Below are 57,671 nucleotides of genomic sequence, written 5' to 3' on the forward strand. Positions count from 1 at the left end.
CCTCCCTGCCCCGCTCCCCCCTGCCCGGGGCTTTGACGCCCCGTGCTATACGATTTCACCGAAGGGATTTTCCCTGGCACGTTCTCCCCGTGCGCAGGGGGCGCTCCATTGGTGGAACGACATGAAATCATGATGGGAGCAGGGGGCGGCGCGACGATGGAAGACGGGCTCCACCGCCAGTTCGATGCGTTCGCGCGCTCACGGCGCCCGAGCCTCCTGAAGGTCGCCCGTCGTCTGTGCGCGGGGGGAGGCATCGACCCGGAGGACCTCGTGCAGGAGACGCTGGAGCGCGCCTACCGCCACTTCGACCGGCTGGCGGGAGAGAACGCGGGAGCGGTGAGCGTGTGGCTGAGCACCACGCTGAGCAACCGCTTCCTGGACCACTGCCGGCGGCGCCGCACCGAGGTGCTGGGCGCGCCGGCCCTGCGCGTGGTGCAGGGTGACTCCACGGGCGAGCCGGTGCCGCTGGAGCAGTGGGAGCGCATCACCTCCGAGGACTTCCTGCGGGCCATCGAGCAGCTGCGCCCGCCCCAGGTGCGCGAGGCGTACCGGCTTCACGCCTCGGGGCTGCGCTACCGGGCCATTGCCCAGCAGCTGCGCGCGCCCGAGGGGACGGTGGGCCGGTGGCTGTCCGAGGCGCGGCAGGCCCTGCGGGAGCTGCTGGCACCCGGCGAGTCCACTCGCGATGGCAGGGCCGAGTCATGAGTGAGTTCTGCGGCAGCCTGGAGCGCTTCGTCGACGGCGAGCTGACGCCGGTGGACGCGGAGAACTTCCGCCACCACCTCACGCGCTGCGAGAAGTGCGAGACACGGATGAAGGAGCTGGTGGCGATGGAGCTGCTCGCCGACGACGCCATGGGCGCCGCCAGCGAGGCGCCCGCGCCCAACGTCGTCCGCGGCCCGGCCACCTGGCGCCGGAAGACGTGGCTGATGACGGTGCCCGTGGCGCTGGCGGCCGGCCTCGCCACGCTGGTGCTCGTGTCGCGCCCCAGCGGGACGCCCGACACGCCCGAGGCGTTCCTCGCCCAGGCGTCCACGCGCGGGCTGGAGGCCCGGCTGACGCACCCGGGCGCGGACCGCCACCGCCCCTATGAAGTGATGCGCAGCGAGGGCGCCTCCCCGCGCCCGCTGCCGATGCGCGAGCTGGCGGAGCTGGAGGAGGCCGGGGACGACCGCGGCGTCGCCGTGGCCTTCCTGCTGCGCGGAGACCTGGGCCAGGCGTCCGCGCACCTCGACAAGCTGCCCGCGTCGCCGGACGCGGACTCGGACCGCGCGGTGCTGGCGCTCCAGCGGGGCGAGCCGGAGGCGGCGCTGGCCCTGCTGGAGCGCGCGCTGAAGCAGCGGCCCCAGCACCCGCAGGCGCTGTGGAACCGGGGGCTCGCGCTGCAGGGGCTCGGCCTGTGGATGAAGGCGGCGGAGTCCTTCGAGCAGGTCGCCGCGCTGAAGGAGCCGGGCTGGAGCCAGGAGGCGGCGGAGCGGGCCCGGCAGCTGCGGCAGAAGGCCGAGCAGCAACAGAAGGAATGGAAGGGAACGCGGCAGGACTGTCAGCACATGGTGGAGGGCGGAGCGCCCTTGTCCCCGGCCCAGGCCGAAGCCCTGCCCGGCATGGCGCGCGTGTGCCTGTACAACGCCCTGCGCACGGCGGACTCCCCGGAGCGCGTGGAGTCGCTGCGTCCCCTGGCGGTGAAGCTGGACGCGAAGTACGGAGGCTCCCATCTGGAGGATGCCCTGCGCCGCACGGCCCGGGGGGACTTCTCCGTCCGCGTGCCGCTGGCCCGGGACTACGTCCGGCTCACGCGCGGCGAGCTGAAGGGCGCGCCGCTGGAGGCCTTCATCACCCGGCTGCGCGACGCCCGCCAGGAGGACATGCTCCTGGGAGCGCTGGGCTCCGCCGATGCCCGTCAGCATGGGGAGGAATACCGCTCCCTGGCCCTGGCCACGAGGGACCCCTGGTTCGCGCTGCTCGCGGAGGAGCGCGAGGCGAAGGCGGAGACGCTGCGCGGTGAGCCCTACCAGTCCCTGGAGCGGCTCGAGGCCGTGGTGGCGCGCGCGTGCGGGCCGGAGACGAAGCAGGACTACCGCTGCCTGATGGTGCGCAAGGAGCTGGGCCAGCTGGGCATCTCCCTCCACCGCCCCTTGGAAGCCCGGGCGCACCTCCTCGCGGCCCTCGAGCTGGCCCGGAGCACCCGGGAATGGGGACCGCAGCGCCTGATCCTGGAGCTGATGGCGCAGGCGGCCCGGACCCGGAACGACCTTTCCCTGGCGCGCGCGTACCTGGAGGAACTCGTGGCCCAGACGCCCGAGAGCTGCGCCGACTCGGTGGTGCCCCTCCTCCAGCTGTCCCTCGTCCACCACCGGGCGCTCGACTTCGCGGGCGCCCGTGAGCAGCTGGACCGCGCCTCGCGCTGCGCCCACAAGCCCACCATGGCCCGCGTCTCCCTCCTCGCGGAGCTGGCCCGCACGGCCCACCACCAGCCCGCGGACACCCAGGCCCTCGTCCAGGAGCTGGCCGCGCTGCGCGGCTCGGGCAACCAGGAGCCGGGGGCCCTGGCGATGCTGGACCACGTCGAGGGCCGCTTCTTCATCGAGCAGGACCGGCAGCGGGGACAGCAGTTGCTGCGACAGGTCCTGGCGGAGACCGCGAAGCTGCCCGCCTCCGACGAGAGCGCCCGCAAGGCGCGCGTCTACAGCTACACCTCGCTCATCCTCGACGCGGCCCGGCACGGAGAGCTGGAGCGGGGGCTCGCCCTCTTCGCGGAGGAGCGCGCCCTGCCCCTTCCGGACCGGTGCGTGCTGGGTGTGACGGTGGATGACGAGCGCACGTTCGTCGTGGCACGAGACGCCGCGGGCCGGCTCACCGGCCACTACGACGCGGGACGCAAGGCTCCCCTGGCGGGCGTCGAGGGCCTGGTTCCCACGGCCATGGTGGAGGCCCTGCGCGCCTGTCCGAGCGTCGCCGTCCTCGCCCGCCCTCCCGTGCAGGGCCGCGCGGACCTGCTGCCGTCGGACCTGGCGTGGTCCTACCGGCTCTCGCCGCCGGCGGCGTCCGAGCCGCCCCCGGCCCATGAGCGCCGGCTGGTCGTCAGCGACGTGCTGGCGCCCGCGAAGCTGCGCCTGCCCGCGCTGCGCTCCTGGAGCGCCTCGGGACAGGGCGAGGGAATCACCGTGCTCAGCGGCGCGGCGGCCACGCCCCCGCGCGTGCTGGAGGCCATGCGGGAAGCCACCGAGGTGCAGGTGCACGCGCATGGCATCATCGACCCTGGCGTGGCGGACGCGTCCGTGCTCGTGCTCTCCCCCGCGGCGGACACGGGGCGCTTCGCGCTCGCCACCAGCGACCTGCGCGGGCAGCGGCTGCGCGGACGTCCGGTGGTGTTACTCGCCGCGTGCTACGCCGCCCACACCAGCGCCTATATCCACGAGAACTTCGGGCTGCCGCTCGCCTTCATCGAGTCGGGCGCCCGGGCCGTCCTGGCGGCGACCCAGGAGATTCCGGATGCCGAGGCCACGGCCTTCTTCGAGCCGGTGCTCTCCCGCATCCGGTCCGGAGTCCCCGCGGCCGTGGCCCTCCGGGACGAGCGGCAGGACTGGCTGCGACGCCACGGAAGCACGTGGGTGCGCCAGGTGCTGCTCTTCGAGTAGTCCCACACCCATCCTCTTCCGAGCCCACATCCATGAAGAAACTCCTCCTGCCCCTGTCCTGTCTGCTCGCGCTGTCGGCCTGCTGGCGCCACACTCGCGAACCGGACTGGAACCCCGCGCAAGACATCCCCGCCGGCACGCTCGTGAACGTCACCCTCCGGGACGTGAAGGACTCCAGCCGCGTGTCGACCTACGTCGTGGACCCGCGCGCCGGGCGCGTCATCGCGCGGCGGGATGGGAAGCGGGCCCAGCAGGACGTGTCGTCCGAAGTGACGGCGGCGCAGGACACCGTGGCCCCCATGCCGGTGAACACGCTCGTCGAGCTCCCCTGCCGGCAGCCCAAGACCGGCGAGGAAGGAGAGTCCGGCTGTGTCGCCTCCGCCATCGACCCGAAGGCGGAGACGTCGGATGACCCCAGCCCCACGAAGGGCGGGGATGAGAGCCTCCTGCGGACGGAGCGCTTCGTGGTGCGGGTGGCCAACGGCCTGCTCGAGTCCGCGCACACCGCGGGCGTCTCCCTGGGGTTGAAGCGCTTCCAGCAGGTGCCGCCGACGACGCACCAGTAGGCCCCGTGACTACCGCTGTCCGCCCTCCGGCGTGGGGGCGGACGGCAGCAGCCCGGAGAGCGTCTCCACGTAGTGGGCGGCCACGCGCAGGAAGCGGGCGCCCCGGACGCCGGAGAGGTACTGCCGCTTCATGGCGCGCGTGGAGCCCACGTAGAACATGGCCCGGCGGATGCGCTCGTTCTCCCGGGCGTTGCGCTCTCGGGCGCCGGCCATCCAGTTCTCCACCGTGTCCAGCGCGTCCAGGCCGACGAAGAAGACGACGGGGCACTCGTGCCCCTTGCAGGAGAACACCGTGGTGGCGCGCACGTGGTCCACGCCGCTGACGCGGAAGTCCGCCACGTCCCGTCCGCCCTTGCCGCCATAGGCCTCCGCGGGCACGCCGGCGCGGACGAGCGCCTCCGTGTACTGGGACGGCATGACGGGGGCCACCACGAGGATGTCGCCGGGGTGCACGCCCTCCTCGTTGATGAGGCGGACGATTTCCTTCGCCACCTGGCGCGCCTCACTGACGTTGGAGGCGAAGCCGCGCACGGTGGGCAGCACGCCGCCACGCTCGGTGGACTGGACGCGGAAGAGGCCCTCCAGCGTCTCCTCCGGGAGCCAGAGGAGCCCCTCGCGGGCCAATTCGCCCACCTTCATGTACTCGCGCATGCCGGGCTCGCTCACCTGGTGCTGGCGCAGCGGGTCCAGCACCACGTTGAAGGCCACGTCGAGGATGTCGCGGGTGGCGCGGAACGTCTCCTTGAGGACGCGGGTGCGGCCGCGGAAGGACAGCCCCTCCGGGAGCTGCTCCTTGAGCGCGTCGATGGGAATCTGGCCATAGACGTTCTGCGAGTCGTCCATGAACAACTGGAAGCAGCGCACCTGCCGGCCGTCCGGCAGCGTGCGCGGGCGCACCATGCCGTGCAGGGTGGCCAGCCCCTTCGCGTTCATGTCCTGCGCCTCGTCCACGAAGATGGCGTCGAAGCTGCCGGGCTCCGGGCTTCGCAGCGCGCCCACGTGCTTCACCGTCACCCGGGAGCGCAGCTCGCGCACCCGCTCGCGGCCCGCGCGCTGGACGAGCGCCTCCGCCAGCAGCTTGTCCACCAGCGGCGCCAGCGCGCGGTTGAAGAAGGAGACCAGCACCCGCGTGTCGTCGTGCTCCAGCAGGTAGCGCGCCACCCAGTGCGCCAGCACGTACGTCTTGCCGCTGCCCGCCACGCCGCGCACCAGGTGGTGGCCGTCGTCGAAGCGCCGCTCGAAGAGGGACACCTGCTCGTGCGTGAAGAGGGGCCGGCCCGGGCGCGCGCCCTCGATTTCACCGCCCAGGCTGGCAGGCACCGCGGGCGGCGGGGGCGGAGGCGGCGGCGGGCGCTGCGGCAGGGGCAGCGGCTCCAGCTTCAGGGGCTCGGTGCCGAGCACGCGCAGCCGGGGCAGCAGCGCGAGGAAGCGCTGGGGGATGGTGGCGGCGCGGGCCTCGTCTCGCGAGGCGAGCACCAGCAGGTAGTCCTTCGCGCGGCTGGCGGCCACGTTGAGCATGGGCACCAGCGTGTGCGGCGGGAAGGGCCTGCCTCCGGCCACCGTGTCCACCAGCACCACGTCGTACTGGGTGCCCTGCTGGCGGTGGATGGTGGACGCGCTGAAGACGTTGGAGCGCAGGCCCGCGGCGTTGCCCAGCCGGCGCAGCAGCGCGGCCTGGGCGCGGTACGGGGTGACGCACAGCACGCTGAGGCCCGAGCGCACCGCCTCGCGCGCCAGCGTCACGGCGAGGTTGGCGGACAGCTCGCGCTGGTAGCCGGAGCCCGTCTCGCCGCGCCCGTGGGTGAGCTGGCGCGCGTCACGCGTGAGGCTGTCCAGCACCACCCAGCCGGCGCGCGTGGCGGCGAAGGCGGCCACCGGAGCGGGCTTCTCCGCGCGCGCCTTGACGATGTCGCCGTCCTCCAGCGCGCCGCCGTAGCAGAAGTGGCTCACCACCCGGGCGATGTCCGGGTGCATGCGGTGCTGGGTGCGCAGGAGCAGCACGTCCGGCCGCGCCGCGTCCTTCACCGCGTCCTCCAGGTGGGACAGGGCGCTGGCGCGCAGCCACTTCTGCGTCTCCTTCCCGGAGCCCTCGGCGGCGCGGCTCACCGGGCCAATCTGCTTCGGGTCTCCAGCGAGCGTCACCCGCTCGGCCAGGGGCGCCAGCAGCGCGGTGGCGGCGCGCGTCACCATGCCGGCCTCGTCCACCACCAGCCTCGCGAAGGTCTGCTTCCCCTCCAGCTCCGACACGAGCCGCAGGGCGCGGTGCACGGTGAGGACCATCAGCGGGCAGTCGCCCTTCTCCGCCTCCTTCAGCGTGGGGTCCTTCACCTTGCCGCGCAGGCCGCGCAGCTCCGCCTGGAGCTTCGCCAGCTCGTGCGCGGGGCCGCCCCGCACGCGCTGGAGCATCAGCTCCCGCTCGCGCTCCTCGATGGTGGAGCGGAGCTTGCCGCCCTTCTGGCTGTCCTCGACGATGACGGTGGGCAGCTTCGCCAGCGCCTCGCTCGCTCCGGTGCCGCCGCGGAAGATGCTGCGCAGCGGGCGCAGGGGAATCGGGTCTCGCTCCAGCAGCGCGCCGATGCGCATGACGAGCTCGTCCGCGGCGCGGTTGGTGGGCGCCACCGCGAGGATGCGCTCTCCGGGGAACGCGCGCAGCGAGCGGGCGATGAGGTCCGCGACGGCCGTCGTCTTGCCCGTGCCCGGCGGGCCCCAGATGCAGCCCCAGGGCTGGCTCCACAGCCGGTCCGCGGGGAGGCGCTCCGCCTCCTTCGGGGCCAGCTCCGGCGCGGGCTCCTCGCCCGTCGCGCGGCGCAGGGCCTGGGCGAGGGCGGGCTGCCGCTCCTCGTAGGCGGAGGCGGCCTTGCACAGCGCTTCCGCGAAGTCATAGGGGCGGTAGGCCCAGCGCTCCGCGGACAGCGCGCGCCGGTCCACGTCGTCTCCGTGATTCGGAGCGGCGAAAACGCGGCCGGACTCGAAGTCGAGGTGGACGATGTCGCCACCGAAGACGCACTCCTCGCCGTGGAAGCCGAGCAGCGAGCCACCGGACCAGTCCGGGTCCGCGGCGGGACGCGGGATGAGCGACAGCACGCCGGGCGACTGGAGGCCTACCTCGCGCACGTCCTGGAGGCGCTGGGCGCGGTACTGGCTGCGCTCGGCCAGGAGCGCCTCGCGCAGGTCCTCCGGGAGGTACGCGGGCGGTATCCACGCCTCGCGGCGCTTGCCCGCGGACACGGCGGCCTGCATGGCCTCGCGCTCGGCCCGGGTGGCATCCGCGGGCGCGGCGAGGTCGATGGTGGGCACGTCGTCCGAATCGGTCCGAGCCCGCGCGGTCTTCCGGTTCTGCCCGGAAGCATCGGGGTTCTCCGCGCCCTTCCAGGCCCGCGCGAGCAGGTCCACCGCCGGCACGTCGTCCGGGTCCACGGGACGGGCCTGCGCGCCATTCCAGGCCCGAGCAACAACGTCCACCGCCGGCACGTCGTCCGAGTCCATGGGACGGGCCTGCTCGGACCTCCTGGCCCGCGAGGGCGTGGAGAGGTCCTCGGTGGGCACGTCGTCCGCATTCGACTCCTGGGCCTGCGCGGCCTTCTTCAGCCGCGCGAGCACCAGCATCGGATTCGGCGCGCGCGGAACGTCCTGCCCTCCCGGCGTCGGTCCCGCGAGCCTGTTCCGTCGCACGGCGCTCGGACGCACGGACTCGCCGTCCACGGGCGCATCGTCGTACTCGACGTGCAGCTCGCGGCCGGAATCCCCCGCCGATGGCGCGTCGCGCTCCTCGGCGGCTTCGTCGTGGGTCCGGTGAATCATCGGGGAAGGCGTCGGTTCCCCAGGCCCTCCGCCGGGCACAGGGGGCGCGAAGGTAGGGGAGGCATGGATCCGCGTCAATGCGTCCGGTCCCAGCGCACACCGGGTGCGCACGGGGCGTGACTTGACAGCCACGACAGCGCTCCGCCAGCGTCGGAACCGGCACCGGGTGTGAAGCCCGCGCCGCCATACCCACAAGGGGGTCCGCCATGAAGGAAGCCGAGGACCAGGAGCAGGGCCGAAAGCTCCTGACAGCCGTGGAGCGCATTCTCGCGGACACCGACAGCCTCGTCGCCCTGTCGAAGCTGGAGCTGGACCGGGCGCGGGAGAAGCAGCTCCCCAGCGAGGACGCCACGCGCGACGCCGCGGCGCTCCAGGTGGTGCGTCACTTCTCCAACCGCTCCGCCGTCTCCGGTGGGCTGGCGGCACTCCCGGGCCTCGTGCCGGGCGCCGGCACCGTGGTGGCCGCGCTGGGCGGCACGCTCGCGGACATGTGCCTGGTGCTCAAGTTCGAGGTGGAGATGGCCCTGGTGCTCAGCCACCTCTACGGCTACGACATCACCCGCGATGACGAGCGCCAGCTCGCGTTCCTCCTCGCCTCGGTGAGCACCTACGACGCGAAGCGCGAGAGCGAGCGCAGCACGGTGATGGACCTCGCGGAGACGCAGGGCATCGCCTTCTGGAAGTACGCCCCACGCGAGGTGTCCAAGCGGGTGGTGGCCACCATGACGAAGATTGCCCTCGCCTCCGTCTCCAAGGGCCTGCTGCGCGCGATTCCCCTGGTGGGCATCGCCGTGGGCTCGTCCATGAACAAGGTGCTCACCAACCGCGTCGGTGAGCGCTGCATGCGCGAGCTGAAGAGGCGCCGCGAGCTGTCCCCGCCCGCGGAGGCAAAGCCGCCCCGGGCCAGGAAGAGCGGCCGGGCTCGCAAGTCGGGCTGAGCCTCCCGGCCTGGAGACCTCGGCCGCGCACGTCGGGCCGCGGCTCCTCCCAAAGGTCTTGGCCGCGCATGCCGATTCAGCTCGGCACGCGCGGTTCCGGCTCCCCGCTACGGGAGGCTCACGCCCCGGCGCGCCGCCGCCGGGCCCGCATCAACGCCAGCCCTGCCACGAGCAGCGCGGCCTCCGACGCGCCCGGAGCGCCCCCCGCCTGGCAGCCGCCGCTGGTCCCCGGCCCCGGCACCACGACAGGAGGAGGATGCCCGCCCCCCGCGTCCGGCGCCCCCGCATCCGGCTGCTCGACCTGTCGCGGCTGCAGCCGGACCTGGAACCCACAGCGCGCGGTATTCCCCGCAGCGTCCCGGACGCTCACCTTCACGTCCGTGCTGCCCACCGGGAACACGCTCCCGGAAGCGGGGACGTACGTGACGACCAGCGACGAGGACACCCGGTCCGACGCGGTGACCTCCGGCAGCCGCACCACGTTCCCCGAGGCCCCGTCCGCCGTGAGCGTCACGTCGTCGGGGCACGTCACGGTGGGAGGCGTCGAGTCCACCACCACCACCGGCAGCTCGCACCGGGAGGACAGGCCCGCGCCATCCGTGGCCGTCACCGACACCCGCGTGGAGCCGAGCGGGAAGATGCTGCCCGACGCGGGGCTGAAGCTCACGGCCGCCGTGGAGACACTGTCAGACGCGGTGATGGCCGGCATCTCGACGCTCGCACCCTCCGGCCCCGTGGCCTCCGCGAGCACCTCCCGCGGGCAGCTCACCACTGGAGGCGTGGTGTCCCGAACGGTGACGGGGAAGGCGCACGTGTCCTCCAGCCCCGCGCCATCCGTGGCCGTCACGGAGACGGACGTCGTCCCCAGGGGGAAGACACCCGAGCCGGGGCTGTAGACCACGCTGGGGACGGAGGCCACCTCCACCACGCTCGCCTGGGGCAGCGAGACAGAGGCGCCCTGCGGCCCCGTGGCCTCCACGAAGCGCTCGCCCGGGCAGGTGAGGACGGGGGGCGTGGTGTCTCGCACCGTCAGGCTGAACTCGCAGCGGGCCGTGAGCCCGGCCTCGTCCGTGGCGGTGGCGGTGATGCGCGTCGTGCCGAACGGGTACGCGTGGGCCACCACCGGGCTGTAGTGGATGCGCGGCGAGGCCGTACGGTCATCCCGTGCGGTGGCGGTGAAGGACGCGAGGCCGCCCTGGGGGCTGGTCGCCTCCGCTTGCAGGTCCTCCGGGCAGGTGATGACGGGAGGAACCCGGTCCGCGGAAGGATTGGTGACGGCCCACAGCTCGTGGCCGGTGGTGCCGTCGTCCGCGAGGAAGTAGAGGAGCTGCCCCGAGGTGGCCAGCGGCTGGGGGTTGGACGAGCGGGCACCGGGGGCCAGGTCCTGCACGAGCACCGTCCCCGCCTCCGTGCCGTCCGTCTGCCACAGCTCCCGCCCGGTGGCGTCGGTCGCGGCGGCGAAGACGAGCGGCCCCTGGGGTCCCAGCGAGAGCAGCGGCTGCCGGCCGGAGATGGCGCCCGAGGGCCCCGGGCGAAGGTCCCGCACGACGTGCGTGCCCGCCTCGGTGCCATCACTCGTCCACAGCTCGTATCCGCTCACGCCGTCGTTGTGGAAGAAGTACGCGCGCCCGTTCATCGCCGTCATCGACGCGGGCTCCACGTCGGAATAGTGGTACGGGCCCAGGTCGCGCACCCGCACCGTGCCCTCCACCGTGCCGTCCGACGTCCACAGCTCGAAGCGCCGCGCGTCCGGTGTCTGGATGATGAAGAACAGCTTGCCCCCCACGACGACCTGGGCATCCGCGTCGAGGCCGAAGCCGGCGAGATGCCGACCGGGCAGCAGCAAGAAGGTGCCCGCCTCCGTCCCGTCACTCCTCCAGAGCGAGCGCGAGTCATCGGTGTGCAGCGTGTAGGCCCAGAAGTAGAGCGTCCGGCCAGCGACGAGGAAGTTGTCCGGCACGCGCGCGGAGTAGTTGTCGTTGAGCTTCTTCACGAGCACCGTGCCGGACTCCGTGCCGTCGCTCTTCCACAGCTCCTGTGAATCGCGGCTCCAGCTCACCACGGTGAAGAAGAGGGTGTCCCCCACCGCCGTCAGTCCGCTCAGCTTGCTGGAAGGAAACGCCCGGACCCGACCGTTCCGGGTCCACAGCTCGCTGGAGCTGGAGCGGGTGAAGAAGATGCGCCCGCCCACCGGGACGAGGAAGGGCGGCTGCCGGAAGTCGCGCTCCACGTTGGTGAGGGACAGCTCCCGGACGGTACCGGCCTGCGTGCCATCGCTCCGCCACAGCTCGTATTCCGACGTGCCCCAGGGATTGGTCCAGAAGTAGAGGGCATCCCCCACGACGGTGAGCTCGCTCAGGTACGAGTCGCGATAGCCTTCCGCCAGGTCCTTCACCCGGTACGTCCCCTCCGCCGTGCCATCGCTCCGCCAGAGCTCCTCGCCCGCCTCGGCGTCGCGCCCCGCGAAGTAGAGAATGCCCTCCCGCTGCACGGGCCTGACGACGGACGCCGAGGCCGAGCGCGAGTCTCCCAGGTCCTGCACCCGCACCGTGCCTCCCACCGTGCCATCGCTGGTCCACAGGGCGCGGGTGGACCGGCCGTCCTCCGCCCACGCCAGGAGGGCCGCATCGTGGTCCGCCAGCCAGTAGCCGGGACTGACGGCGGTGGAGGCAAACATCAGATTCGTCAGGTCCGTGGTTCCCGCCTCCGTCCCATTGCTCACCCAGAGCCGGCAGGCCCCGCCGAAACAGCCGCTCAGCAGGAACAGGCGGCCCTGGCTGGACACGGTCGCGGCCACGTCCCCGGACAGCGGACTCCGCACCCGAACCGTCCCCGCGGCCGACCCATCGCTCTTCCAGAGCCCGTAGGCTCCAAAGCCCTCCCAGACCACGAAGTAGAGCGTGCCCGCCACGTCGGTCAGCAGCCGCGCACCGGAGACTCCCTGCGCCCAGAGGTCCCGCACCAGGAAGGTGCCCTCGGGCGTGCCGTCGCTGCGGTACACCTGCGTGCCGGTGTCCCCGACCTCGGCGGTGAAGAAGAGCCGTCCCCCGGACACGGTGAGCGACCGCGGCTCCGACCCGGGGGCGCCCGGCTGGAGGTCCTCCACGCGGACCGTGCCGGGCTCCGTGCCGTCGCTCTTCCACAGCTCCGCGCCGGTGCCCCCATCGTCCGCGACGAAGAAGAGCGTGTTCCCCAGCGCCAGGAACCGCGACGGGAACGCGTCGCCGGAGCCCGGATGGATGTCCTTGACGAGCACGGTGCCCTCGGCCGTGCCGTCGCTCATCCACAGCTCCCAGCCGTGGGCGGAGCCCGCGCCCGCGAACAGGTAGCGTCCTCCCACCACCGCGGCCATGGGCGACTCCTCCGCGTACCCCAACAGGGTGAAGCCGCCAGCGATGCGCACCGTGCCCTCGGGCGTGCCGTCGCTGCGCCACAAGCCGCCCCCATCGAGGTCGGACGCCATGAAGAGCAGCTGCCCGTTGAACGCGGCGAGCTGGGTGGGGGACGCGTCGCGCCCGCCCGGGAAGATATCCCTCACGAGGACGGTGCCCTCCACCGTCCCGTCCGACTTCCACAGCTCGCGGCCGCTGCCGCCGTCGTCGGCCACGAAGTAGAGCGTGTCACCCACCGCGGTGAGGGACATCGGCGTCGAGGACCCCCAGCCGGGCCAGATGTCCCGGACGCGCCAGGTGCCCTCGCGCGTCCCATCCGTCCGCCACAGCTCGATGCCCGCCTCGCGGTCCACGGCCGTGAAGAAGGTGAAGCGTCCCGCCCGCACCACCTCCTTCGCCCGGTGCGACTGCGCGGGTGCCTCTCCGCGGTTCAGCTCCTCGACGAGGAAGGCCGGCGCGAACGGCGCCAGGGCCTCCGCCCGCGTCTCCATGGGGGGCCGCGCGTCCTGGCCGTCATGGGCCTCCCGCGCGCTCTTCCCCTGCTCCGAACACGCCACCAGGACGAGCACGCATCCCCATACAGCGCTCCAGCCCTGGCCCCACCTCGACTTGGACATGGTCCCCCTCGGTCGCCCACTGGGGCGATGGAGGCGCTTCATACCTCAGGGCCCGCGCCGGGGTGTACGGGGTGCGTCCGCTCGGCAGGCAGGCGTGGCCTCCATGCCCATGGACACGTACCCTCACGCCGGGTTTGCTTCTTGGCTCCCCAGGTGTTTAGGGGAGAAGCACTCGCATCTGGCGCACCGACATGCCCCCACAGACCCGCTACGCCCATCCCTTCCTGCCCATCACCCGAGCCGACATGCAGGCGCGGGGCTGGGAGCAATGCGACATCATCATCGTGACGGGAGACGCGTACGTGGACCACCCGGCCTTCGGCCCGGTGCTCATCGCGCGCTTCCTGGAGGGCCGGGGCTTCAAGGTGGGGCTCCTCCCCCAGCCTGACTGGCACTCGGCCGAGCCCTTCAAGGCGCTGGGCCCGCCGCGCCTCTTCTTCGGCGTGGCCGCCGGCAACCTGGACTCGATGCTCAACCGGCTGACGGCCCAGAAGAAGAACCGCTCCGAGGACCAGTACAGCCCCGGGGGCCGCACCAACTGCCGGCCGGACCGCGCCACCATCGTCTACGCGCAGCGCTGCCGCGAGGCCTACCCCGACGTGCCCATCGTCCTGGGCGGCATCGAGGCCAGCCTCCGCCGCATCGCCCACTTCGACTACTGGAGCGAGAAGGTGCGCCGCTCCATCCTCTTCGACTCCAAGGCGGACCTGCTCGTCTTCGGCATGGGCGAGCGCCCCATCATGGAGGTGGCGGACCGGATGCGCCGCGGCGAGCGCATCCAGGACATCCGCGACGTGCGCGGCACCGCGTACACCATCAACGACGAGGAGATGCGCGCCCACGAGGCGGACCCGGCGAAGCGCGCCGCGGACCGCAAGACGGTGGTGCTGCCCTCGTACGAGGCGGTGGTCGCGGACAAGCACGCCTTCGCGGTGATGAGCCGCGACTTCCAGATGGAGACCAACCCGGGCAACGCGCGCCCGCTCGCGCAGCGCCACGGCAACCGCGCCATCTACATGAACCCGCCCGCGCTCCCGCTGGAGGACGGCGTGGGCGCCGCCGACGCCAACGGGCGCTCGGTGGCCATGGACGAGCTGTACGATTTGCCCTTCAACCGCGTCCCGCACCCCATCTACAAGGACGAGGGCATCCCCGCGTACGAAACGGTGAAGCACTCCATCGTGCTGATGCGCGGGTGCTTCGGCGGCTGCACCTTCTGCTCGATTACGGAGCACGAGGGTCGCGTCATCCAGAGCCGCTCCGCGGAGAGCGTGCTGCGCGAGGTGCGCGCGCTGCGGCGCATGGGCGACTTCCGCGGGACGATTACGGACCTCGGCGGCCCCACGGCCAACATGTACAAGCTCAAGTGCAAGAGCGAGGACATCGAGAAGCGCTGCCGCAAGCTGTCCTGCGTCCACCCGGGCGTGTGCGAGAACCTCCAGACGGACCACGGGCCGCTCATCGGCCTCATGCAGGACGTGCGCAAGGAAGAGGGCGTCAAGCACGTCTTCATCGCCAGCGGCGTGCGGTACGACCTGGCGGAGCGCTCGCCGGAGTACGTGAAGGAGCTGGCCGCGCATCACGTGGGCGGGCAGCTCTCCGTGGCGCCCGAGCACGTGTCCCCGCGCGTGCTGGAAAAGATGAAGAAGCCCGGCATCGAGAGCTTCGAGCGCTTCCAGCAGATGTTCGCCTGCGCCAGCGAGGAGGCCGGCAAGGAGCAGTACGACATCCCCTACTTCATCAGCGGCCACCCGGGCTCCACGCTCGAGGACATGGTGGACCTGGCGCTGTGGCTGAAGAAGAACGGGAAGCGGCCCCGGCAGGTGCAGGACTTCATCCCCACGCCCATGGCCATGGCGACGGCCATGTACTACTCGGGGCTGGACCCGCTGAAGATGGAGCCCGTCTACACGGCGCAGGGCTTGCGCGAGAAGCGGCTGCAGAAGGCGCTGCTGCTCTACTGGAACCCGGAGCATTGGCCGCTGGCGCGCGAGGCGCTGAAGCTGGCCGGGCGCGAGGACCTCATCGGCCGTGGGCCGAACGCGCTGGTGCCCCCGGAGTCGGCCGCCGAGGCCGCGCGCCGCCAGCGCGCCGAGCAGCGTGACGAGGAGGCCGGGCCGCGCGAGTCGAGAGGCCCCGCGCCCCGGCAGCACGCCGGTTCCCGGCCCGGAGGCCCCGGCGGACAGGGGCGGCCCGGTGCGCGCCGACCCGGTGGCCCTGGCCCGCGCCCGCGCTGAAGCGGCGTGGCATGCTCGCGCGCGCACCAAGGAGGGGGCGATGCGTCGCGCGAGCAGGTGGCTGGGACTGGGCTGTGTCGTGGGACTGATGAGCGGATGCGCCGCGGTGTCGAAGCAGGCGGCGCCATCGCAAGCCGAGCAGAAGCCCACGTGCCCGGACACCATCCCGGACGAGCTGAACCTGGAGCTGGGCTTCCGGCCGCAGCTCGTCGCGCGCACGTGGGTTCCGGCGCTGACGTTCGAGCACCTCGGCTTCCAACCGAAGGAGAAGGTCCAGCCCGCGTTCCAGCAGGAGGTGACGCTGGCGTCGGGGCCGCTCCAGGTGTTCGGCCTGATGGAGCACAGCGCCACCGGCCCGGAGGGGGGCGGTTCCCTGGTGGTGGCGCGTCCCCACGCGGGCGGCTTCTGCGTGGTGAACAGCTGGAACACGTGGCAGTCGTCGCACGTGGGCCTGTCGCTCGCCAGCACCTGGACGTCTCCGGAGGGGAAGCGCGCCATCTTCCTGGTGAAGATGGACATGCCCGAGTCCCCGGACGGGCCCCAGACGCGGTGGGTGACGCTGGGCACGGATGGGGCGCGCATGTGGATTGCCCTGGGCGCCCCGCCGGAGCACCAGCTCATCGTCCCGTCGGTGACGCTCACCCCGAAGGGCAAGGACCTCTATCTCGACATCAAGCAGCGCTACGTCACCCGGTTGCGCCTGGGCGAGGACGGCCGCTTCATCCTGCCGGCCACGTATTGAGGGGACGAACGGCGGGCATCCCGAAAATGGGCGTTTGAATAAATCGCCGGCGATTTCGTCGGCGGCGCACCATGCTCTCCCTGCTCGCCATGTTGTGGTTGGCTTCCACACCCGTGGAATCGCCCAAGCCGCCAGCACAGCGGCCTCCCCCTCCCGAGTGCGTGTCCTCCGGAGGACGCACCGTGTGCGGGTATCAGTGCAAGACGAGCGGGACGAGCACGGCCTGCGCGCGGACACCGTATGGGGTGTGTCAGGTGTTGGTCGGCGGCGTGCATTGCTGGGACCCGCCGCGCGTCGTCATCCACCATCCGAAGGGCTCGGGCAGCACGAAGCCCGAATGCAAGGAGAGCCGCGGGAAGGTGGCCTGCGGCTACGACTGCCGGGTCTTCAATGGAGAGGTGGCCTGCAACAGCACGCCTTACGGCGTGTGCACCACCCACTTCAACCAGCTCGTCTGCTGGGATCCGCCGGAGAGCGTCATCCACGAGTACGGCGCGAAGACGCCGGAGCCCCGCTGCCTCAACGCCTCCGAGACGGTGAGCTGTGGCTATGACTGCAAGGCCACGCGCACGGAGGTGCGGTGCGCCAGCACGCCCAACGGGGTGTGCCGGCTCGATGACAACCAGCAATTCACCTGCTTCGACCCTCCGTCGCTGCTGCACTGCGACCACAGCGCGCCTCCGGCCGAGGGCTGAAGCAACGCATGGCACCGCGCGGCGAGGCGCGAGCGACCGGCGCGGGCGCTGGACGACACGCCTCGCGAGGCTCGGAATGCCGATGGCCGGTTGCGGTGCCCCTCGTCATGGCGCAAGTCCGAGCACCTCGCGTCCCAGCGCATGGGCTTCGCGCGTCCGCTCCAGGCTCTCCGGCGTGGCGAGCCCCCGGAAGGCACGCTCGTGGAAGCGCTCCTCGCGGAGGATGCGGGTGAACACGTCGCGCACGTCCTCGGGCGCGGTGGTGTCCGCGGCGATGACCTCGATGCGCTCCAGGCGCATGCGCTCGGCGTGGGCACCCACCGCGCAGCCGGTCTCCAGGTCCTGGATGCCGGGCAGCGTGCGGGCCCAGTAACGGACCTCGGGCTCGCCCCGGACCTCGGGCGTCAGGCCCCGGGCGCGCAGGAGCCCGGCGACCCACTCGGCGTGACGGCGCTCCTGGCCAGCAATCACCGTGAGCACGCGGTGGGCCTTCCCGCCCGGAGTGGCGTACGTGTCGCGCATGCGCTCGATGCGGTCGGCGGCGGTGACCTCGCCCCGGTACTGGTCGAAGAGCCAGTCCACCAGGCGCGAGGTGTCGCTCCGGGTCTCCTCCCACCAACGGGCGGAGTCTCGGGACGGATGCGGAGCTGCTGTGACCATGACCTTCCTCCTCGGTTGATGAGGAGAAGATGCGCCCCGTTGCTATCGGCGGGAACTTGGATGATTGGATAGACTATCGGTGATGCCGATACTCGATGGGGAGCTGCTCCGGGCTTTCGCCGCCTTCGCGGACACGCTGAACTTCACCCGCGCCGCGGCCCGGGTGGGACTCTCGCAGCCGGCGCTGTTCGAGCGGGTGAAGCGGCTGTCCGACGAGGTGGGCGCGGTGCTCTACGAGCGCTCGGGCCGGCACATCCACCTCACGGAGACGGGCGCGCGCGTGGCGGCCTTCGCTCGGGAGCAGTTGGAGCGGTCGCAGGCCTTCCTCGACGACCTGCGCGGAGAAGCCCGGCGCGAGACGGTGGTGCTCGCCGCTGGAGAGGGCACGTACCTGTACCTCCTGGGGCCGCTGCTGCGGCGCTTCGCACGGGACGAAGGCGCGGACTCGCTCCATCTCCTCACACGCGGAGCCCCGAGCGCCGCGGAGGCCGTCCGGGAGGGGGCCGCGCATCTGGCCGTGGGTGTACTGGACCTCGTCCCGGACGGGCTCATCGCCCGGGAGCTGCTGCGCACGCCGCTGTGCGTGGCGGTGGCCGAGTCCCATCCCCTCGCCAGCCGGCGCACGGTGCGGCTGTCGGAGCTGGCTCGCGAGCGGCTCATCCTCACGCCTTCCGGTCAGTCCCACCGTGACTTCGTCGGGCGGGCCCTGGGTGGCTCGGGCCATGAGGTACGGGCGCCGCTCGAAGCCGATGGCTGGCCGTTGATGCTCCACTTCGCGGCGCTGGGCCTCGGGTTGGCCATCGTGAACGGCACCTGCGTCCTACCGGCGGGCGTCGTGGCCCGGCCCGTTCCCGAGCTGGGCATGGTGACGTACAAGGTGATGTGGCGGAGGGATGGCGCGCTACCTCCCGCGGCGTCACGACTGCGTGAACGGATACTCGCGCTCTCGCGGGCTTCCGAGGAGAAGGCCGCGCCCGCGAAGCCAACCCCGAGCGTGGGCTCGCGCACCGCGAGGCGGTGACTCCACCGAGGGGCCGCGAAGGAGCGCCGATGGAGCTCCCGCCTGGGCTCCCGACCCACGGGCCCGGCGCGCCTGGATGTTCGGAGCCCCAAGCACCGCGGAAGAGAGGCCCCACGGGCAGCCGAGCGGCACCACATGGGAACGGGTGGCCCCCCTGTGGCACCATGACTGCGCACCTCACGGCACTCGCCGTCCAGCCATGACCACTCCCGGGAACATCAGGCGCCAGCTCACCCGCGCATGGGCTCATGGCGTCCTGCTCCATGCGCTCGGCATCGTCACGAGCCACCCCCACGCCCTGCCTGCTCCCGGGAACCCCAGGCGACAGCTCACACACGGACGGGCCGGGGTGCCGCGACGTGCGCTCGGCATCGCCATCACGAGCCACCCTTGGGCACCGCCTGAAGCACGCGCATGGCACCGTGTCCGCGCATGGCCCGGCGTGCTGCTCCTCGCGCTCGTCCTCGCCTGCTCACGCGGAAGCGAGGCGCCCCCGACGCCCCTCACCCATGAAGCCTATGTGTGGCAGCGGGACTGGAGCCCGGAGCTGAGCGGTGCCCTGACGGACGTGCTTCCCGAATTGGGCGCGCTGCGCGTCCTCGCCCGCGAGCGCTCGGGCCCCACTCGCACGCCGGTGGACATCGGCGTGGACGTGGAGGCCCTCGCCCGCTCCGGCCGTGACGTCGTGGCCGTGATGCGCGTGGACGGCACCGCGCCGCTCGACGGCATCTCCCTGGAAGAGGTCGCCGTCCATGCCCGCGCCTGGAAGGCCCGCGGCGTGCGCGTGCGCGGCATCGAGGTGGACCACGACTGCGCCACCCCCGCCCTGCCCCGCTACGCGGACTGGCTCGACCAGGAGCGCGCGCGCCTCCAGGGACAGGGCCTGACGCTCTCCATCACCGCGCTGCCCACCTGGGCTTCCTCGCCGGACGTGAGGCGGCTCGTCTCCATCCCCGACGATGTCGTCCTCCAGGTGCACGCGGTGCGCGCGCCCACACTGTTCACCCCGGAGGAGGCCCGGCGCTTCGTGGAGTCCTGGTCCACGGCCACCGGCCGCCCCTTCCGCGTCGCGCTGCCCACCTACCGCGTGCGCCTGCGCGACGGAACGCGCCTGTCCGCGGAGCCCCGCGACGTCGCCCGCTTCCTCACCGGACTGCGCGAGCGTCCCGTGCCCGGCCTCACGGGCGTCCTCTGGTTCCGGCTCGGCCACCGGGCGGACCCGGAGGCGTGGAGTCCGCCCACTCTGGCGACGGTGCTGCGCGGCGAGCCGCTGACCCCGCGCCTCACGCCCCGGCTGGTGGACGCGGGCGGCGGCACGCGGGACATCGTCATCGAGAACACCGGCCACGTGGACGCGGAAGCGCCCGCGCGCCTCACCCTCACTGGAAACCTGGAGGTCCTGGACGGCGTGGGCGGCTATGCCCCGCGCGGGGCCTCCCTCGTGGCGCGCACGCCTCCCCGCCTGCGCGCCGGCGAGCGCCGTGTCGTCGGCTTCGTGCGGGGAACCGAGGTGTCCCTTGCAGTGCCGTAGCCTGTTCGCGTCCCTCGTCGTCCTCATGCTGCTCGCCCCCGCGCGCGAGGCGGACGCCTGCGGTCCCGACTTCCCACCCGAGCTGCTCACCGACCGCGCCTACACCCTCGCGGAGCTGCCGGAGGGCCTCTTCCTGCACGAAGTCTCCCGGCTCGTGCCGAAGCCGGCGGACCCCTTCCAGGTGGTGGACTTCGGGGAGCCGGAGGGCGCCCGCACGGGCGGCGGCGCCCGCGAGACGGCGCTCTACACCGAGGGCGCGAAGGCCTGGCACGCCGGAGACTGGCCGCGGGCGCGGGCCCGCTTCGAGGACGTGCTCGCGCTGCCTCCCGAGGAGCGCCGCCGCTTCTCCACCTTCGCCGCGTACATGCTGGGGCGCACCCCCGAGTCCGGCCCCGAGTCCACCGCGCGCGCCCGCTTCGCCGAGGTGCGCGAGTTGGTCCGCCAGGGCTTCGACGACCCGCTGGGCCTCGCGGTGGCGAGCCTCGGGGAAGAGGCGCGCCTCCTGCTCGAAGCGGGCGATGATATCGGCGCCATCCGGCTCTACGCGGAGCAGGCCGCGCACGGAAGCTGGACGGGCACCTCGTCGCTGCTGTTCGTCGCCCGGGCGCTCAGCCGGGACGAGGCCCGCCTTCGTGAGGCGCTGAAGGACCCGCTGGCCCAGCGGCTGATGGCGACCTTCGCCTGGACGCGCGGCCAGGAGTGGCTGTGGACGGAGGACGGCGGGCTGCGGCCCCTGCTGGACGCGCTCGCGTCGGTGCGCGGGCTGGCGGGCGCGGACCGGCTGGCGGCGGCCGCGTGGCGCGTGGGCCGCTTCGACCTCGCCGAGCGCTTCGCGGGCCAGGAGCCCACCCCACTGGATGCGTGGGTGCGGGCGAAGCTGGCGCTGCGCCGGGGAGACCGGCTGGCGGCGGAGCAGCTCCTCGCGGAGGCCGCCCGGGGGATGTCGGAGACCGAGGACTGGCAACACGACTCCGAGCGGGGCGCCCGCCGTCCCCGGACACGCGCGGAGGGAGAGCGGGCCCTGCTCCTCCTCATGCGCGGTGACTTCATGGGGTCCGCCCAGAAGATGATGGACAGCTGCTCCTGGCCGGACATCGCCTATGTGGCCGAGCGCGTGCTCACGGTGGATGAGCTGAAGCGCTTCGTGCACGCGCAGGGCCCCGAGGCGGATGCGCGGTGCCTGCCCGAGCTGGGGAGCCCGGACGACGCCGACACCGGACACGACGCGAGCATCATCGCGATACCGTTCCCCACGTCCAACCCCGTCCCCGCGCACGGCCCGAACAGCCTCACCGGGCGGCTGCGCCTGTTGCTCGGCCGGCGACTGCTGCGCACGGGGGCGGGCGCGGAGGCGCTGGAGTACTTCCGGGGCACGTCCTGGGAGCAGCCCGCGCGTCAGTACGTGGACGCGAGGGAGCGCGCGCGCACGGCGGATGACGCGATGGACCGCGCCCAGGCCCTCTATGACGCGTCCCTGCTCGCGCGAAAGGCGGGCATGGAAATCCTGGGCACCGAGGCCGCGCCGGACTGGGCGCAGGTGGACGGGATGTACGACATGAGCGACTACGCCGGGCCATACGAGCTCCCGCCCGAGCAGGACGCCGTCCGCAAGAAGATGGCGGAGCTGCCCCTCACCTCCCCCGAGGAGCAGCAGCGGCTGACGGCCCATGCGCCACCGCACCCGCTGCGCTACCACTACCGCTCCACGGCGGCGGACCTCGCCGAGCAGGCCGCCGCGCTGGTGCCTCCGCGCAGCCAGGCGTACGCGGCCCTGCTGTGCCACGCGGCGCGCTTCACCGCGTACAGCGAGCCGGAGCGAAGCCAGCGGCTCTGGAGCACCTACGTGAAGAACGGAGCCCTGCTCGCGGGCGAGGGGATGGTCTTCGGCCAGCAGTGCCCGGAGCCGGACTTCGAGCGCGCGCGGGCCCAACAGCCGAAGCTCTCCCTGCCCTGGAAGGGGCTGCGGCGCCGCACGCTGGCGGCCCTCGGCGGCGGGCTGCTGCTGCCGGTGGCGCTGGGCGCCGCGCTCCTCCTGCGCCGCAAGCGCCCTCTCACCCCACCGCGAGGTTGAGCGCGTAGAAGAACAGGTCCACGTAGCCCTGGAGCGCCTCGAAGAGCCGGCGGGTGAAGGGCCAGCCCACGAAGCCCAGCACCGTGCCCGCGACGAGCAGGGTGAGGATGAGCGAGTACTCCACCAGGGCCTGGCCGCGCGAAGCCTTCGCGCGCCGCATCGGCGGCCTCATGGCCTTCCCCCCGGGGGCTGAGCGGGCGCGCTGCCCTGGGCGGTGACGACGGTGCCCTGCTCCCTCGCGGACAGGGCGAGGCTCCACTGTCCCCCCTCCCGTCCCGTGAAGCGCAGCATGCGCGGCCCCGGGGGCTGCTCTCCGGGGAGGTCGTCCTCGGGCACCTCGGTGTAGCCGCGCTCGCCCAGCGCGCGGCGGTAGAACGCCTCCACGGTGGCCGGCGTGTCCTTCGTATCGAAGCTCACCGTCAGCGCCGTGCGCCCCTCGCCGCTGGAGCGCACCGCCAGGGGGTGCGTGCCCGGGTACACGGGCAGATCTCCCGTGTCCTCCGCGCGGGTTCCATCGCTCCAGGCCCGCATGTCCGCGAGGCCCAGCACCACGGAGCTGCCCTTGTCGTCTCCGTGCGGCATCACCATCACCGTCAGCTGGAGCCCCTCCTCCACCAGCGTGGCGCTCAGCGACGGGTACGGCACGAGGCCCCGCGCGTGGCGCACGTCCGAGTACGGCCAGCGCTTCGACTCGAAGTGGCGCGCGTAGAAGGCCAGCACGTCCTTCCAGGGCGCGTCCGTTTCGAAGGTCGCCAGGTTCATGGGCACGCCGTGCGCGTCCAGCTCGTTGCCAATGGACACCAGCGCCCCCGCGCGAGGCGGCAGTGGCAACCGCGAGCGGAGCGCCGCCTGTCCCGTGCGCCGGGCCCGGCCTGGAATGGGCGTTCCGCCATCCGCGTCCGGCACCACGTCCCGTCCGCCCGGCCGTGGCGCCGGGGGAAGCTCCAGGTCGAGGGCCTCGGCCAGCACCTCGGCATCCACCTGGGGCGCGGACGGTGTCTCGTCGGGCGGCGCCTCGGCGTCCTGGTACGCACGCCCCAGCGCGCTGCCCACCACGGCGCTGACCACCAGTCCGGCGGCGAGCAGGGCCCGCCGACGCCTTGGAGACAGCGCGCTCATGGCTGGTTGAAGTCCTCGTCGGGGTGTCCCAGGAAGTGGTGCGCGTCCCGGTTCACCTCCTCGCCGCCGAGGAAGGTCCCCTCGCCGTCATCCCACGGCGTCAGGTGTCCCCGGTCCATGCCTTCGTCCACCGGGAAGCGCGTCGCCTCGCTGCTGGGGTTGGTGAAGCCGAACTTGAAGTCGGACGTCAGGCCGTAGTCCTTCCGGGTGTCGAGGAGGAAGTCCATCGTGGTGCGCACCTGTCTCGCGCCCCAGCCTCCCTCCAGCAGCCCGCCCTGCTCGGGGTCCTCCACCGGCTCCGGGGAGCGGTGGTAGACGGAGTTGCCGACCCGGTAGTACCGCTCGTTCTTCTCTTCCTCCCTGGCGGCCACCCGGCTCTCCCGCGAGTCCTCCAGCCCCCAGTCATCGGTGAGGATGAGGAAGCCCGCGCCGTCGCAGCCTCGCAGCGAGCGGCCCACGCCGCACATCGTGAAGCCATTGCGCAGGCGCTCGGGAAGCAGGTCCACCCTGGACATGAACCCCTCGCGCATCGTCCCGGGCATGTAGGGCGAGCGGAAGCCCACCTCGGCCCGGCACGCCATGTAGCTGCCCCGGTGGAGGTAATGGCGCACACCGTTGGGAATGCCCTCGAAGGTGCGCAGGGGATAGCGGTCCCCGCCCTCGACGTTGAAGGGCTGGCAGCCCAGCCTCCGCAGCGACTGCTCGCTCAGGAGCATCCTCCGCCCTTCCCTCGTGGACGCGTTCCGGTGGTAGCTGTCCAGGCCCTTCAGCTCCTGCTCCAGGCGCGGGGGAACCGTCTGGATGACGCGGCGCCGGGTGGCGGCCCCCGAGTCTTCACCCTCCCCGCCCGGGCCGCCGGTGTCGCCGCCGAGGTAGTCGTGCATCCGGTACGCCGTCAGGTCCCAACCGGCGGTGATTTCCGCCTCCTGCGCTCGCGTGCCGGCGAGGAACAGCTCGCCCGCGTAGATGGCGTACAGCAGCACGGGGATGAGCACGAGCAGCGACACCGCGAACTCCACCGTGGCGGCGCCGCGAGCCCTGCGCGGAGTGCGGGAGCGGAGCGAGGCCATCAGTAGTTCACCGCGGACCAGCGATGCAGGCCCGTGAGCACGTGGTGGGTGGCATCATGGACGCCGCCCGCGGTGGCGGAGATGACGTCCTGCTGCCGCAGTGGGTGGAGCTTCGCGCGCCAGAACGGGTTCCACAGGTTGGGAGGCTCGCGGTACTCCTCGTCCGTGTCCCGGCGGGCGTCGGAAGGCAGGCGCGGCTTGTGGAAGTAGACGAGCCCGCCGGCCACGGCCGCCATCGTGCCGTCCGAGGCCACGTCACCCGGCGCGTTCACCGTGGAGAAGCGCACCGGCCCCGGCAGCTGCGCCTGGAAGTCGAAGTCCCACGGCATGCCCCCCTCCTCCAGCGCGGGCCGGGTGATGAGCGTCAGCGTCCGAGGCATGTTCCACAGCGCATCCTCCGACGCGAGCTGGTAGCGCATGTGGCCCCGGTACAGCCCGCGCCGCATGTCCTGCTCGCAGTCCGGACCGTCGCAGTCGCCCATCTCCTGGCCATGGCCGGCCACGTCCTCCAGCTCTCCGTGGAAGATGTGATGGCTGTGGACGCGCCGCATCCCATTCGTGTCGTAGTCGTGCGGGTCGGCCCACACGCCATTGCGGCCAGGCTGGATGACGGTGGTCGCCACGAGCCGGGGCCCCCCTCGGACTTGATAGGTGCTCGTCACCTCGCCGTGGTCCTCGGCCAGCGCGCCGTCGAGGTCTCCGGGGCCATTCCGGCCACGGTCGTGCTGTCCCTCGTGCGCGGCCTCCGCCAGGTCGCGCCCGCTCCGGGGGACCCGGGTGGCCATGTAACCCTTCGGCCAGGTCGGGTTGTCCGCTCGGTCCTTCCCGTTGTGCGTGCCCGGGTCCTCCTCGCTGCCCTCCACCGTCACCATGCGGGCGGTGCCCCGGGTGGTCACCCGCGTCGCCGGCGTGCCATGGTCTCGGGCGACGCGCGCGGCCGCTCGTTGGAGCCGGCGCCAGTTGGGGTCATCCGGCAGCGCGTGGGAGTCGCCATCCCGCTCGGTCCACCTGTCCCGCAGGGTGACGAAGGAGGGAAAGCGCGTGGCGGCCAGCACCTCGTCGTAGTCCCGGTGCCGTTGCAGCGTCATCCCGTTGTTCACGGCCCGCTGGTAGGACTTCAGCGTCAGCTGGCCCGCGCTCTCCTGCGCGGTGAACTCCGGGCCGATGAGCTGGACCATCGACTGCGCGAGCGAAGCCTGCGGGAGGGGTCTCTGGCCCTCGGGGCCGTCGGGACGGGGCGCATCCAGGTTCCCGATGTTGCGCCGGAGCAGCTCCTGCTCGTTGGCGTCCACCAGCCGCGCGTCCTCCGGCCGCCCGGTCATCATCATCTTCAGCTGGGCTTCCACCATGAGCTGGCGCGAGCGGATGTACTCCACGCGCTTGAAGTGGTCCCTCGCGCCCTCCAGCAGCCGGAAGCAGCTGTTGCTGTTGTCCTTGCCGTGCCACTCCTTGTGGAACCAGATGGCGCCCCGCTTGCGGTGGACGTCGAAGTCCTCGCACGTCTCGCCGGACTGGCAGTCCGCGTCCACCTGGCAGGACTCCACGCCGTTGATGTAGCGGCAGTAGTACGGCACCGGGAGTTCCCGGGCCGGGTCGAAGTAGCTGTAGAGGTAGATGTCGCGGATGCGCTCCAGCCGTTGCTGCGTCTCGCACGCGCTGGACGAGCCGCGATTGCAGGCGGCCTCCTGCCCCTTCGCCATCGTGTCGAAGTTGTGGCCGGTGGCCGCGAGCATGTCCTCGTAGAAGGAGAAGTAGCTCTGGTGCGCCATCACCGAGAGGATGCTCACGTGGTGCGCCACCAGCGCGCGGTTGCTCCACGCGTAGAAGTTGAGGGCGCGCGCCTCCGCCACCGCGAGGCTGTACGCGGTGCTGTCCGCCACCGCCTGGAGCTGAATCTTGCGCCGCGTGCGCGCGCCGATGGCGAAGGTGAGGAACGTCGTCATCACCACCACCAGCATCAGCAGCACGGCCAGCACCAGGGACTGGCCACGCGCGCGCCGCGCCCGTCGGGGAGGAAGTCCACTCACCGGCATTGCCCCTCCAGTTCCGCGTCCGGCAGCGGGTCGCTCATCATCCGCATGGACCACGTGGAGACCAGCGGCACCGTGAAGTAGCCCTGCTCGATGCCCTGCTGCGCCACCAGCCAGTCCGGACTGCGCTCCGCCAGCCGCGTCACCGGGCCGGCCCACTTGCGCACCGGCATGATGGGGTCCGCCCCCGTCACCCACCGGGTGCCCCCCTGGGACGCCAGCCACACCCGGCTGATGATCCACCCCGCGAAGGGGATGCGGTACTCGTAGAAGTACGCCAGCCGCACGTGCACCTTCATGGGCTGCCGCGACGGCTCCAATTGCAGGTCGAAGGCGTCACCCCGCTGGAAGCCGCTGACGCGGTAGTCCACCTGCACCAGGGGAATGGGCCCCGCGCCCTGGAAGGCGAAGCCCGGCGGCTGGTTCGCTCCCAACACGCGCCGCGCCACGCCCCGGAAGCGCTCGGCCAGGTCCGGGTTCGCGCCCGTGCGGCTCATCGACGGAATCAGCGCCATCAGCGCCGCATTCACCATGGGCCGGCAGGACAGCCGGTACACACTCGCCGCCCGGGCCACCTTGAACGCCGCGTACTCGTTCAGCAGCCGCGCCTGATGCGCCAGGCTCATCTGCAGGATGCCCAGCACCAGGAACACCATCATCGGCAGGACGATGGCCGTCTCCACCGCCGCCTGGCCGCGCTCACCCCAGCGCTTGTCCCTTCGTCGCATGATGGAGCACTCCCCGGCTGACCCCGGTACTCCCGGGGTGGCACTAGTGACTCCAGATAAAACTAGATTACTGGAATAGAGCGCTCAGTGACGACCCGGGCATCCGTCAGGTGGCGGACATGGCCCCACCTTTTCGTCAACCAGGAAGCTCGGTTAGGGTGCGCGCCCCTTCCGCAGCTGAACACCCCAGGAGCTTGAAGACGATGCCGAGGACTTCCCAGGAGCAGACCCAGGAACGCCACGCCTACCTGCTCGACCTCTTCCGCCAGCGGCCCGACATCAGCAGCAAGGAGGCGCTGGAGTCCTTCAAGAACAAGTTCGGGTCGGCCATCAACCTGAAGACCTTCAACCAGCTCCGAGAGCAGGCCGAGGAGGAGGCCGCGAACGCCGCCCCCGCGGCCGAGCCCGAGGAGACCGAGGCCGAGGAGACCGAGGCCGAGGCCGCGCCGGAGCCCGTCGCCGAGGACCCTGCCACCCGGCTGAAGGCCGCCGCCGCCGCTCCGGAGGCGCTCAACGGCGCCGGCGCCGCTCCCGCCAAGAAGCCCAAGGCGAAGGGCAACGGCCCGAAGAACGTCTTCGTGGACGCGCCCAAGGAGCACCTCACCTTCCTGGAGGGCATCGTGCAGCAGCTCCAGGAGGCCGGCGCCGCCAACGTGCGCATCGACCACGCCACGGACCGGTGGATGGTCCTCGTGGTGGACACGAAGTAGTCCTGTAACGCCCGGGCCCGCGCTCCCCATCCTCGGGAGGCGCGGGCCCGGAAGTGCTTCCCCCCGTCAGCGTGCCGCGGCGGGTGGCGGCGCCCCCACCTCGGTGGAGGCCGCGCCGGGCCCGGAGATCGCTCGCCCCTGGATGCGCAGGTTCATCACGTCCGGCTCGGTGACGAAGGCCGGGTAGAAGACGGTGACGCGCCCATTCCCATTCGAGATGAGCACGGGGTCGCGCTCGGGCGCGGAGAACACCCGCACGCCCGTGTCCTTCACGGTGCCGTCGGTGCGCACGCGCGCGCCGGAGACGTCGGACTGGAACTCGAGCTCCGGGTAGCCCTCGGTCGCGGTGGTCTGCTCCCAGGCGAGCCAGAAGTCGGTGCCGTCGAAGGTCGCGGTGACCTGGATGTGGAAGCGGTCGTCCACGGTCTCCACGGTGATGGGCGTGTCCTCCAGCACGTTGCCGCCGGCATCCACCCGGACGGCCAGCACGTCCTTGTTCACGCCGGGGGCCGCGGAGGTCGTCCACGCCAGCAGCGTGTTCGTTATCTGGTGGCATCTACAATTGTTGAACGGGAGACGTCGCGCACTCACTCCGGGTGTGACGAATGGGTGGCCGGAGGTCCCGGACTGTGGCTGAGTCGCGCGCATGATGCGTCCGCTCCTCGCCGCCTCGCTCCTGTTGCTCGTATCAGGCTGTGCCCGCTCCGCGGCCACCCGTTCCGCGAGTCCCGCGCCCACCGGAGAGACCTTGCAGGACGGCTGGCAGTCACCGCTCCACCAAGACCATCCGCTCGTGGGACGCATCTGGAACGTGAAGGCGGCGCGCTTCGTGGACGAGGCGGAGCTGCTCGCGGCGCTGCGAGACGCGCGCTTCGTGGTGCTGGGCGAGCGGCACGACCAGCCGGACCACCACCGGCTCCAGGCGAAGCTGGTGCGAGAGCTGGGGAGCGGAGGGCGGAAGCCGGCGCTGGCCTTCGAGATGCTGGATGTGGAGCAGCAGCCGGCGGTGGACGCGTCGCTCGCGAAGGCACCGGGGGACGCGGATGCGCTCGCGATCGCGGTGGACTGGGCGCGCAGTGGATGGCCGGACTGGTCGCTGTACCGGCCGGTGTTCTCCGCGGGGCTGGAGGCGGGGCTTCCGGTGGTGGCGGCGAACCTCCCCCGGGCGAAGGTGCGCGAGGTGGTGATGCGCGGACCGGAAGCGCTGGAGGCGCCGCTGCGCGAGAGGCTGGGGCTGGACACGCCGCTGCCGGAGGACGTGGCGAAGGACATGCGCCAGGAGCAGGACCAATCGCACTGCGGGCACCTGCCCCAGGAGATGCTGGGGCCCATGGTGCAGGCCCAGCGGGCGCGGGACGCGCACCTGGCGGACCGGCTGCTGGATGCGGACCGGGGCGACGGCGGCGTGCTCATCACCGGCAATGGGCACGCGCGCACGGACCGGGGCGTGCCCGCGCACCTGTCGCGCCGCGCACCCGAGCGGAAGGTGCTCGCGGTGGGCCTGTTGGAGGTCGACGCGAAGTCGCTCGAGCCGAAGGACTACGCGGCCTCCTATTCCACGGGCGCCCTGCCCTTCGACTACGTGTGGTTCACCCCGGCGATGCCCATGGAGGACCCGTGCGCCTCGCTGCGGGAGCGCAAGCGCTAGGACGGGGACTCAGCCGCCGCGCAGCACGGTCAGCGCGCGCTGGAAGTCCTCGGGCAGCGGAGCTTCCACTCGCACCTGCTGCCCCGATGCCGGGCTGGGCAACTCCAGGCGGAAGGCGTGCAGCGCCTGCCGTCCCAGCGCCTTCGCCGCGGGGTGGGAGCGCGCCTCCTCGGTGCCGTAGAGCGAGTCCGCGAGCACCGGGAAACCGGCCTCGGAGAGCTGCACGCGAATCTGGTGGGTGCGTCCGGTGTCCAGGTCCACCTCCAGCAGCGCGGCGCCGGGGAAGCGCTCGCGGACCTCGAAGGACAGGGCAGCGCGGCGCGCGGACGGCACGCGCGTGGTGAAGCGGCGCGGATCCTTCGGGTCGCGGGCGTAGGGGCCCTCCAGCCGGCCCTGCTCGGGCGGATGGCCGAGCACGAGCGTCCAGTACCGCTTGTCCACCTGCTTCTCCTGGAACGCGCGCAGCAGCGCGGCGGCGGCCGTGTCCGTGCGGGCGAAAGCCAGACATCCACTCGTCTCGCGGTCCAACCGGTGCACCACCCCGGGTTGCGCCAGGCCCTCCACGTCGAACGGGGGCTGCTGCGCGGCGAGCAACCCCACCACGGATGGGGCGCGCCCTTCGGGCTCCACGACGAGCCCCGGCGGCTTGTTCACGATGACGAGGGCCGCGTCGTCATGGAGCACGGGCAACTCCGGGCCCTCGGCGGACACGGTGGGCGCGGCGCGCGGCTCGGGCCGCTCGATTTCGATTTCCTCCCCGCCCCACAGCTTGCGCGTGGGCTGGCACTTCTTGCCCCGGATGCGCACCGCCCCCGAGTCGATGAGCGCGCGGGCCCGCTCCGGCGTGAAGCCCGGCACGTGCTTCGAGAGGAAACGGTCGAGCCGCTCACCTGCGGCCTCGCGGGGAACCTGGACCTTCTGCAGCGCCATGTCCCTCCCGTCCCCCAACCCGCGTCGCGAGTCAACGTCCGCGAGCCGGTGGACGTCCACCGAGGTACGGTGCGAGCTGCATGAAATACGCGGCGGCCTTCACTCTCTTCACGGTGCTCCTGGGCTTCCTGGCCCTCCGGCTCGGAGGCGCATGGCTGCTCCTGCTCTGGCCGGCCGCGAGCTTCAGCCTCGTGGCGCTCGCCTATGGCGGAGTCGGCCCGAGGCTTCTCGGGAAGCAGCCGGATGGACGGATGCGGCCCTGGGCGGTGCTCGTGCTCCTGCCCTATCTGCTGTTCACGTGGGCCACGTGGCACCTCGCGCGCGTGCTCTCCCGAGAGCCGGCCCATGCCGAGGTGGTGCCGGGAGTCCTCGTGGGACGCCGGCTGCTGTCCGGTGAGCTGCCTGCCGGGGTGGGCACCGTGCTCGACCTGACCGCCGAGTTCATCGAGCCGGCCGGAATCCGCCGGGCGGCCCGCTACGTGTCGCTGCCCATCCTGGACGCCTCGACGCTGCCGGTGGGCCGCGTGGCTCCGGTCCTCCGCGAGTTGGCCACGCTGCCGGGGCCCGTGTACGTGCACTGCGCCCAGGGTCACGGCCGCACCGGCATGATTGCCGCCGCGCTCCTCGTGGCCCGGGGTGACGCGCCCGATGCGAAGACCGCGCTGGCCCTCATCCAGCGGGTGCGGCCCGGTGTCCGCGTCTCACCGGCGCAGGCGCACGCGCTCGATGAACTGGCGGAGGCGCTTGGAGTGCCCGTCAGTGGTGGAACGGCCCCGACGCTGGGAGGGGTCACCACTCGCTGACGACACAAACGGCGCGAACTCCCCCAACTCGGGGGCACGGGTTCAAGTCCCGTACTCCTCGCCATTGAGAGCTTGGCAATCCTCAGGGGTTGCTGGGCTTTTCCTCCGTCCCCCTGTGTGCCCTCAGTGTGCCCCTCCGGCGTCGGCTCTCTGGCGAGGCTTCTTCCGCCTGCTCAACCACCACACCCGCCGGGGCATGGTGCTCTGGCGGGGCTGTTCTTGCGGCGCTGGTACAGCGTCCACCCGGACAGGAAGGGACGCCTCCTACCCTTCCTGCCCGGGGCCCCTTCCCCGCGCTCTCGGAGGCTTCGTGGCATCGCATGACGCGCACGCTGCCCTTGTCGTCTGCTGGCAGTCCGGACGCCTCCGCGTGGTCCGTCTGGGCACGCAGCCGCCCCACCTGGAGGTGTACGACGGGCCTGACGGCGAGGCACACACATGGTACGTGCCCGCGCTCCCCTGGGCCGAGTCGCCCGCGGTGAGCGCCCTCGTCTGGGAGCGGGTTTTCGAGTTGGCGCGGGGTGCGTCGCCCGTCACCGGAAGCCGGCCGAGTCGTTCCAGTCCGACACGGGAATGAAGCGGAGCCCCTCCGGCGGCGGCGTCAACGCGAGCACCCGGTCCACGACGCTGCGATGAAAGAGATACACCGATGTGGATTCTGCCAGCACGAAGAGCAGGCGCTGAGCTAGCGGTACCTTCGACAGCACATCCTCGTCGAGTACCAGGGCATCCAGGCTTAGCAGCAGAAGCCCGCTGGGCGATGGGGTGAATATGGAGCGGCGCCGGTCCAAGCACGGCAGCCTGTTGTACACGTGGACCAGCCAGTAACGCAGCACGCTGTCCCCCACAGCCACGTCCGCGGGGACGAGCTGGGCTCCGGGGAGCTCGAACTGCGCGAGCACCTCCATGAGACGTTGCGACACCACCGGAGCAGGCAGGCTGTGGTGGTCAACCATGATGGGCCTGGGCGGCACCGGCTCTGCAACGCGGAGCTGGACCGGGGTCTCGACGCTGACCGGTCGTCCCTTGCGAAACATGCTCGCGCTCTGGTTCCACCCAAGCAGCGGATGGGTGTTGGAGACGGCGCGCTCGATGACAAAGTACTCGCGTTGCACGACTACTCCCCCACCTGCAGCGCCCGCCGAGCGAGGGGCTTTCGAGTAGCCCCGTGAACGGCACCATGCCGTCGCCCGCGTGGACACTCCCGCGACGCCTTCTCTGGAATGTGATGCGCGCCAGCGCATCCACGCCCACCGTCTCGGTAGTCCAGCCCATCGCTGCTCAGCGTCCAGGCGAAGGACGCCACCTTCGCGAGAATGGCAGCGCTCAGCCGGTCCAACTCACTGACGAGCGAGGCAGGCGACACGCAGAAGGCGCCTGCCTCAACAATGTCCGCCACCTCCGACAGCTTGGCGGTGACAGCCTTGGGGTACGCCATGTTGACGTCGTGAGCCCAGCCGGCGGCGTGGTTGCCGCGATGGACGGGCACGTGGAGCTCACATGCGATGTCCATCCGGGACGGCAGCATGACGCCATTCTCGCGGCGGTTGATGTCGTAGCCGAACTCGCGGCAATACCGCGCCCAATCCTCGTCGTCGTCCATGGCCTCGGAGCAGATGAGGTGGTGCGCGGCGATGGAGCGGAGCCCCGTGTACCACGGGTGCTCTTCGGGCTTTTGCCCGTCCAAGATGGCGTCGCTGAGCAGCCACGAGTTGCCGAGGCTGCTGCCCCAACTCGGGGCGAAGGGGTGCCCCGGCTTCCCGCAGTACTCGCACGGAGACTTCTTCACGGACTGCGGCCCGTCGCCTGGCTTGGACTGGAGGAACATGACTCGGCGACCGCGGATGATGACGGGCATGGAGTCAGGAGACCTCCATGCCCAATCAACTCAAAAGTGTCCGCCAGGGTCGTAATCCATGCAATAGCAGACACTGTGGCGGATGCGAGCGCTCACGCCGTGCGGCCCAAGCCCTCACGACGGGCCTGCTCCAGCCGGCGGGCAGCCACCTCTACGGCCTTCAGGCTCAGATCCACCAGCTTCAACGTGGAGTCGTGCTTCCCCACCCGGCGCAGCTCCGTCTTGGCGCATAAGAGGGATGGGGGCCCTTGTTGAGGGGGAGGGAGAATGCAGAGGGGCCGAGGAGGGCCGCTGACGGGGCCGCCCGAGCGATGCTCCCGGCCGGTGGACAGGCCGCTTGAGCCCCCTGGGCGCGGAATCTCGCTGAACCAACACTGACTACAGGGAGGAAGGGAGCACAAACCCCCTCCCTCCCCAAGACTTCACAGACTACGGGCTGAACGTACCCGTGAGCACGCTGGCACGGGCGCGGGGCAGGGCGCGCTTGAACGGGCTCGTCGCCAGGTCGGAGCCGGGCTGGTACCAGCTCTGGATTTCAGCGAAGTACGTCTGGCCCGACTGGAGCACGCCCGGGGGCAGGTACACGCTCTGCAGGTCGGTGTGCAGCGACGTCACGCGCGACGCGATGGTGGCGCCATTGCTCGTGCTCAGCCGGTAGATGTTCACCACGTAGTTGGTGGCCGTGCCAATCAGCGGCTTCGACCAGCGCAGCGAGGCGTCGGTGCCCACGCCCGTGAGGTTCTGGAACGCGCCACGGGTGTTGACGAGGGGCGCCTGCACCGGACCGACGAGGGGCTCCACCGGGGCGGAGGAGAACGCGCTTGCCTCCTGGTCCATGCGGATGTCCACGCTCATGGTGACGGGCGTCGCCGTCCCCAACGCGTAGGTCTTCGTGAAGCCCGCGGCGGCCAACGCCACCTTCTGCCACGTCGCCGGCAGCGGGTTGTTGTAGGCCATGTTCCCCGTGACGATGTCCGTCTTCAGCGCGTCAGGATTGAGCTTCACCAGAAGCGGCGGCCCACTGATGGACGCGAGCGCCTGGCCCACCGCGGCCGGCCGCGCGGACATCCAGATCTCGTTGTACGTGCTCACCGCGCTCGGGTTCACCTGGGTGCGCAGGGCGTCGAACGCCGAGCGCCTCCAGTCCACCGAGAATGTGCCCGTCGCGGCGGGCTGGGTGAAGGTCCCACTGACGCTGGCCGACTGGCCCTCCGTCTGCGCCAGGTTCGCGTTGAGCACCTTGTGCATCGAGCGGTAGGGCACGCCATTGGGGCTCGACTGCAGCCGCATCTGGGCCAGCGAGAACACATCCCCGAGGCTGCTGTCGAGCAGCATGGGGTTGAGCATGTTGGCGTAATCGAAGTTCAGCGCGGAGAACGACGTCGCGCCCGCCAGGGGGAACCCCGTCTCATTGCCGAAGAGGTAGCCGAACGCCCCCGGGTTCAATGAATACATGTCCATGTAGTCCCCCGACTGCCAGGGAGACAGGCCGGAAGCGGACACCGTCACGGGGGTCGACAGCGAGGCGAAGGAGCCATCACGGCCCCACTCGGTGGAGCCCAGGTCGAACGTGCGGCCCGTGCTCACCAGGTAGCGCGTGCCCACCTTCAGGTAGATGCGGCCGGACGGGACGTTGGGCACGGAGATGCTGCCATCCGCGGCGCCCGAGCCCGGATACGCCGTGAACGCCCCCGTCGTTGAATCCCGCGTGTAGGCTACCACCGACGTGGCGGACTGGTTGTAGGGCGTCGTCACGTTGCCTGACGAGGTGACGAACGTCACCGGGCTCGTACCGGTGACCTGGGTGTTCAGCCCCTGGATGACCTGGGCGGCGGAGTCTTCCGCGACGGAGGACTCCATCGCCTCGCCTTCCTCGATGCCCGCGCAGCCGGCCCCCGTCAGTCCGACGAGGAGACCGAGGGAAAACAATGAGCTTTTCATGATGATGACATCCCGTTGAGAAGCGGCGTCCGGAATGGTGCCGCTCGACATGATTTATATCTCGCGCGTCTGACATTGATTGACGCGTCTGGGTTTTGATTTCTCTCTCTCGAAAGCTGTTAAAAGGCGACCCACCGACGGGCCCGTACGGCACCGGTCGCCGTGTCGCTGGCGTCAGGAAACTCTCTCCGACACATGAATATGTCTTTGAATGGCGACGTCAGCATCGCGCTTCGATGGAGGCTGCGATGCTCGCCGTGCCGACCTGGGCCCGCGCGACCCGACCTCCAGCGCCATGTCAGAGGGGGCTGGTAGGGTCCTCTTCGTTCGCCAATTCCCGAGCGGTCGAAGCATGCCGTGGGCAAGCCCAGGTGCTCCAGAATCGCCCGCACCCCGGGGGCCCCCTTCACGTACGCCAAGACCCGCCGCCTGCCTCCACACCTCACCCAGGCGAACACGTCGAAGTCGAACGTCCTCCTGAGCAACTCGCCCCAGTCCACTCGCGGTGTCCTCTCCTTCATCCGCTCCTTCCTGGCCGCGGCCTCAAGCCCCTCGCTCGCCTCCTCCGCACCTGCTTGAGGGACCAGAAATGGCCGCAGTTTGGCGCCTGGAGCGAAAACGCCGTGGAACCTCGTGAGGTTTGCCCGAGGCGGAGGCACCAGGGGCGCCAGGCGACGCAGCAACTCCAACCCGGTGAAGAGGAGGTGCGTGGTGCCGTCCGGCAGCGGTCGCTTCATCCGATAGGCGATGCGGCCGTCCTCCGCTCGTGACATCCGCTCCAGCGCCAGCGCACCGCGCGCCCCGTAGCGGCATCGCCGTTCCAGTCCCTGCCTGTCGTTGGCATGCGGGTGCGTGTTGGCGTGCAGGGAGAAACCCTCCAGCAAGGCGCATCGCGGCTGCTTGTTGGGAGGGGGCCGGACGTCCACCTCCGTCGTCCAGCGCAGCCGTTGCTGCAGGGAGTGCGCCTGGTACGCCTGCAGCGCGTCCTCAGGCCCTTGCGCGGGCAGGGCCCCTCTTTTCTCCAGCAGGCGCAGCACCCGGTGACGCACCACCCTCAGCAGCCACTCCACCTCACCTTGCGTGGGCGGCGGCAACGCCTCGAAGCGCACGCCGCCCTCCCCCGGCACGAAGACGCCTTCCGGCACCAGCGCATGGGAGTGAGGGGTTACTTGCAAGGCCGAGCCGAAAAATTGGAGAAAAGAGACGGCCCCGGTCTGTCCACCGCACACGCCCTGCCGCCGTGCCCTGCGACGTTGCAGGGCAAACACCGCGCGCAGGAAAAGGGTGAGGACGTCCGAGAGCAGCCCCTTCTCCTTCAGCAGTACCCATCGCACCCGGTGCGGAAAGGACAACGTCCACTGACGGTAGGGCACGTGCGGCAGCACCCGCTCCACCAGGTGCACCGCCGTCACCTGCGCCCGCTTCGCGTTGCAGGAGGGGCACACCCCTCGCCCCTTGCACGAGAAGGCGACGAGCAGTTCGTCCTTACAACTCTCGCAGCGCACCCGCGCGAATCCGTGCACCAGCACGCCGCACTCCAGGTACCTGGCGAAGTCCCGCTCCACGTACCGGGGCAGGCCGCACCCCACGTCGCTCGCCTCCGCCAGCAGCGTGGCAAGGTTCTCCCTCACTCACCGCCTCGTACAGCACCGTCCCCTCCGGCTGCCTCCGCCGGTACGCCCACCCCCGCTCCTCCACCTGCCCCTCCCCAGTTCCACCTCGCCAGGCCACACGCTACCGTCAGCCTCCCACGGGCTTCTCGTGAGCCCTGCGAGACTGGGGACTCGGGCCGCTCGCGTCCGTGAGCGGGTTGACCCTGGTGGGCCGCATGTGCCCCAGTGTGCCCCTCCAGCGGGGCTGAGAACGGGACAAGACGGGATGGGGCGGCACAAGAACCGACGTGAGCTAACGGCGATAGCGGGCAACAGCGCGTCCTGCCTGGGGTTTGCAATCGCCTTGCCCACGGGTTCAAGCCCCGTACTCCTCGCCATGGAGAGCCTGGCAATCCTCAGGGGTTGCTGGGCTTTGCTTTTTCCTCCGTCCCCGTCTCCGGAGGCCGGCGGCCCGGAGGCCCTGGAGATGGTTGCGGTCCCCTGCTTCGGGTAGGAAGAGGGCATGAGACTCGACGAACTCGGCCGTGAGATGACCTTCGAGGAGCTGGCCGAGCGCTATCGCGGCCACGACCAGTGGAGCTGGTTCCTGGAGACAAGAGCTCTCGTCACCGCGGAGGTGCGCCCGCGCCTCGTCGAAGGAAGCGTCATCACCACCGAGAACCTGGAGACCGGGGATGGCCCGTGGGCGCTCATCATCGATGGGGACCTGGTGACCACGGGGGACATCGTCTTCAGGACGGGCGACTACGCCACCAGCGCCCTCCTCGTGATGGGCCACCTCCGCGCCCGGAACCTCGAGTACAGCGGGAGCGCGCGCGTGGTGGTGGACCGCGACCTCACGGCGTCCGGCGTCATCGTCGGCTCTTGGGGAGTGGACGGCGCGGTGCTGGGAGTGAGCGGCACGCTGACCGCGCTGGCGGTGCTGCTGGACCCCCACACCCCCATCTGGGCGAACGCGGGCGGGCCTCGCTCCGTCCCCGAGGCCTACCGCACCCTCATCGTCGGTGGCCGGGGCTGGCAGGAGTTCACGCCCGACATCGACTCCGATGACCTCGAGCGGCACGAACAGCTCTTCGTGCCCGAGGTGCTCGAGCGCGGCATCCTCGACCGCTCCAAGGCGATGGAGCGTGCCGAGCGCGGCGCCAGCCCGTTCCTCCCCGAGGTGGAGCAGGCGCTGCGGGCGAAAAAGGGGCTCGCCTAGTTCCAGGGGTTGGAGAAGCGCGGGTCCTGGACCTTCAGGGTTGAGCCCTCACCGAGAGGGTGACCGAAGCCTAGGGACTCCCGCCAGGGCAGGTCGCGGGCTCGAGGTAGAAGGCTTCCCACGAGCCACCGTCAGCGGGATTGCAGATGCCCCCATTGCCGCCACTTCCACTCTGGATGGGAGCGCCGGTGGTGACCTCCTTCCAGTTGCGCGCGGTGCCCGTCGATGATTCGAAGCCATAGCGATTACGTCCACCGTAGACACCGCAGTCGTGACGGGTGAACGGCTCCGCGGTGCCGAGCGTGGCGTTCACGGTGAGCTGGTTCGCGACCACCGCCAGGTACGCTCCGCTCGCGCCCTTGAGCTTGTATTTCGTGCCGCTCGTGACGAGCTCGAAGACCTCGCCGCCGGGCTGTGTCGTGCTGATGGCCGCCACCTTGCCCGCGCCGTCGACGGTGAGCCACTTGTCGGAGCGCTCGCTCTGGATGCGGAAACAACCCGCGCTGCCGGTCTCGATGTGGCACGTCGAATCGCAGCCATCGCCCGAGCTGGTGTTGCCGTCGTCGCATTGCTCGCCGCTCTCGACGGTGCCGTTGCCGCACACCGGGCCGGTGCCGCTACCCGGGCAGCTCACAGGTTCGAGGTAGAAGCCCTCCCAGGCGGTGCCACTGGTCGCATTGCAGGCGCCTCCATTGCCGCCGTCACCGCTCTGGATTGGCCCGTCCGGCGTGGTCTCCTTCCAGTGGGGCGCGCTCCCCGACGAGGCCTGGAAGCCAACACGCGTGCGCCCGCCGTAGCCGCAGGGAAGCTGCGTGAACGACTCCGCGCTGGAGAAGTTGGCGCTCATCGCGAGCTGGTTCGACACCACCGTCATGAACGCGTCGCCCGAGCCCTTGAGCTTGTACTTCGTGCCGTTCGGAACGAGCTGGAAGATCTGCCCTCCTGCTTGCGTCGCGCTGCCGGCGAGGACCTTGCCCGCGATGTCGACGGTGAGCCACTTGTCGGTGCGCTCGCTTTGAATCTTGTAGCAGCTCCCGCCCGAGACCTCGGCGAACGTGGCCGTGTAGGTGGCCGCGCTGCCGGGCGTGATGAAGGTATGCGACTGAGCGCCGCCGTCAGACCACGACGAGAACGCCCAGAATTTTCCGCTTGCGTACTGCGGCGAGTCGACGCCCACCGAGCGGATGCCGCCGACCACACCTGACGTGGCGTGAGGCGCCGTGAATGGCTGCCCATCCATCAGCACTTGCAGCCCGCTCGGCACGGTAGTCACCTGGAGCGGTACCGTGACCGGGAGCACGTCGCGATACGTCGTGTCGGTGAGGCCGATCGAGTCGCGCACCGTGAGCCGCACGCGATACCAGACGTTGGTCGAGCTCTCGCCGACGTTCGGAATCGGCCAGCTCCCGCTCGAGATGCCGGTGGTATCGGTCATGCCGGGATGCGTGTGGGTGTCGTGATGGAAGATGATGCTCCAGGTCATCGCGCTCGGCGGCAGCGCGCCATCCTCCGCGTCGCTGGCCGAGCCGGAGAACGTCAGGTTCGTGGCCGCGGTGTAGGTCGCGCCCGCTGCCGGCGTCACAATCGTGGCCACCGGCGGCTTGTTGGACGTCACCGTCAGTACCGCCTCGGCGCTCGTCGTCGAGCCCAGCCCGTTGGTCACGACCACCCGGAAGCGCGCGCCGCTGTCCGTCAGTTGCGCGGCGTTCAGCACATAGCTCGGCGTGTTCGCCCCCGAGATGTTCACGCCGTTCCGCTGCCACTGATAGGTGAGCGGCGGCTCACCGCTGGCCGACACCGTGAAGGTCGCCGCGTACCCGACCGACACCAGCGTGCTCGCCGGCTGCTGCGCGATGCTCGGCGGCAGCGACGCCGTGTAGGCGATGCGACCCACCTGGCCCTCTCCGCGCGCCAGATAGTAGAGCGCGCCGTCGGGCCCCACGTCGAGATCCACCGGCCCCGGGACGCCCGTCGCGAACAGCGAACGCACGCCGGAGTTCGGGTCGATGCGGGAGATCCAATCGTTGGTGTAGTCCGCGAAGAAGTATTGACCGACGTACGCGCCGGGGAACGCGGAGATGGGCGGGTTGTAGAAGGCCCCCCCGGCGATGCAGTTGCCGGCGGCATTTCCGGAGCCGTGCGGATACGCGAAGAACGGCTGCGTGAGCTCCGGGCGATTCGTGAAGTAACCCTCGGTCATCGGCCAGCCGTAGTTGGCGCCAGCCTGGCCTCGGTTGATCTCCTCCCAGCCGCCTTCGCCCACGTCATTGATGAACAGGATTCCCGTGCCGGGCTGGACGTCGAAGGTGAAGGGATTGCGCAGCCCCATCGCCCAGGTCGCCTTGGCGAGCCCGGTGGCGGTCGCGTAGAACGGATTGTCCGTGGGAATGCTGCCATCCGGGTTGAACCGCAGCAGCTTGCCCAGCGGCGTGTTCAGGCTCTGGGAGTTGGAGGAGACCGCGTTCTCGCCGACCGAAACGTAGAGCTTGCCGTCGAGTCCGAAGCGAACCGCTCCGCCGTTGTGGTTGGCGGCGTCGAGCGTCGGAAAGTCGGCGAGCACCAGCTCGCTCCCAGGCACCACCACATTGCCGTTGGCGGTGAAACGGCTGACCCGGTTGTGAATGCTTCCGTCCACCGACGTGTAATAGACATACAGGTAATGGTTGTGGGCGAAGTTGGGATCGAACGCGACCCCCATCAGCCCACGCTCGTTGTCGGTGTCCACTGCGAGCGTCATGAACGGAGTCGTCAGGAGTTGGCCGTTCTCGACCACGCGCAGCGAGCCGTTCTTCTCCGAGATGAACAGGCGCCCATCGGGCGCGAAGGTCATCGTCGTCGGGCCCCGGAGGCCGCCGACGAAGACGGAATCGGCGAAATTGGCGTCTTGGATGACCGCGGCCGCGCGCGAGACCGCGAGCGCTTCCGGCGTCTCCTCCGTCGACGGCATCGAGCAACCCACGACGAGAGAAGAGACCACGAACGCGACGAAGAGCGGCATGGGACTCCATGGCCGCACACTTGTTCTCACCTGTGGCTGCATCGTTACTTCTCCTGGTGGCGCAGGCTCACGCAGCCCGTGGGCAGCACGAACCTTGGGGGGGCCATCCCGTATTATCTCGAAGGCCTGCTCACCGGGAACAACTTCGAGGCGTCTGACACGAACAAGGCGATGGGTCTCATGCCTATATCGTGTGCTTGGAATGTTCTCCGTTCACGCACCCAACGTCTGGGAATGGAGCGTGAATGCAGATAACGGCGTGATGAACGTGCCGGGGCCCACCTCGCACATGCCGTGGGCAAGCCCAGGTGCTCCAGACTCGCCCGCCTCCCGGGGCCCCCTTCACGTACGCCAAGACCCTCAAGCCTGCCTCCACACCTCCGCCGGTACGCCCACCCCCGCGCCTCCACATGTCCCTCCCCTGCTCCACCTCGCCAGGGCACACGCTCTCGTCAGCCTCCCACGGGCTTCCCCCCAGTGTGCCCCTCCAGCGGGGCTCCGCCTCGAAGGGCGAGAACTTCTGAGCCCGGAGCCCCAAGCAGTATGAAATCACCGAACAATCGCATTGCGATTGTAAACCGCCATCAGCAGCAGGTCCGCCCCGCCTTCCGGGCGTTCTATCGGGCAATACATGCGCGGCTTACACTCCCGCGCGCCACACCCCTCCTCGGCTCGAATCCCTGGCCGGGGCAATCCTGCTTCAGGAGCGTTTCATGAACAGATGTCTCAGCATCCTCTGCGCGGCCCTCCTCCTCTCCAGCGCGCTGGGGCCAGGAGTCGCGACGGCCAGCCCGACGTTTCCGTATCCCTGGCCGGACTACTCGGTGGTGCCGGTGTTGTTCGTGCCCACCGACTGGAGCGTGAGCAGCGCCGAGGTGCAGGCAGAGGCCACCGCCATCAACAACGCGATGGCCGACATCCAGCGCTTCTATGCGTCCCACAACAACGGGGCGACCTTCGTGCTGAACCCGGTGCAGGTGGTTCAGGCCCACGGCACCAAGGAGGCGTACGGCATCTCGTGGGGGCCGGGGAACATCTACGACGACGGGGTCATCACCATCACGGGCAACATGGAGGGGGCCGTCATGGCGGAGCTGCACTCGCGCGGGTTCCCCACCCCGCCGGCGCAGAATGAGAGCGGCTACGTCACGATGATCTTCTTCAAGGGCGCCGGCGGCTTCGCTGGAGGCCGTGGGTATACCAGCGGCAACGGCGGCCAGGCCATCGTCGGCGACTGGGCCATCGACAGCATCCAGGGCCAGGTGGCGGAGGGCGCCTACTGGTGGTCCGGCCAGCGCAAGCAGACCGGCGCGGTCGCTCACGAGCTCGGCCACGGCTTTGGCCTGCCCCACCCGGATGGGGTGGGCTGGGGGATGGAGACCTCCGTGATGGGCTACTGGTGGGACTATCCGACCATCGGTCTGAACGACTACGACCGGAACTTCCTCGCCGCGAACAAGAGTGCCTTCTTCACCGTTCCGGCGGCGCCGACCGGTCAGAGCGCGACTGCGCTCAATGGCACCAGCATCCGGGTCAACTGGACCGACAAGTCCAGCAATGAAACCGGGTTCCAGATCACCAACGGTGTCACGACCGTGAGCGTGGGCGCCAACACCACCACGTACACGTGGACGGGCCTGTCGCCCAACACCTATATGTGCTTCGCCATCCGCGCCTACAGCGCCACGGGCACCTCGCCCTGGACGCCGTATGCCTGCACCACCACGCCCACGGTGCCGGCCGTGCCGACGAACCAGACGGCCACCGCCATCAGCGGCTCCAGCATCCGGGTGAACTGGGCGGACACCTCCGGCAACGAGACCGCCTTCCAGATCACCAACGGTGTCACCGTCGTGAGCGTGGGTGCCAACACGACCACGTACACGTGGACGGGCCTGTCGCCCAACACCTATATGTGCTTTGCCATCCGCTCCCTGAACGCGGCGGGCGCCTCCGCCTGGACGCCGTACGCCTGCACCACCACGCCCACGGTGCCCGCCATGCCGACGAACCAGACGGCCACCGCCATCAGCAGCTCCAGCATCCGGGTGAACTGGACGGACACCTCTGGCAACGAGACCGGGTTCCAGCTCACCAACGGTGTCACCACGCTGAACCTCGGCGCCAACACCACCACGTATACCTGGGGCGGCCTCGCGTCTCGCACGTACATGTGCTTCGCCATCCGCTCCCAGAACGCGGCAGGCGCCTCCGCCTGGACGCCGTACGCCTGTACGACGACACCGTAGCGACGGGCGCTACTCCCGAGGTTGCCTGAGCGAGGCCCAGGCGTTCCTCAGGCTGGGGCACCGCTCTCGTGGGCGTGGCCCGGTTCGGTGGACAGGTGACGGAGCGCGAGCGCTTGCACGCGTCACTCACCGCGCCGGTGGAGGCAGGGACTCCCTGAACCCTGCCTCCACTCGGGGGCGGCGGGCTAGCGGCCGGCCCCGGCGGCTTCGATGATGCGCTTGACCTCCTCATCGAGCAGCGTCCCTCCATCGAGCCCCATGTCCTTGAAGACCGAGGAGAGCTCCAGGCTGACGATGCCATGCAGGCGCGTCCAGAAGAGGACCCCAAGGCGCAGGACGATGGGGGAGAACCCCGGGTCACCCCGGCGCCGGGCCCACGCCACGAGCTGTCGCTCCAGCGCGTCGGACGCCTTGGGCTGTGGACGGTCGCCGACCAGCTGGGCGATGAGCCGTAGCAGCAGGAGCATACCTTCGTGGACCTCGGAGACGGCCTCCTCCGGGTCCTTGAAGTCCTCGGCCCGCCCGCCAAACAGCAACAGGTACCGGCGCGGATACTGGCGCGCCCACCCACGGTAGGCGGCGGCATACGCGGCCAGGTGTGCCGCGGGAGTGCGCCCCGTCGAGGCTTCCACGCCCTCCCGGACTGCTGTCACCAGATGGACATAGATGTCGGCATGGAGCGCGCCGAGCAGGTCGTCCCGCGACGCGAAGTACCGATAGAGGGCCGGGCCGGACATCCCCAGCTCCTTGGCAATCGCGTTGAGGGACAGCGCCGCCAGGCCACCTTCATCGACCTGACGCAGGGCGATGCCGCGAATCTCGCGGACGGTCTCCGCATGGATGCGCTCGCGCCGGGAAAGAGGGGGAACGGTCATGGGCCTCAGAATAATGGGGTCATGCTCTTGCGTCATGGGGTCAGCTTAGTTACACCATATAACCAAGTTGATGACCAGTAACTGAACGCCCCGGACGCCGCCAGGCGTGGGGTGGGGTTCTGGCCCGTGTCTGCCCGAAGACCTTTTCGTCAGGTGTCCCCTTTCTCCGCGAAGCCGCGGGAGCAACGCCATGCCCCATGTCTCCTCACCCGCCCGAGTGCGTGGAACATCGCCTCGCGCGCCCGAATCGCCCGACGCGGGGGCTTCCGTCAGCGGCTTCTGGCCGCTGGTTCCCCTGGCGCTCGCGCAGTTCGTGGTGGTGCTGAGCACCTCCATCGTCAACGTGGCGTTGCCGTCGATTAGCGACGGGGTGGGGCTCGGGCCGGAAGGCTTGACCTGGGTGGTCAATGCCTATGTCCTGGCCTTTGGCGGCTTGCTCCTCGCTGGGGGACGGGCGGCGGACATCCTTGGGCGGCGCCGCGTCTTCATGGTGTCGCTGGGGGCTTTCGGGCTCGCCTCGCTGGGCGCGGCGCTCGCACCGGGGGCGGGCTTCCTCATCGCCTCCCGGGGGCTGCAAGGACTCTCCGCGGCGGTGCTGTCCCCCGCGGCGCTCTCCATCGCGCTCATCCAGTACTCGCGCGGCGATGAGCGGCGGGTGGCCCTGGGCGTCTGGGGTGGAGTCTCCGGCGCGGGAGGTGCCCTCGGGGTCATCGCCGGAGGACTGCTCACCGCGACCTTCGGATGGCGCTCCGTGTTTGTCTTTACGGTTCCGTTCGTCATCGTGGCACTGGGATTGGCCCACGCCTGGATTGTGTCCTCCTCCAGGTCGTCCTCGCCGCCTGCCTTTGACATCCCCGGAGCCGTCCTCGTCACGGGTGCGCTGGGGCTGTTCACCTTCGGCCTCGCTGGCGCCACGCAGGCGGGTTGGTTCTCGGTACGTACGCTGGGACTCCTCGCGACCGGGGCCGTGCTGTTCGTGGCCTTCCTCCAGGTCGAGCGGCGCAGTGCCACGCCGCTGGTTCGTCCGGGCATCTTCGCGAACCCCAGCGTGCGCTTCGCCAACGTGGCCATGACACTCGTGGGGGGCGCCTGGATTGGGCTGTTCTTCTTCTTTCCGCTCTACCAGCAGCGGGTCCTGGGTTATGGGCCGCTTCAGACGGGCCTCACCCAGCTGCCGCTGGCCCTGACGCTCATGGCGGCCTCGACCTTCTCCCGGCGGCTCACCGAGCGGCTGGGGGCCAGGACCTCGCTGACCGGCAGCCTCCTGCTGCTCACCGTGGGGCTCGTCTGGTTCGGCCGTGTCCCGGTCCAGGGCCACTTCATCGCGAATCTCCTCGGTCCGTCGCTCCTGGTGGGCACGGGGCTCGGCATGGCCTTGGTGGAGCTGACCCGCCTGGCCACCCAGGATGTCTCACCGGCCGAGTCCGGGTTGGCCAGCGGCCTGGTGAATACCACGCGCCAGTCGGGCGGCGCCGTGGGTCTGGCCCTGCTCATGTCCTTGGCCGCCAGCCGGACCGCGAGCGCTGGCGAGCCTGGCGTGGCGGCGCTCGCCGAAGGCTACCGCGCCGCCTTCCTCGCCGCCTCGCTGCTCACCGGCCTCGCCGCGCTCCTGTCCCTGCGCGCCCCCTCTTCACCTTCAACCCTCAACCCCTGACTCACAAGGAATCACTCCCATGTCGACCTCCGCTCCCTTCCTGTCGGGTCCCTTCACCCCGGTCACCGACGAGATGACCGCCACCTGGCTGCGCGTGCGCGGCGACCTGCCGCGAGAGCTCAACGGGCAGCTCGTGCGCAACGGCCACAACCCCCTGCCCGATGTCGTGCCCCATCATTGGTTCAAGGGCAGCGGCATGCTTCATGGGATTCGGCTCCAGGACGGACGCGCCGAGTCCTACCGCAACCGCTGGGTGCGGACGCCCGCGCTCCAGGGCGCGCCCTACATGACCGAGCGCGGGCCGGACTACACCGCCCACTCCGCTGGCACACATGCCATCGGCCACGCAGGCCGGATTCTGGCCCTCAACGAAGCGGGCTTCCCGTTCCAGGTCACCCCCGAGCTCGACACCGTGGGCGTCTTCACCTTCGGAGGGAAGCTCACCACGGCCATGACGGCTCACCCGAAAATCGACCCGCGGACCGGAGAGCTTCTCTTCCACGGCTACGGTCCCTTCCCTCCGTACCTCACGTACCACGTGGCCTCTCCTCAGGGAGACATCGTCCGGAAGCTCGAGGTGGCGGGCGCGGGTCCGTCGCTGATGCACGACTTCGCCATCACCCAGCGCTACGTCGTCTGGTTCGACATGCCGGTGGTCTTCGACGCGAAGGACACGTCGGGCATGCCCTACGCCTGGAAGGACGGCTACCCGGCGCGCATCGGCCTCATGTCCCGCGACAGTGGCGCTGTCCGCTGGTTCGACGTGGACCCCATCTATGTCCTCCACGTCACCAATGCCTACGAGGACGCGCAGGGCCGGGTCATCCTCGATGCTCCCGCCTTCGAGCGCGCCGGCTGGGAGCGGTCGACGGCCTGGTGGGCGGGGCGCGCGGACCGGGGCCCCAGCCTCCTGAATGGAGCGCGTCACCACCGCTGGACCATCGACCCCGAGAAGGGCGTCCTGAGCTGCCGGGCCGTGGATGACCTGGTCGTCGAGTTCCCCACCGTCAATCCCGAAGTGGTGGGCCAGACGCACCGGTACGGCTACGCGCTCGCGCTCCCCGGGGGCGAGCAGGGGCCGTGGGCCCTGGCGAAGCACGACCTGGACACGGGCACGCGCCAGCTTCGCGTCCTGGCGCCGGGACAACTGCCAAGCGAAGGGGTGTTCGTGCCCTCCGCCCGAGCCACCCGCGAGGACGACGGCTACATCCTCACCGTGGTGAGCAACGCGGACCAGTCGCCCGCGGAGCTGCTCGTGCTCGACGCCCGCGACATCGCCGGCGAGCCCGTGGCCGTCGTGGAGCTGCCCCGCCACGTCCCCGGGGGCGTGCATGGCTCCTGGATTGCGGCGCGGGCCTGAACCCCATGTCCACTTCACACACGTCCGAGGCAACCATGAACATCGACTCGAGTGCCCCCGTCATCGTCTCCGAGGAAGTCCTGGTCCTGTCGTCCCCCGCTCGTGTCTGGGCGCTGCTCACGGCGATTGACCAATGGCCGGAGTGGAATCCCGATATCACCGCCGCCGCGCTGAAGGGGCCCGTCGCGGTGGGCTCGACGTTCCAGTGGGCCACCGCGGGACTCGCCATTGTCTCCACCCTGGGAGAAGTCATTCCTGGCAAGCGCCTGGCCTGGTCGGGGGACACGAATGGAATCTTTGGCATCCATGTGTGGACGCTCGAGCCCGCGGACGCGAAGGGCGAGAGCACGCGGGTGCGCACCGCCGAGTCGTGGAGCGGTGACGCCGTCCAGCAGGCCCCCGCGATGATGGAGGGGCTGCTCAGGTCCGCCATCACCGCGTGGCTCGGGCATCTGCGCTCCACGGCGGAGCAGCACGGAGCCCGAACCGCGGCGTGACTCACCCTGGGCGACTCCCGGCGGCGGCACGCGGCCCCACTCCGCCCCTCCCCAGCCACACCTCAAGACGCAGCTGGAGGCGCCGCGGAGCTGCTGACGCCGCGGGCGGCGGACATGAAGGAGCAGGGCCAGCCGTTCTCCCGCGAGGCCTCCATGGCGAAGCTGTTCGCCCCGTCGAGCGGTACTTCCGCGATGCCGCGTGCAGACGAGCTACGAGGGCACCAGCGAGGCGCAGCGACTGATGATTGCTCGCGAGACGTTCAAGCTGCTGGGTTGATGCGCGAGCCGCGGGGCTGGCTGACCAGCCCCGCGCTCAGAGCCGCGTCCTCAGTTGTAGCAGGCGCACACCTTGCCGCCCTGGCAGAAGCCATACGAGAAACCGGCATCCGCGCACTGCTGCATGCAGTAGTCGTTGCAGGAGATATCGAGCGGCACCTGCTGCGCGCCCGGAACGACCTGGGTGGCGCCGAACGACACGACGAAGCCCGCGGCGACCGCGAGCAGGACCTGGGCTGCCTTCTTCGTGGAGCGAATCATGGTGACCTCTGTGAAGGGGAAGAGGACTATGACACCGTTATTGGCGTACGGGGCGTCGTCAACCTCGCCGCCAGGATGAGGAGCCCGCCGACGGCCACCGAGCGGGACTGCGCCTCCACGCAGCCGGCGACCCAGACCAGCTGCCAGAAGTGGGAGCCCGCGCCGGGCCTGAGGGTCGCCTTCCGTCCCATGACTTCGAGTCTGGTCGTGGCCATGGGAGGACTTCATGCCCGGGGTCTTGCCAGGGTTCACGGTCGATTGCCGTGAAGTATAGCCGTCACCTGCGCCCGCTTCGCGTTACAGGCGGGCACAGGGAATTGCGGTGCCCGCGGCGCGGTGGAGACTTCGAGCCGCCCGCGACCGGGGTGGTAGGGTCCCCCGCCGTGAGAGCGGAAAAGGTCTACTCGGTCGTCAGGACGCTGGGTCAGGGAGGAATGGCGAAGCTGTTCCTCGCGTACTCGCACCTCCGCCGTGAGAACGTGGTCCTCAAGCAGATGACGCTGAAGGCCGACGAGGCCGGCCGCAGGAGCTTCCTCAACGAGGCGCTCCTCAGCCTCAAGCTCACGCATCCCAACATCGTCCGCGTCTACGACGTCTTCGAGAGCCAGGGGCAGCTCTTCATCGAGATGGAGTGGATTCCGGGGCGGAGCCTGGAGCAACTGCTCCGGACCCGCGGGCCCTCGGGGCTTCCCGCCAGCATCGCCTGCCGGGTGATGTACGACGTGTGCCAGGCGCTGCATGCGGCGCACCACGCCACGGACTCGCATGGCCGGCGGCTCGAGGTGGTGCACCGGGACGTCAAGCCGTCGAATGTGATGGTGGGCCTGGGCGGCGTCACCAAGGTCATCGACTTCGGCATTGCCTGGTCCGCGCGGGCGACGGCGCCGGCCGCACATGCGCTGTTCTTCACGCCGGGCTACCTCGCGCCGGAGCGGGCGCTGGAGCTGCTCAGGACGGTGCCCGGTGGCGTCGAGGGCCTTCCGAACGAGCCGACACCGGTGGATGGCCGGAGCGACCAGTTCTGTGCGGGCGTGCTCCTCTTCGAGATGCTGGCGGGCCGGCTGCCCTTCCCTCCGCCCGCGGATGTCTCCGTCTCCGTTCCCAGCCAGGTGGCGCACTGCCAGCAGCTCGCACGGTGCCAGGTGGACGTGTCGACGCTGCCACCGGGGCTGGCGGACGTCGCCGCGAAGGCCCTCGCGCGCAGGCCGGAGGACCGCTACGGCTCATGCCAGGAGATGGCGGAGGCCCTGGCGCGGGCCTGCTCCCTGGCGAGCCAGGAAGAGGTGGGACGCTTTCTGCGCGAGTGCTTTCCCGAGGTGCAGCGGGAGGCAGACGAGGGCCAGCGGGTGCCGGATGCGACCGCGGAGCTCCGCACCCTGGCCATCGGCGCCATGCCCGGACCCGCCGTCCTCGAGTCTCGCGCGGCGCCTCGCGCGTCCTCCCTGCCCGGCGCCAGGGGAGAGCCCGCTTGGGCCACCGCGGGGGCGCTGAGCGTCGGGCGCGAGGACCTCCCGGCACCGTCGCCCGAGCGCAAGCCGTCGCGGTGGGGATGGGGACTGACCTTCGTCCTGGTTCTCGGTGTGGCGGGAGCGGTGGTGCTCCGGGAGAATGGGTGGCAGACGTTGGAGGCGGTGCTCCGTGGGCAGCCGGAGCCGCCGGGGGTGCCGGTTGCGCCGGTGCCCGCGCCCGCCGGGGAGCTGCCCGTGAGTCCCGTGACGCAGCCGCAGCCAACGCCGGAGGTGCCGACCCGCGAAGCCCCCTCCGTCCAGGCTCCCCCGAAAGGGAAGAAGGACGGGCGGCGTGGCACGAGGGCCGCCGGGGCGCAGCCGGTGGAGCCGCCGGTCCCGGGCAACGTGGATGCGGGCAGCCCCACCCAGGCGGAGCCGCCCCTGGACGCGGAGACCGGGGCCCCCCTCGTGCACGGCGAGGCGGGTGGAGGCGGGCCTCAGGTAGAGCCCGAGGATGCAGTTCCGGGCGATGGCGCCCCGGTGGAAGCGCAGGAGGCGGACGCGGGGCTGACCGAGGCGCCCGTTTCCGGCGAGCTTCCGCCGTCGGATGCGCCCCGGCCTTCGAGTTCGGTGGAGGAAGACAGCGCGGGCGATGCGGAGGCGGCGGCGCCGTCCGAGGCCGCGGCTGCCTCTGATGCCGGTGTGGAAGCCACGCCCGGTCCCTAGGGACACCGCGGGTGAGCGCGAGGCGCAGCAGCCGGCTCGCGTCCTCCGTCGTGACGCTGGCGTGAATCGCGCCCCAGCTACGACACCGGAAAGCCGTAGCCGTCACCCCGCCTTCGGGGAGCGCCTGGGAGGAGCGGCGTCCCGGAGCAGCGTCTCCGGCAGCCGCTTCATGGCGCGCTTGAAGGGGGCGGCGTCTCCCATGCCGCTGGAGAGGACGAGCGCCCCCTGCACCTCGACGAGCGCGTCCTCGGCGCGCTCGCGGGCGACGGCCGGCTTCAGGCCCGCCTCCTCCAGCACCCGGGCCACCTCCGTCATCCACAGGCCCATGATTTCGCGCAGCCTCGGCTGGAGCCGCTCCTTCGCGCTGCCCAGCGAGAGGGCGCCCAGCGCGCACGCAAGGCGGCCTCCCTCATAGAAGCCGTCCAGGGTGCGCAGCATGGCGCGCAGGCGCTCCTCGGGCGTGCCGGACTCGCGCAGCGGCGCGAGCCCCACGTCCTTGAGCCACGCCTCCACGGCGTCGAGCACCGCGTTGACCATGTCGTCCTTCCCGCCCGGGAAGTAGTGGTAGAGGCTGGAGCGCCCCAGCCCCGTCGCCTCGGAGAGCGCGGCCAGCGACGCCCCGTCGTAGCCCTGCTGCCGGAACACGCCCAGCAGGCGGCCGACGACTTCTTCGCGGGACAGCAGGGCAGCAGGCACGGCGCCTCCTCGTTGGAACGAACGGTCCACTCCATCTCTGCGAGCGCGGAGGGCCCCTGTCAACTCCAGGGCCCTCACACTCCGGCTTGACGCCGATTTGGGCCCGATTATTAAACCGAACGTTCGGTACAATGAATGTACTGAAGGGCCCGGTGCCCGGGCCGCGAGCGTTGAAGGAGCAAGCCATGTCGTCGTCCCGACTGTTCGGAGTGCTGGTGTTCCTATGGATGGCCGCTGTCCCCGCCGGTGCCTCGGCGGCGCCTCCGTCCCGAGAGGAGGCGCGCGTGCCGGGGGTGCGCTACCGCACGGTGAAGGTGGAGGGGCTGGACATCTTCTACCGCGAGGCCGGGCCCTCGGACGCACCGGTGCTGCTCCTGCTGCACGGGTTCCCGACGTCCTCGCACATGTTCCGGGACCTCATCCCCGCGCTGGCGGACCGCTACCGCGTCATCGCGCCAGACTACCCGGGCTTCGGCCAGAGCAGCATGCCTGAGCGCGGTGCCTTCGCGTACACCTTCGACAACCTCGCCCGCGTCATGGAGGGATTCACGGAGGCGGTGGGCGTGAAGCGCTACGCCCTCTACGTCATGGACTATGGGGCCCCGGTCGGCTACCGGCTGGCCACGCGCCACCCCGAGCGCGTCTCGGCGCTCATCGTGCAGAACGGCAACGCGTATGACGAGGGGCTCGGCGAGTTCTGGGCGCCGCTGCGGAAGTACTGGAGCCAGCCGACGCAGGAGAACCGTGACGCCCTGCGCTCGCTGCTCACGCTGGAGGCCACGAAGTGGCAGTACACGCACGGCGTGCCGGACACCTCGCGCGTGAGCCCGGACGCGTGGACGGTGGACCAGGCGCTGCTGGACCGCCCGGGCAACGCGGACATCCAGTTGGACCTCTTCTACGACTACCGCACCAACCTGCCCCTCTACCCCGTGTGGCAGGCGTACTTCCGCAAATACCAGCCGCCCACGCTGGTGGTCTGGGGGAAGAACGACGCCATCTTCATCGCGCCGGGCGCGGCGCCGTACCAGCGGGACCTGCCCACGGCCACGGTGCACCTGCTCGACGCGGGCCACTTCGCGCTGGAGTCCAGCGGGCCGCGCATCACCGCCCTCATCCGGGAGTTCCTCGCGAAGCACCGGGGTGAGCTGGAGCGCGCGCCCCGGCAGTAACACGCACGGCGCCGGGGATGTGGCTTGCCTCCGGGGGCGGCCTCACATTGAAACGCGGGTGGATGACCGCACCCGCCGAGGTTCGCCCCCGAGGATGCGTCGTCCCCTCCTTCGACTCTGCGCCCTGCTCCGCCGGACGACCACCTCCGTCCAGCGCAGCCGTTGCTGCAGGGAGTGCGCACCATCGAGCTCTTCGCGGCTCAGCGCTGGCAGGTACGCACGCGACACCACGCCATCCAGGGAGAGCGCGTCCTGGCAGCCAGGTTGATCGCGGAAGAAGCGTGCGAACTCGTAGAGGTTCACCGCCTCGTTCCATCGCCACGGCGCCCAGGCCCGTGCACAGCAGCGTGACCAGGGACATCACCACGGGGGCTTTCATTCGCGCGAGGCTCCACGCGACGTGCGGTCGCTCCGCTACCACGAGGAGCTCCCTCCACCTCCGCCGAAGTCGCCGCCCCCGCCCCCCAGGAACTGTCCGAGCTGGAACTTCCAGACGATGACGAGTCAGAGGAGGACGACCACGACGAATCGGAGGAGGAGCTCGAAGACGTGCCGGGGTCGTGCCTGCCGGAGGACTGATCTGTGTAGGCCACCAAGAGAAGGGCTCGGATTGCAGAGACGATGACGAAGATGACCCCGGCGAGGCCCGCCAGCCCCACACTCAATACCAGCGCGTCGGACGGGGGCCTCCACACCCAGGCGACCCCGCCACCCACGAGCGTGGCCGAGCCCACGAACAGGCCCCAGCGGAGGGAAGAGCGGAGGCAGACCAGGGTCGCCACGCAGAACACGAGGGTGAAGGCGGCGAAGGCCAGTAGGAAGTGCGGGGTGGGACGCTGGCTGGACTGCACATAGAGGGCGATGGCCGCCATGGGCACGCCCAACAGCGCGCCCGCGGCTCCGGCCAGCCTCGCCGGGCCGAGCCGGTCCCACCACGGCCCGAAGCAGAAGCCGATGAGCACTCCCGCGGCGAGCCCACTGCCCATCATCCACAGGAAGGCATGGTTCACCTCCCGCTCGCTCCACGGTTCCTGGACGCTCACCCCTCCGTCCGCCCCCTGCAGGCGCGCGCGCACGCCCGACACCACGCCCAGAAGCGCGCCCCGGTAGTTCCACTGGCGCAGCAAGGGCCCCTGCGCCTCGAGCAGGGTGCGCACGGCGTCGTCGGGCAGGTGCGCCTTCAGCCCGTAGCCCACCTCCAGCCGCTGGCGGCGGTCATGCGCCGCGAGGACGAGGAGCAGCCCGTTGTCCCGGCCCGCGCCGCCGCCCTTCCACGCCTTGGCGGCGCGCAGGGCGTAGTCCTCGATGGGCTCACCGCGGGTGGTGCCCACGATGAGCACCGCCATCTGCGCGCCGGTCTCCCTGCGCAGTTGCACCAGGGCGCTGGCCACGGCCTCCCGGTCATTACTTCAGGGCAGCGCGGGAGCGGTAGTGCCCCCGGCGTCGGTCTTCCTCGCACGGATAGATGCATCCACCGGTGCACTTCTCGCGCACCTACTCCTCCGTGAATGCCGGCTCGCGAGCGAGTTCTCGGCCCGTGCGCACGTCCAGTTGAACGGAGAACCACCCTCCCGGCGGATCCATCTCTGCATGCACATGCAGGACGGAGCCCTCCACGGTCCCACCGACGATGCCGTCCACCGCCAGGTCGCGGCTCACCCACTGCTCTTTCAAATCTGGCGTGAAGGCGTGTACGTCCGTCCAGCCGAGCACGAAGAGCCACTCCGCGCCCTCCACACGCTGGAGAGACAGGCTCCCAAAGCAAGAGGGCACGCAGATCCGGCGCTTCTCCTCACCCGAGGAGAGGTCCAGCAGCAGAACGACGCTCCCCCCACCAATGGCGGCGACACCCGCATCGGCCCAGATGGCCGCTTCTCGAAAGGCAGAGGAAGACATGTCCCCGAAATCGAGGTCGACCTTCCAGAGGATGCTGCCATCCCGCCGACGCGCTTCGTAGGCCTCGCGACCCGCGCTGCGCTCTGCTTCGCTCGTCAACTGAACGATCTCGATGCCCATCGCTCCCCGCTTGAACTCAAGTGGGCAGTCTTGCCATGGCCCCGAGAAACAGGTCGCCAGATACGTCTGAACGAATCCGGAGCGGAGCAGGTACGAGCAAGGTGCCTCCATTCGTCTCGGGACTTGTGGCTACCTACTTGGCTTATTGGCCTTGACGCACGTCTCCGTGCGGCCTTGACGGCCCATGACGCCGCGACCGAATGGGGGCGGTACGGGCGGTGCAGCCCCTGGTGGCGGTGAAGCGCTCGTTGAGCGTAATCCGATCTATCTTGAGTTTCCGAAGTGCGGCACGTGCCCGGCTGGTGGAGCCCTTTGCTCCGCCGCTTGTGCTCGCTTGGATTCCGCAGATCGTGTCCAATGTTGGCATGGCTACTGCTGGTCTTTCGGATCTGGACGAATTGGCCCTGCGAGTCCGCGATGCAGACTCGAAGGTACTGTTCTTGGAAGCAGTGCAGGCATATCGGGCTGGGGCGTACCGTTCGGCGGTGACCTCGGTCTGGATCGCGGTCGTCTTTGATACAATCTCGAAGCTGCGCGAGCTGAACCTGAGCGGAGACAAGAACGCCGCTACATTCGTGAAGAACCTTGAGAAGGCGATTGAGCAGAAGGAGATTCGATCTCTCCAGGACATCGAGCGCACAATCCTGGACGTTGCCGAAAGCCAGTTCGAATTGTTGGGACCACATGAGAGGAGCGATCTGGAACGTCTTCAGTCCGACCGTAACCTCTGCGCACATCCCGCCCTCTTGGCGGACGGTCAGATCTTTCAGCCGACTCCCGAACTCGTGCGCACTCACCTTGTGCATGTAGCTACACACCTACTTCGGCATCCTCCAGTCCAAGGGAAAGCTGCACTGACCCAACTCCTCGCTGAGATTGGTCGTCCGTCGTTTCCCAGCGACCAACAACGCGTTCACGAGGTAGTCAGCGAAAAGCTGAGGCGTGCCAAAGACGTGCTTGTGCGGAACCTCGTCGTGGTCCTGCTCAAAAACCTCATGAGTGCGACGGAAGCCCCACCTTCCATCGGTTCGACCGCGGCTATCAATGTCCTCTCAGCCATCTCGCGGACGCACGCAGCAATCTATCAACGTGAGGTGCAGGCGGCACTCGGAGGCTGGATCGATGGCCTTGAGGACGACAAGTTCATTGCGATCATCCGGCTCTCAGGGGTTGATTCCCAGGTCTGGGCCTGGATGAAGCCCGCCGCTCGAGTTCGTGTGGTGGAGATCCTCTCGAAGCATCCAGTGGATGCTTTGGCAAAGGCTGGGGCCTTCGATGCTCTTTCGATTTCGGAGCTGCGACCACAACTCTTGGACCGATTCCAGTCACTTCCGGTCGATGAGAAGCAAGCGGTGATGTCCGAGAACCCAAGGCCTGAGTTCGCGGACGAAGCGATCAGCCTCTTCTCACGGGCAAGGGGGTTCCGCACAGCGGAGTCCCTTGGCGAGGGGATCATCCTGCCTCTTGCCCGGCACTTCTCCGCAGACCAAGTGACGCGCATCCTGGAGGCAGCAAAGGAGAACGTTCAGATCTGGCACGCGTCAGAGATGCCCAGCATCTTTGAGAGACTCTTCGATGCGACTCGGCCCACGTTGGCGCAGACAGTGGATGCGTGGTCGGACTTTGTTCGCTCAATGATCAAGGCGAACCCGCACCATGACTGGTACCACTACACTGGAGTCCAGGAGAAGATGCGCCTCGCTGGTCATCCAATGTCCGCGTAGCTCGCTATCGGCGAATCCGCAGCCGACACGCGGAAATAAGAAACGAGACAGCCGGCGCCTCTCTCTAGTCTCGACGCGCTGGTGAGCGTGGCAGTGGTGTTCGTATGGCGGGGCGACTGCGTTTGGGGAAGGCACAACTCGTCGGGCCTCACGTGGGCCTAGCGTGCTGTGCGGCGGTACACCGGCCGTGCGGCCCCGGACGTCAGAGCGTGACGACCGCGAAGCGCGAGCCTGGATTGAGCGGTTCAAGTTCCACGCGGCGGGCCTCGGCGGCATCGGCTTCTTCGAACGCGTCGAGCTGCCAGTATCCGTCCTGCGGACCGCGTCCCGCGGGCGAGGCCGGCACCCGCTAGATTGCGCGAGTCATGGACTCAGCTGGACGACGCCAGGGTGACGCGACGTAAGAGGTTCTCGGCCAAGCGCCGTTGAGCGTCCTGCTGCTTCATCGTTCCGTTCCAGCACTTTGGGCTGAATCAAAGACCCGGCTTCTGGGCCAGTCCGGCAGCAGGCAGAAAAGGTCTCGCAGGTAAGCCCGGGGCTCCAGGGCCGTGCAGTCGGCAGGAGGCAATCATCGTCACGAAGGTAGCGTTCCAATCGGCGCCCTCGTCGCTGCCGGCGAAGAGCCAGTTCTTGCGGCCCACGACCTGGTGGCGCAGCGCGTTCTCCGAGAGGTTGTTGTCCAGCCACAGCCGGCCGTCTTCCAGGAAGCGCTCCAGAGGCGTGAGCTGGTTGAGCAGGTAGGTGAGGGCCTCGCCCAGGGGGCTCTTGGGCAATGCCTGCAGCGACTCGCGCTCGGCCTACGCGAAGAGGTCCGTGAGCACCAGCCACGCCTGGGCCGCACGAGCCTCGGTGCGCTCGGCGCCCGACGCATAAAAGGGATGGGGCCCTGTTGAGGGGGAGGGAGGGTGCAGAGGGGCAAAGGAGGGCCACTGACGGGGCCGCCCGAGCGATGCTCCCGGCCGGTGGACAGGCCGCTTGAGCTCCCTTGGGGGACACGCCTGCCCAGGCCGCGCTCCCATATGGTGCGTGGCAGGGGCCTCCGGCCTGTTGGCTGTCTTGAGCCTCAACACCCCGCGGCCTTATGTGGCCCTCGTGCCGGGGCCCACCTCGCACCTGCCGTGCCATCCGCTTCGGCGCGTGAAGGACATGGCCGATGCGACGCTGGCGGCCTTCTCCCCGCCTACGCGACGGCGAGCCTGCGCGCGGGCGTGGAGGCGGCCATGGCGGCGTCCCGCAGCCGCGCCAGGGTGGCCAGGCGGTCCTCGTCGAGGATGCGGCGCGTGGTGACCCGGTCCGGGTAGCAGCGCATGAACATGTTCGTGAAGTGCGTGCCGTAGTGGATGAAGTCGTCTCCGCTCGGCCCCAACAGCGGGCGGACACAGGCATCGAAGGCGGGCTCGTGGAAGTACGCCATCGAGTACCGCTCGCGCGTGTTCAGCCGGACCTTGTGGGGCGTGGAGAGCAGGTAGCCCCCGGTGAGGAACTGCAGGATGTCACCGGGGAACACGGTCAGCACCTTCGGCACGGGCTTCACGAAGGTCCACGGCTCCTGGTGCTCAAACATGCCCGCGGAGCTCTCACCCGGCAGCCAGTTCCGGTTGCGCTTCTCACCCTCCACGGGAGGACGGACCAGCAGTCCTCCCACGTCGTCCTGCGCGGCGATGACCAGCAGGCCGTAGTCGGTGTGCGCACCGATGCCTCGGGAGGACGCGGGGGACAGCGCCGGGAAGCGGAGGACGCGCATGTGGTGCCAGCCGTCGCGCGTCAGCCGTGTCAGGGCATCGACCTCCAGGCCCAGACCCAGCGCGGTGAGCCGCAGCAGCCGCTCGCCGACCGAGCCGAGCACCTCGGTGAAGGCCGTCATGGCCTGTCGATAGGAGTCGTCGGGCCACGGCGTCGGGCCATGGCAGGGCCACTGCGCCCGCACCCGTGCATCCGTCAGGGGGACGTCCTTGCAGAGGGTGAAGATCTCCGAGAAGTCCGCCTCGCCCGCGGTGACCTCCTCCCCCGAGGCGATATAGCCGCTGTACGTCAAGTCACTGACGCAGCCGGCCTTGAGCTGCAATGGCATACGGAAGAAGCGCCGGCTGGCCTCGAAAGCGCGCTCGGCGTGCTGCTCCTGCATGGGATTCATCTCGAGCTGGAAGATTCCGTCACGC

At 70.3% G+C, this 57,671-nt stretch carries 44 protein-coding genes and 1 pseudogene (1 of these 45 running past the window's edge); 22 read left to right on the top strand and 23 right to left on the bottom strand.

The genetic code is table 11. The annotated features are described in order from the left end of the window. The first annotated feature begins 129 nt into the window (after positions 1-129). The 3 genes from HG543_RS04750 to HG543_RS04760 are packed head-to-tail and all read left to right on the top strand — an operon-like array spanning position 130 to position 4,204. A complete protein-coding gene (locus HG543_RS04750; RefSeq protein ID WP_169343470.1) occupies positions 130-705 on the top strand; it encodes an RNA polymerase sigma factor in 576 nt (191 codons plus the stop codon). Beyond that, complete coding sequence (locus tag HG543_RS56180) at positions 702-3,638, top strand: CHAT domain-containing protein (RefSeq protein WP_169343471.1); 2,937 nt, start codon at positions 702-704, stop codon at positions 3,636-3,638. The genes HG543_RS04750 and HG543_RS56180 overlap by 4 nt, the downstream gene beginning before the upstream one ends. Before the next feature lie 32 nt (positions 3,639-3,670). Beyond that, complete coding sequence (locus HG543_RS04760) at positions 3,671-4,204, top strand: hypothetical protein (protein WP_169343472.1); 534 nt, start codon at positions 3,671-3,673, stop codon at positions 4,202-4,204. 9 nt (positions 4,205-4,213) lie between these two features. On the opposite strand, the gene HG543_RS04765 is transcribed toward HG543_RS04760, so the two are convergent. Then, positions 4,214-8,005 carry an AAA domain-containing protein gene (locus HG543_RS04765; protein ID WP_246356758.1) on the bottom strand — a complete coding sequence of 1,264 codons (3,792 nt, stop codon included), beginning with the start codon at positions 8,003-8,005 and terminating at the stop codon, positions 4,214-4,216. Between the two features lie 206 nt (positions 8,006-8,211). On the opposite strand from HG543_RS04765, the gene HG543_RS04770 reads away from it, so the two are divergent. Further along, complete coding sequence (locus HG543_RS04770; protein ID WP_169343473.1) at positions 8,212-8,943, top strand: EcsC family protein; 732 nt, start codon at positions 8,212-8,214, stop codon at positions 8,941-8,943. 118 nt (positions 8,944-9,061) lie between these two features. Here HG543_RS04770 and HG543_RS04775 read toward each other — a convergent pair whose 3' ends face one another. Next, on the bottom strand, positions 9,062-12,952 hold the full coding sequence (locus HG543_RS04775; protein ID WP_169343474.1) for an ELWxxDGT repeat protein: 3,891 nt from the start codon (positions 12,950-12,952) through the stop codon (positions 9,062-9,064). 191 nt (positions 12,953-13,143) lie between these two features. On the opposite strand from HG543_RS04775, the gene HG543_RS04780 reads away from it, so the two are divergent. From HG543_RS04780 to HG543_RS04790, 3 genes are all read left to right on the top strand, one after another. After that, positions 13,144-15,189, top strand: a complete 2,046-nt coding sequence (locus HG543_RS04780; RefSeq protein WP_169343475.1) for a YgiQ family radical SAM protein — start codon at positions 13,144-13,146, stop codon at positions 15,187-15,189. 40 nt (positions 15,190-15,229) lie between these two features. After that, a complete protein-coding gene (locus HG543_RS04785; protein ID WP_169343476.1) occupies positions 15,230-15,931 on the top strand; it encodes a hypothetical protein in 702 nt (233 codons plus the stop codon). A 269-nt stretch (positions 15,932-16,200) separates the two neighbouring features. Then, on the top strand, positions 16,201-16,626 hold the full coding sequence (locus HG543_RS04790; protein WP_246356759.1) for a hypothetical protein: 426 nt from the start codon (positions 16,201-16,203) through the stop codon (positions 16,624-16,626). Positions 16,627-16,731: 105 nt separating this feature from the next. Here the strand turns inward: HG543_RS04790 and HG543_RS04795 are convergent, their stop codons facing one another. After that, positions 16,732-17,286: a ferritin family protein gene (locus HG543_RS04795; RefSeq protein ID WP_169343478.1), complete on the bottom strand. Its 555-nt coding sequence runs from the start codon at positions 17,284-17,286 to the stop codon at positions 16,732-16,734. A gap of 82 nt (positions 17,287-17,368) precedes the next feature. Here HG543_RS04795 and HG543_RS04800 point away from each other — a divergent pair, with 82 nt between their 5' ends. The 3 genes from HG543_RS04800 to HG543_RS04810 all read left to right on the top strand — a co-directional run bounded on the left by HG543_RS04800 (position 17,369) and on the right by HG543_RS04810 (position 21,909). Continuing rightward, positions 17,369-18,307 carry a LysR family transcriptional regulator gene (locus tag HG543_RS04800; RefSeq protein WP_169343479.1) on the top strand — a complete coding sequence of 313 codons (939 nt, stop codon included), beginning with the start codon at positions 17,369-17,371 and terminating at the stop codon, positions 18,305-18,307. Positions 18,308-18,749: 442 nt separating this feature from the next. After that, positions 18,750-19,838, top strand: coding sequence for a DUF3142 domain-containing protein (locus HG543_RS04805; protein ID WP_343073273.1), 1,089 nt, complete (start codon positions 18,750-18,752; stop codon positions 19,836-19,838). Next, on the top strand, positions 19,825-21,909 hold the full coding sequence (locus HG543_RS04810; RefSeq protein WP_169343481.1) for a hypothetical protein: 2,085 nt from the start codon (positions 19,825-19,827) through the stop codon (positions 21,907-21,909). The genes HG543_RS04805 and HG543_RS04810 overlap by 14 nt, the downstream gene beginning before the upstream one ends. Here HG543_RS04810 and HG543_RS04815 read toward each other — a convergent pair. Genes HG543_RS04815 through HG543_RS04835 form a run of 5 tightly spaced genes read right to left on the bottom strand, consistent with a single transcriptional unit; the run spans position 21,890 to position 26,856 of the window. Beyond that, positions 21,890-22,069 carry a hypothetical protein gene (locus HG543_RS04815; RefSeq protein ID WP_169343482.1) on the bottom strand — a complete coding sequence of 60 codons (180 nt, stop codon included), beginning with the start codon at positions 22,067-22,069 and terminating at the stop codon, positions 21,890-21,892. The two genes, HG543_RS04810 and HG543_RS04815, sit on opposite strands and share 20 nt — an antisense overlap. Positions 22,070-22,077: 8 nt before the next feature. Further along, the gene (locus HG543_RS04820; RefSeq protein WP_169343483.1) at positions 22,078-23,028 is read right to left on the bottom strand and encodes a hypothetical protein; all 951 of its coding nucleotides are present in this window, start codon (positions 23,026-23,028) and stop codon (positions 22,078-22,080) included. After that, positions 23,025-24,098 (bottom strand): TadE/TadG family type IV pilus assembly protein, encoded by a 1,074-nt coding sequence (locus tag HG543_RS04825; RefSeq protein WP_169343484.1) that lies wholly within the window; start codon positions 24,096-24,098, stop codon positions 23,025-23,027. The genes HG543_RS04820 and HG543_RS04825 overlap by 4 nt, the downstream gene beginning before the upstream one ends. After that, on the bottom strand, positions 24,098-26,125 hold the full coding sequence (locus HG543_RS04830) for a hypothetical protein (RefSeq protein WP_169343485.1): 2,028 nt from the start codon (positions 26,123-26,125) through the stop codon (positions 24,098-24,100). Before HG543_RS04830 ends, HG543_RS04825 begins: the two co-directional genes overlap by 1 nt. Then, positions 26,122-26,856, bottom strand: a complete 735-nt coding sequence (locus tag HG543_RS04835) for a TadE/TadG family type IV pilus assembly protein (RefSeq protein WP_169343486.1) — start codon at positions 26,854-26,856, stop codon at positions 26,122-26,124. The genes HG543_RS04830 and HG543_RS04835 overlap by 4 nt, the downstream gene beginning before the upstream one ends. A 203-nt stretch (positions 26,857-27,059) precedes the next feature. Between HG543_RS04835 and HG543_RS04840 the strand changes: the two genes are divergently transcribed. After that, the gene (locus HG543_RS04840; RefSeq protein ID WP_171818018.1) at positions 27,060-27,566 is read left to right on the top strand and encodes a hypothetical protein; all 507 of its coding nucleotides are present in this window, start codon (positions 27,060-27,062) and stop codon (positions 27,564-27,566) included. Positions 27,567-27,632: 66 nt separating this feature from the next. Here HG543_RS04840 and HG543_RS04845 read toward each other — a convergent pair whose 3' ends face one another. After that, positions 27,633-28,157, bottom strand: coding sequence for a hypothetical protein (locus HG543_RS04845; protein WP_169343488.1), 525 nt, complete (start codon positions 28,155-28,157; stop codon positions 27,633-27,635). A 55-nt stretch (positions 28,158-28,212) separates the two neighbouring features. On the opposite strand from HG543_RS04845, the gene HG543_RS04850 reads away from it, so the two are divergent. Next, positions 28,213-29,214, top strand: coding sequence for a ChaN family lipoprotein (locus HG543_RS04850; RefSeq protein ID WP_246356760.1), 1,002 nt, complete (start codon positions 28,213-28,215; stop codon positions 29,212-29,214). A gap of 9 nt (positions 29,215-29,223) precedes the next feature. Here the strand turns inward: HG543_RS04850 and HG543_RS04855 are convergent, their stop codons facing one another. After that, the gene (locus HG543_RS04855; RefSeq protein WP_169343489.1) at positions 29,224-30,144 is read right to left on the bottom strand and encodes an RluA family pseudouridine synthase; all 921 of its coding nucleotides are present in this window, start codon (positions 30,142-30,144) and stop codon (positions 29,224-29,226) included. Positions 30,145-30,224: 80 nt separating this feature from the next. On the opposite strand from HG543_RS04855, the gene HG543_RS04860 reads away from it, so the two are divergent. Beyond that, positions 30,225-30,947 carry a phosphatase domain-containing protein gene (locus HG543_RS04860; protein WP_169343490.1) on the top strand — a complete coding sequence of 241 codons (723 nt, stop codon included), beginning with the start codon at positions 30,225-30,227 and terminating at the stop codon, positions 30,945-30,947. Positions 30,948-31,480: 533 nt separating this feature from the next. Here HG543_RS04860 and HG543_RS04865 read toward each other — a convergent pair. The 4 genes from HG543_RS04865 to HG543_RS54385 all read right to left on the bottom strand — a co-directional run bounded on the left by HG543_RS04865 (position 31,481) and on the right by HG543_RS54385 (position 36,377). Continuing rightward, complete coding sequence (locus HG543_RS04865) at positions 31,481-32,062, bottom strand: imm11 family protein (RefSeq protein WP_169343491.1); 582 nt, start codon at positions 32,060-32,062, stop codon at positions 31,481-31,483. Positions 32,063-32,064: 2 nt separating this feature from the next. Then, positions 32,065-32,805, bottom strand: coding sequence for an AHH domain-containing protein (locus HG543_RS04870; protein WP_169343492.1), 741 nt, complete (start codon positions 32,803-32,805; stop codon positions 32,065-32,067). Positions 32,806-33,234: 429 nt separating this feature from the next. Further along, the gene (locus HG543_RS04875) at positions 33,235-34,746 is read right to left on the bottom strand and encodes an ABC transporter substrate-binding protein (protein WP_169343493.1); all 1,512 of its coding nucleotides are present in this window, start codon (positions 34,744-34,746) and stop codon (positions 33,235-33,237) included. 119 nt (positions 34,747-34,865) lie between these two features. Continuing rightward, entirely contained in the window at positions 34,866-36,377 is a 1,512-nt protein-coding gene (locus tag HG543_RS54385) for a transposase (RefSeq protein ID WP_343073274.1), read from the bottom strand. Positions 36,378-36,861: 484 nt separating this feature from the next. On the opposite strand from HG543_RS54385, the gene HG543_RS04890 reads away from it, so the two are divergent. Continuing rightward, on the top strand, positions 36,862-37,560 hold the full coding sequence (locus HG543_RS04890; RefSeq protein WP_169343494.1) for a hypothetical protein: 699 nt from the start codon (positions 36,862-36,864) through the stop codon (positions 37,558-37,560). Between the two features lie 70 nt (positions 37,561-37,630). On the opposite strand, the gene HG543_RS04895 is transcribed toward HG543_RS04890, so the two are convergent. Beyond that, on the bottom strand, positions 37,631-40,558 hold the full coding sequence (locus tag HG543_RS04895) for a PQQ-dependent sugar dehydrogenase (RefSeq protein ID WP_246356761.1): 2,928 nt from the start codon (positions 40,556-40,558) through the stop codon (positions 37,631-37,633). 713 nt (positions 40,559-41,271) lie between these two features. Here HG543_RS04895 and HG543_RS04900 point away from each other — a divergent pair. Next, positions 41,272-42,807 carry a fibronectin type III domain-containing protein gene (locus HG543_RS04900; protein WP_169343496.1) on the top strand — a complete coding sequence of 512 codons (1,536 nt, stop codon included), beginning with the start codon at positions 41,272-41,274 and terminating at the stop codon, positions 42,805-42,807. Positions 42,808-42,992: 185 nt separating this feature from the next. Here HG543_RS04900 and HG543_RS04905 read toward each other — a convergent pair whose 3' ends face one another. Next, on the bottom strand, positions 42,993-43,682 hold the full coding sequence (locus tag HG543_RS04905; protein ID WP_169343497.1) for a TetR/AcrR family transcriptional regulator: 690 nt from the start codon (positions 43,680-43,682) through the stop codon (positions 42,993-42,995). A gap of 190 nt (positions 43,683-43,872) precedes the next feature. On the opposite strand from HG543_RS04905, the gene HG543_RS04910 reads away from it, so the two are divergent. The 4 genes and pseudogenes from HG543_RS04910 to HG543_RS54995 all read left to right on the top strand — a co-directional run. Then, complete coding sequence (locus HG543_RS04910; RefSeq protein WP_169343498.1) at positions 43,873-45,336, top strand: MFS transporter; 1,464 nt, start codon at positions 43,873-43,875, stop codon at positions 45,334-45,336. A 19-nt stretch (positions 45,337-45,355) separates the two neighbouring features. Further along, positions 45,356-46,696 (top strand): carotenoid oxygenase family protein, encoded by a 1,341-nt coding sequence (locus HG543_RS04915; RefSeq protein WP_169343499.1) that lies wholly within the window; start codon positions 45,356-45,358, stop codon positions 46,694-46,696. Positions 46,697-46,731: 35 nt separating this feature from the next. Then, positions 46,732-47,193, top strand: coding sequence for an SRPBCC family protein (locus tag HG543_RS04920; RefSeq protein WP_169343500.1), 462 nt, complete (start codon positions 46,732-46,734; stop codon positions 47,191-47,193). An 81-nt stretch (positions 47,194-47,274) separates the two neighbouring features. Next, a pseudogene (locus tag HG543_RS54995) lies at positions 47,275-47,470 on the top strand (acyl-CoA dehydrogenase family protein); the annotation flags it as partial. Between the two features lie 50 nt (positions 47,471-47,520). Here HG543_RS54995 and HG543_RS04930 read toward each other — a convergent pair. Both HG543_RS04930 and HG543_RS04935 read right to left on the bottom strand, forming a co-directional pair. After that, complete coding sequence (locus tag HG543_RS04930; protein WP_169343501.1) at positions 47,521-47,730, bottom strand: hypothetical protein; 210 nt, start codon at positions 47,728-47,730, stop codon at positions 47,521-47,523. A 26-nt stretch (positions 47,731-47,756) separates the two neighbouring features. Continuing rightward, positions 47,757-47,945, bottom strand: a complete 189-nt coding sequence (locus HG543_RS04935) for a hypothetical protein (RefSeq protein WP_169343502.1) — start codon at positions 47,943-47,945, stop codon at positions 47,757-47,759. Between the two features lie 168 nt (positions 47,946-48,113). On the opposite strand from HG543_RS04935, the gene HG543_RS04940 reads away from it, so the two are divergent. After that, a complete protein-coding gene (locus tag HG543_RS04940) occupies positions 48,114-49,904 on the top strand; it encodes a serine/threonine-protein kinase (RefSeq protein WP_343073275.1) in 1,791 nt (596 codons plus the stop codon). A gap of 102 nt (positions 49,905-50,006) precedes the next feature. Here HG543_RS04940 and HG543_RS04945 read toward each other — a convergent pair whose 3' ends face one another. Then, on the bottom strand, positions 50,007-50,600 hold the full coding sequence (locus HG543_RS04945) for a TetR/AcrR family transcriptional regulator (protein ID WP_343073276.1): 594 nt from the start codon (positions 50,598-50,600) through the stop codon (positions 50,007-50,009). A gap of 185 nt (positions 50,601-50,785) precedes the next feature. Between HG543_RS04945 and HG543_RS04950 the strand changes: the two genes are divergently transcribed. Further along, positions 50,786-51,772 carry an alpha/beta fold hydrolase gene (locus HG543_RS04950; RefSeq protein ID WP_169343504.1) on the top strand — a complete coding sequence of 329 codons (987 nt, stop codon included), beginning with the start codon at positions 50,786-50,788 and terminating at the stop codon, positions 51,770-51,772. A 299-nt stretch (positions 51,773-52,071) separates the two neighbouring features. Here the strand turns inward: HG543_RS04950 and HG543_RS04955 are convergent, their stop codons facing one another. Together HG543_RS04955 and HG543_RS04960 are read right to left on the bottom strand one after the other, a co-directional pair. Next, complete coding sequence (locus HG543_RS04955; RefSeq protein WP_169343505.1) at positions 52,072-53,163, bottom strand: TPM domain-containing protein; 1,092 nt, start codon at positions 53,161-53,163, stop codon at positions 52,072-52,074. Positions 53,164-53,266: 103 nt separating this feature from the next. Beyond that, positions 53,267-53,788, bottom strand: a complete 522-nt coding sequence (locus HG543_RS04960) for a hypothetical protein (protein ID WP_169343506.1) — start codon at positions 53,786-53,788, stop codon at positions 53,267-53,269. A 350-nt stretch (positions 53,789-54,138) separates the two neighbouring features. Here HG543_RS04960 and HG543_RS04965 point away from each other — a divergent pair, with 350 nt between their 5' ends. Continuing rightward, entirely contained in the window at positions 54,139-55,512 is a 1,374-nt protein-coding gene (locus HG543_RS04965; protein ID WP_169343507.1) for a hypothetical protein, read from the top strand. Positions 55,513-55,985: 473 nt separating this feature from the next. Here the strand turns inward: HG543_RS04965 and HG543_RS04970 are convergent, their stop codons facing one another. Continuing rightward, complete coding sequence (locus HG543_RS04970; RefSeq protein WP_301542294.1) at positions 55,986-56,294, bottom strand: IS66 family transposase; 309 nt, start codon at positions 56,292-56,294, stop codon at positions 55,986-55,988. Between the two features lie 398 nt (positions 56,295-56,692). Beyond that, positions 56,693-57,671 carry the 3' portion of a 2-oxoglutarate and iron-dependent oxygenase domain-containing protein gene (locus HG543_RS04975; RefSeq protein ID WP_343073277.1) on the bottom strand. It continues 146 nt past the right edge of the window, so only the last 979 of its 1,125 coding nucleotides appear in the window; its start codon lies off the right edge, out of view — the gene reads right to left on this strand; it ends in the stop codon at positions 56,693-56,695.

It is taken from the genome of Pyxidicoccus fallax (genome assembly GCF_012933655.1).
In the GTDB taxonomy this organism is placed as follows: domain Bacteria; phylum Myxococcota; class Myxococcia; order Myxococcales; family Myxococcaceae; genus Myxococcus; species Myxococcus fallax.

What these genes read in the sequence shown, in the direction of transcription:
- HG543_RS04750 (WP_169343470.1), top strand. Translation starts at nt 130, where the DNA reads ATGATGGGAGCAGGGGGCGGCGCGACGATGGAAGACGGGCTCCACCGC.
- HG543_RS56180 (WP_169343471.1), top strand. Translation starts at nt 702, where the DNA reads ATGAGTGAGTTCTGCGGCAGCCTGGAGCGCTTCGTCGACGGCGAGCTG.
- HG543_RS04760 (WP_169343472.1), top strand. Translation starts at nt 3,671, where the DNA reads ATGAAGAAACTCCTCCTGCCCCTGTCCTGTCTGCTCGCGCTGTCGGCC.
- HG543_RS04765 (WP_246356758.1), bottom strand. Translation starts at nt 8,005, where the DNA reads ATGATTCACCGGACCCACGACGAAGCCGCCGAGGAGCGCGACGCGCCA.
- HG543_RS04770 (WP_169343473.1), top strand. Translation starts at nt 8,212, where the DNA reads ATGAAGGAAGCCGAGGACCAGGAGCAGGGCCGAAAGCTCCTGACAGCC.
- HG543_RS04775 (WP_169343474.1), bottom strand. Translation starts at nt 12,952, where the DNA reads ATGTCCAAGTCGAGGTGGGGCCAGGGCTGGAGCGCTGTATGGGGATGC.
- HG543_RS04780 (WP_169343475.1), top strand. Translation starts at nt 13,144, where the DNA reads ATGCCCCCACAGACCCGCTACGCCCATCCCTTCCTGCCCATCACCCGA.
- HG543_RS04785 (WP_169343476.1), top strand. Translation starts at nt 15,230, where the DNA reads ATGCGTCGCGCGAGCAGGTGGCTGGGACTGGGCTGTGTCGTGGGACTG.
- HG543_RS04795 (WP_169343478.1), bottom strand. Translation starts at nt 17,286, where the DNA reads ATGGTCACAGCAGCTCCGCATCCGTCCCGAGACTCCGCCCGTTGGTGG.
- HG543_RS04800 (WP_169343479.1), top strand. Translation starts at nt 17,369, where the DNA reads ATGCCGATACTCGATGGGGAGCTGCTCCGGGCTTTCGCCGCCTTCGCG.
- HG543_RS04815 (WP_169343482.1), bottom strand. Translation starts at nt 22,069, where the DNA reads ATGCGGCGCGCGAAGGCTTCGCGCGGCCAGGCCCTGGTGGAGTACTCG.
- HG543_RS04820 (WP_169343483.1), bottom strand. Translation starts at nt 23,028, where the DNA reads ATGAGCGCGCTGTCTCCAAGGCGTCGGCGGGCCCTGCTCGCCGCCGGA.
- HG543_RS04825 (WP_169343484.1), bottom strand. Translation starts at nt 24,098, where the DNA reads ATGGCCTCGCTCCGCTCCCGCACTCCGCGCAGGGCTCGCGGCGCCGCC.
- HG543_RS04835 (WP_169343486.1), bottom strand. Translation starts at nt 26,856, where the DNA reads ATGCGACGAAGGGACAAGCGCTGGGGTGAGCGCGGCCAGGCGGCGGTG.
- HG543_RS04840 (WP_171818018.1), top strand. Translation starts at nt 27,060, where the DNA reads ATGCCGAGGACTTCCCAGGAGCAGACCCAGGAACGCCACGCCTACCTG.
- HG543_RS04850 (WP_246356760.1), top strand. Translation starts at nt 28,213, where the DNA reads ATGATGCGTCCGCTCCTCGCCGCCTCGCTCCTGTTGCTCGTATCAGGC.
- HG543_RS04855 (WP_169343489.1), bottom strand. Translation starts at nt 30,144, where the DNA reads ATGGCGCTGCAGAAGGTCCAGGTTCCCCGCGAGGCCGCAGGTGAGCGG.
- HG543_RS04860 (WP_169343490.1), top strand. Translation starts at nt 30,225, where the DNA reads ATGAAATACGCGGCGGCCTTCACTCTCTTCACGGTGCTCCTGGGCTTC.
- HG543_RS04870 (WP_169343492.1), bottom strand. Translation starts at nt 32,805, where the DNA reads ATGCCCGTCATCATCCGCGGTCGCCGAGTCATGTTCCTCCAGTCCAAG.
- HG543_RS04875 (WP_169343493.1), bottom strand. Translation starts at nt 34,746, where the DNA reads ATGAAAAGCTCATTGTTTTCCCTCGGTCTCCTCGTCGGACTGACGGGG.
- HG543_RS04890 (WP_169343494.1), top strand. Translation starts at nt 36,862, where the DNA reads ATGAGACTCGACGAACTCGGCCGTGAGATGACCTTCGAGGAGCTGGCC.
- HG543_RS04895 (WP_246356761.1), bottom strand. Translation starts at nt 40,558, where the DNA reads ATGCCGCTCTTCGTCGCGTTCGTGGTCTCTTCTCTCGTCGTGGGTTGC.
- HG543_RS04900 (WP_169343496.1), top strand. Translation starts at nt 41,272, where the DNA reads ATGAACAGATGTCTCAGCATCCTCTGCGCGGCCCTCCTCCTCTCCAGC.
- HG543_RS04905 (WP_169343497.1), bottom strand. Translation starts at nt 43,682, where the DNA reads ATGACCGTTCCCCCTCTTTCCCGGCGCGAGCGCATCCATGCGGAGACC.
- HG543_RS04910 (WP_169343498.1), top strand. Translation starts at nt 43,873, where the DNA reads ATGCCCCATGTCTCCTCACCCGCCCGAGTGCGTGGAACATCGCCTCGC.
- HG543_RS04915 (WP_169343499.1), top strand. Translation starts at nt 45,356, where the DNA reads ATGTCGACCTCCGCTCCCTTCCTGTCGGGTCCCTTCACCCCGGTCACC.
- HG543_RS04920 (WP_169343500.1), top strand. Translation starts at nt 46,732, where the DNA reads ATGAACATCGACTCGAGTGCCCCCGTCATCGTCTCCGAGGAAGTCCTG.
- HG543_RS04930 (WP_169343501.1), bottom strand. Translation starts at nt 47,730, where the DNA reads ATGATTCGCTCCACGAAGAAGGCAGCCCAGGTCCTGCTCGCGGTCGCC.
- HG543_RS04935 (WP_169343502.1), bottom strand. Translation starts at nt 47,945, where the DNA reads ATGGCCACGACCAGACTCGAAGTCATGGGACGGAAGGCGACCCTCAGG.
- HG543_RS04950 (WP_169343504.1), top strand. Translation starts at nt 50,786, where the DNA reads ATGTCGTCGTCCCGACTGTTCGGAGTGCTGGTGTTCCTATGGATGGCC.
- HG543_RS04960 (WP_169343506.1), bottom strand. Translation starts at nt 53,788, where the DNA reads ATGGGCATCGAGATCGTTCAGTTGACGAGCGAAGCAGAGCGCAGCGCG.